The sequence below is a fragment of the Ralstonia sp. Ralssp135 genome (assembly GCF_047304345.1).
Lineage (GTDB): Bacteria > Pseudomonadota > Gammaproteobacteria > Burkholderiales > Burkholderiaceae > Ralstonia > Ralstonia chuxiongensis.
Map to the genome: position 1 here is coordinate 1 of NZ_JBGLYZ010000036.1, position 53,412 is coordinate 53,412.

A 53,412-nucleotide genomic window follows, 5' to 3' on the forward strand; every position below is an offset into this window, starting at 1 on the left:
GGTCGGCTCAGCCGATGCGCGCTCCGCCAGCAGGCGGCGCACCACGCGCACGGCCTCGGCCGGTGCGCCGTCCACATCGACGAAATCCTTCACCCCTGCGCGCAAGGCAGCCAGCATCGCGCGGCCATCGGCAGCGGAACCCACAGCCACGAGCGGCAAGCCCGGAAACAACCGCGTGAGTTGCGCGACCAGTTGCGTCGCCTCGTTGATGGCGTCGGCGCCCTCGCCCAACTTTTGGTCGTGATCTGGCACGTCAATGAGCGTGGGCGACGAGGCAAAGCGCACGAACACGACTTCGGGGTTCACTGCGCCAATCTGCTCAATGAATGCGTCGTGACCGGTCGTCTCAGCCACTAGCACGCCCAGCTCGCGAATCGCCCCAGCCAGCCAGCGGTGCACAGCTGCCGCCTGGGCGTCGCCCTGCATACCACCACGCGCGCCGCCGTGCAGAAGGAAGTAATCCATGCCGGCCCCTTACTTCGAGAACCCGGGCATGGTGGCCGGATCTGCCACCCCCAGGGCAAACGGCCGCCACACAGCGTCGCCTGCGGTATCGCGATCCCGCCCGCCGCTCTGTCCCGGCAGCATCTTGTCGATCGGCGCATTGCGTGCCATCGGCTTGACCAGATGCGGCGTGACGATGATCACCAACTCCCGCTCTTCCTGGTTGTAGTTCAGGCGTTTGAAGAACGTCCCGATGATCGGCACGTCGCCCAGGAACGGCACCTTGTCGACGTTGGACAGCGTCGATCGGCTGACCAGCCCGCCGATGACAAAGCTCTCGCCATCGCCGAGTTCAACGGTCGTATCGGCACGGCGCGTGACGATGGCCGGCACCGTTGCGCCATTAAGCGTGATGCCTCGGCTGAAATCCAGGTCGCTCGCTTCGGGCGCCACTTTCAGGGCGATGCGGTTTTCCGACAGGATCGTCGGTGAGACCGTCAGCCCGATGCCGAACGGCTTGTACTCGATGGTGGTGGTACCCAGCGCTTGCGGCACGGGAATCGGAATCTCGCCGCCGGCCAGGAAGTTGGCGCTCTGGCCTGACAGGGCAACCAGGCTTGGCTCGGCCAGCACGCGCGCCATGCCGTTCGATTCCATCAAACTCAGGTTGCCAAAGAGCCCCTTGCTGACTGATCCGATCAGCAGGTTGAATGCGGAGCCGATCGGCATGGTCGATTCGGTCGACAACCCTGTCGAGCCGAATGTGTATTTGGTCAGCGATGATGGAGAAAACGTGCTGAAGCTGAAACCGCCACGTGTGCGGGTGAAGGAGAAACCCGCTTCCTTGAGCACCGTCTTGCTGAACTCCACCACGCGCACGTCGACTTGCACCGTGCCCGGCACGTTCATCGAGGTGGTGTCGATGACGTTGCCGTCTTTAGGTTTTTCCCCGCCGCTGGCTGCGGCGGCCGAGCGGCGCGCACGGGCAAGCGCGTAGACATCTTTAGGCTGGCCGGACACGACCGCGCTATCGCCTTGCGCAACCACGGCCGGGTCGCCAGGCAGAGGCGCCACGGCGTCCACTTGGACGTTGTAAGTCGTCGCAACGCCGCCTTGCGTCCAGACCATCACGTTGGCCGCGCCCGGCTTCTTCGCGATGATCAAAACGCTCGTGGCCGTGCCGCGCCCCTTGAGCAGCAACGCATCGGCAATTTCAGGGTTGCCGATGGCAATGCGCTCTAGCGGCTTGCCCAGGCGAATTTCGCGCTGACTGCCCGTCAGGAGATGAAGCGTCTGGCCGGTGGGTGCCGTCTCGGCAAATGCGCTCGGCACCAAGGCGGCGCAACCCAACGCGAGTACGCTCATCCAACCGCGAACCATGGCGGCATCAGTCATGTTGCTCCTCACGTTTTCCTGCGCGGATGATTTCTACGCCGCCGGTGGCGACCGTATTGGCTCGTGCGATCGCACGCGTTGACGCCACTACGGGCAGCGGCGGCACCTGAAGCACCGGCGAGCGGCGCGCCGCGCCAGTCAGGCTGGCAAGGGATACCCCGGCCTGTGCCACGTCCATCGGATTGCGGTTCGCGGCAGCCAGCAGGGCTGCGTCCTGCGGCTTCACGGTCGGCTCGGCGTCGTCCCCCGGGTTGCGCAGCGCCAGCAGCAGGCGACCGCTCTGATGTGCCATCGCCAACTGGCTGACCGCTTCCACCGGCACTGCCAGCACGGCCGTCTTGGCTTGATCGACCTTGCGCGTGACCCCGTTGTTCTCGGGCTGCTTCTGCGCCCCTTCATTGACGGCCAGCGGGCCAAACGCCAGGACACGCAGGTGCGGCAACAGCAGGCGTGCCTGGCTGTCTTCGACCTCCTGGCCATCCTTGCGCATCACCAGGAACACGTCGACATAATCGCCCGGCATCACGCGGTTGCCCACACCGATCACCTCATCCACGTTGATGGCCACCGCGCGCTGCCCGGCCTCCACCTGCTGAGCGAGGCCCGACGACAGTTGCGAGGCAATCAACGGCACACCGACGCCGACCGGCAGAATGGGTTCACGCCCGACCACCTTCGTCACCTCCGAAAACGCCTCCGCCGGATTGATGGGCAGTTGCTCGACGGCCACCTGGTCTGCGGTGATGGGCTTGCCCGCCTCCAGCGGTTTCGTGGTCACGACCACGGGATAGACGGCTTTGCCATCTTTCTGCTCGGCCACGGGTGCCGGCGGGCGATGCGCCGTCTTCCATGCCACGGCGCCAAGAATGGCGGCCAGCAGCAACAGTGCGGCGGCGAAGATCTGGAGGTGTTTGCTGGTCATCTGGGCGGCGTGTCCGAGCGGTCGATCGAGAGGGTCAGCGAACTGAAAAGTGTCAGGAGCCAGGCACCAGCTGCACGACGGCTGAACCCGTCAATGTGTCCGGCGCGGGCAACAGGGGTATCGAAGGCAGCAACGGGTTATTGCCGGAGGTCACGGGCAACGTCAGGACCACGCTCAGGCATTGCATGCCTGCCACGTTCTGGCAATTCACGAGCGGGGTGCTGTTCTGATTGGTCTGCACCCGCCCGGTAAGGAACGTGGGGAGTACCGACGTCACGGCCGCATAGGCAGCTGCCACGCGTTGCGTGTTGGAAGGCTGATAGCGGAGCGCGGCGCGTGCGCCCTCTTCCGCCGCCAGGGTCAGCGCCTGCTGCATGGCGAGGATCATGCCGTAGTACACGATGCCAAGCATGAGCACCAGCAGCACCGGCACGACGACGGCAAATTCGACTGAAGCTGCGCCGCGGCTGCCGTGCCGCCGGGGGCGGCGGACGCCATGCGTGCGGACTTTCGGGCGCGTACGAGCACCCTCCCGTTCCCGTTGCAATGTCGGCATGGCCGACTCCTTTCTTATAGGCTGGCCGCTTGGCGGCTCTTGTTCAACGCTTCAACTGTCTGAACTACATGCCCGGCAGCCACGGCATCCGCATCACTGACGGCACCCACGGCAGGCTCAGCAACCCGATTGCCATATAGGCGGCGTACGGGATACCGCGGCGCCCTGCCTGAGCGGTGTCCCAACGCACGATCGCTGGGCACACGCGCATCACGATCCACGCAGGTGGCGACGACGCGTCGAACTGGCGTAACACCATGATGGCGAGCGCGTGCAGGCCGGAAATCATACTCGAGATAAGCCATACGGCCACGAGGCCATGCCAGCCTGCCAGCAGGCCGACGACAGTGAAGAACTTCACGTCGCCGGCGCCCATCCAGCCGAGGGCGTACAGCGGCAGAAAGCAGGCAAACGCGATCGATCCGCCGAGCCAGAAGTCCTGCCAGTCATAGGCAAGCGCCTGTACCCCGCCGAACTTGATCAGGGTGACGGACAGCACAACCCCCGCAGCGACGAGCCAGTTCGGCACCCGTCTAGAACGGAAATCCTGCGCAATTGCAACTAATGAAAGGACTACGATCGCTGCCCAGCCTGGCGTATCGACGTGGCCGTACCAGGTTGCTAGCAAGCCACGTTCTTGTTGACGGCTTGGCAGATGGACGCAAACACGCTCTCAAGCTTGGTACCGAGCGTGGACACGATCGTCACGATCGCTGCTGCGATGAGGCCAGCGATCATGCCGTACTCGACGGCAGTGGCACCTTGTTCGTCACGGATGAACTTCAGAATGGCGTTCTTCATGATCTCTCTCCTGTTTGCACTCGCCCGCGGATGTGTTGATCCCGACCAGCTTTCGGCGCTCCAACCTTAGCCAGTTCATATTTACTAATAACGGATAAAACGCATGGGGATTTACTGCGATGACACGAGCAGCAAAAAAATCTCGCCGTTCGCGCCGTTCCACTAATGGAACGGAATTAAAACATCACCGAACGAAGCGTCCCGAACGCGCCCGATGATCACCACACGCCCCCCATGGGCATTCATTTTTTTTGGATATGTCACGTATGTCACGTAACACCCCGTAACAACTTTATAGGCGTGCGGTGCCGCAAACAAAATAACTCAATTGAGGTACTTGCCTCAAATTAGAGTGAATTCTCTATTTAATTTCGTTAAAGACGTGCCAACCCTCTGAAAACCAATGGAAATCCCCTAATGACCCTAAGACTAGATCAATTATCTGGACGGGTTTCCCATTAATCCTCGGGGCCGGTCTGAACGCTCCCCATGTCTGTCTAGGCAAAAAAAGGATGCGCGAGCGACGGGAACACGCCCGCGCACCTTCAAGAGCACAGACAGGTACTGCTCAGTGCGCCAGGCTGCCAACGCCGCCCAGCAAGTTGGTTACAGGGGCCAGCGGATTGCTGCCCGATGCGCCGCCGGCCGCGCTAGTCGCGCCGCTCAGCAGGTTGGTGACGGGGGCCAGCGGGTTGCTGCCACCGGCTGCGCCGCCCAGCAGGCCCGTGACAGGGGCCAGGGGGTTGGAACCGCCAGATGCGCCGCCCAGCAAGCCGGTCAACGGAGCCAGCGGATTCGTGCCGCCGGTGCCGCCGCCCACGCCGCCGAGCAAGCCTCCCAGCGGATTGCTGCCCGCCGAACCGCCGGTCGTGGCGACGCCGCCGATTGCCGCAACCGTGGTGCCGAGTGAAGTCACCACCGGGCCCAGGTTCGAGACCACCGGCACACCCGTCCCGGTGATGGTGTTGCCGGCGCCGGCCACGCCGCCGCCAACGGTCCCCAGCAGGTTGTTCAGGGCTCCGCCCAGGCCCGTCGAATCGCCAATCATCTGGGTGGCGCCGCTGACCTGCGTGGTAACCGGCACGATCGCCGTGCTCAGTTGCTGCGTCACCTGCTGAACCGCGCCAGAAGACAGCGCGCTGCCCAGCAGCGTGCCGCCGCCGATCAGCGCCTGGCCGATCTGCTGAACGCCGCCGCCCACCGGTTGGGTGATCGGTGCGAGCGGTGCGCCAGAGCCTTGGCCAAGGCCCTGCACGAGGGAGCCGGCGCTTACGGTCGCCTGGCCGAGATCCGTCACGACATTGCCGGTGCTGGCCACCGTCGTGCCGATCGGGTTCGGGTTCTGGCCCATCTTGCCGAGCCCGGTCTGGACGCCCAGGCCGAGATCGCTGACCGCTTTGCCAGTGTTGTCCACGGTGCCGCCGAGGCCAGCCTTGGCTTGGTCCGACAGGCCGGGAATGTTTGCGTTTTGGAGCGTCGAGCCGAGGCTGCTGACTGCCTGGCCGGTCGCCACAACGGTGTTGCCGGTGCCGTTTGCGACCTTGCCGACGGGCGTCACGCCTGTCGTGTCGCTCGGGCTCGGATTCGGCGAACTGCCGGAGCCGGAGCCTCCCGAAGAGCAAGCCGCCAGCATGAGAGCGGCAACAGCGCAGGCCAACGGCGCAATGCGAATGGAGTGTCGAATGTGAGTCATGGTCCGTCCCCTTCTTGGAATGATGTGTCTTGATGTCTGAGCTCGGTATTGCGGACTGCGGGCCACATTCTGCAAATGGCATGCCAGGCGCAGTAGAAACCGGATTCAGTTTTCAAAGGACGGCGTGGTTATTGGTTTTGTAGGCAGCGCGCCAGGTGTCAGCCAACCCTGAACACAGACTGTTTCCCATCCAAATCCGTGTTCCGAGCGTTACGACGTAACGTGACACGGGAACACATTCGCCTCGGACATAACCCTCTAAGCAAACGTTTAACCCCCACTTTGGTGGGGTATGTAAATCCCATATTCTGATTAGTTTTCACAATCCCTCCATTTTTATTGAGCCAAACGCAGCAAATTCCGATACCCCATTACGCAATGCGTAATAATGGCGACATGGCACACCGTTTGCAGAGTCCGGCCACCTCACATCGACAGTGAGACATTTTCCAGCTGACTAAAGCGGACTTTTAAAACGGGAGATCCATCATGAATAAGAACATCAAGTGCCTGGCCGCCACCATGGCAAGCCTGCTGGTTTTGGGTGGTTGCGCCAGCTCCGGCTCCGGCGACATGGGCAGCTCGCTGGGCGGCTCCAACGGCAGCGGCTCGAATAACAGCGGCAGCGGCTCCACGCCGTCGCCTTCACCGTCTCCGTCGCCCTCCCCGTCGCCCTCGCCTTCGCCGTCCCCCAGCCCGACGCCGGCACCGGCTCCGCTGACGCCGGCTGGCGCCGTGCTCAACAATGCAGGCGGCGTCGTCACGGCGGCTGGCTCGACGGTGAGCGGCCTTGGCAATACCATCGCCACCGCACCGCTGCCCTCGCAACTGAGCGGCGTGCAAAGCGGGCTGGGCGGCGTGGTCGAAAATGCCGGCGCGACAGTCTCGGCACTGGGCACTGGCATTCAAGACGGGTTGGGCAGCATCGGCCGCAACGCTAATCCGGTGGGCACCACGGTTTCCAGCCTCGGGAATGTGGTGACTGGCGCAGGCAACACGGTCACGAGCGCCGGCACGCTGGTCAATAACCTCGGCACTGGCCCGCTGGCGCCGCTGGCTCCGGTGACGACACCGCTGGCAGGCGTGGTCACGCAAGTCGGCCAAGCGGTCGCCAATGGCGGCAGCACGCTGGGCACGGCCCTGTCGACCGGCCCGGTGGAACAACTCACGCAGCAACTGAGCACCGCCATCGTGCCGCTGACTTCGCAGATCACCAGCGGTACACAGACGCTGGGCGCTGCCACGGGCCTCGGCTCGCCGGCAAACACGCTGCTGGGCACGATTGGTGGCGCGGTGGCCAATGGCGGCACCACCCTCACTGCAGCGAACGTTCCGGTGGTGAGCGGCCTGGGTGGCGTGGTGACGGCCACGGGCAACACGGTTGCCGCGCTCGGCGGCGTGGTGTATTCGCCGACGGCATCGGGCGGCAACCCGCTCGCTCCGATCACTGGCGCACTTGGAGGCCTCGGCGGCCTTGGCGGCGCTGGCGGCTCCAATCCGCTGGCTCCGATCACGGGCTTGCTGGGCGGCCTTGGGGGCGCGACGGGCGGCAGCAACCCGCTCGCTCCGATCACCGGCGCACTCGGCGGTCTTGGCGGCGCTGGTGGTGCCAATCCGTTGGCTCCGATCACAGGCTTGGTGGGCGGCCTGGGTGGCGCGACGGGCGGCAGCAACCCGCTCGCTCCGATCACCGGCGCACTTGGTGGTCTTGGCGGCGCTGGTGGCTCCAACCCGCTCGCTCCCATCACTAGCGCACTGGGCGGCCTGGGCGGCGCAGCCGGCGGGGCCAGCAACCCGCTCGGCCCCGTCAGCACGCTCACTGCTCCGGTTGGCAACGTGGTCACCACGGTAGGCACAGGCTTGGCGTCGGCCGGCGGGGCGACACCGCTGGCGCCGATCACTGGCGCGGTGGGCGGTCTGCTGGGCACGGTGGGCACCGCACTGGGCGGCACGCCCCGCTGATCCACGCTCTGCGCTTCGGCGGACCGGCTATCACGCCAGTCCGCCGCTGTCACGTTTCAAACGCACCGATGCCGCGCAACGCGGCATCGTCATTGGGCTGGCTGGCACGCACCGACGCATCCCAGTATTTACTTGGGCCGTTGCGTCGCGTGAACGCTCCCTCTATGTGTCTTGTTGTAAAGCACCATGTCTCGCGGTTATCGTTTGATCCAACGCGCGGCTGCACCGCTTCGCGACACCACAAACGAAAACCACGGAGGAGACAGGCGTGCGGACCACCACCATGCGGTTGGCCCTGGCCACAGGCGTAGCACTGACCGGCCCGGCACTGAGCTGGGCACAAAGCAGCCCCAACCAAGGCAACCCGATCGACACGCTTCCCAAGGTCGATACCTCCCGCCCGCCCCAGCAGAAGATCCAGGTAGAAGTGCAGCGGCCGAATCCGGCGCTGGAAAATCTGCTTGCCACGCATCTCACACCGACCAAGTTCCAGATCGAAGGCGTCAAGACGCTGCCGTTCCCCGAGGTGGCCGCGCATTTCGCGCCGTTGGCCGGGCATGACATCACCGTCGCGCAACTGCTGCAGGCCGCGAACGATGTCACCAAGCTGTATGCCGACCGCGGTTTCCCGCTCTCGTTTGCGTTTGTGCCGGCACAGACGTTTGAAGGCGGCGTCGTGCGCGTCACGGTGGTTGAAGGCTATGTGGCCCGCATGCGCATCGAGGGCACGCCCGGCCCATTGGAAGGCCGCCTGCGCGAAATCTCGCAGCGCCTGATGAATGAAAAACCCCTGCGCCGCGAAACCTTCGAGCGTGTAACTGGTGTGCTCGCGCTGCAACCCGGCGTGCAGATCACCGCGACCGTGCAGCCGCCCACCACCACCGATGGCGCGAGCGAACTCGTGTTGAACGTCAAGCGCCAGCCGTACACCATCGGCACGGGCGTCGAATACCGCTCGCCGGGTGTGCGGGCGATCATCACGGGCACGCTCAATAGCGTGACGCCGCTGGGTGAGCAGATCACCGTCTCGACGCTGCAACCGCGTGGGTCGGATCACGAGACGTTCTATTCCGCAACCTGGGCGCAGCCGATCGGCACCGATGGGCTGCTTGCCAAGCTCACGTGGTCACACTATCGCGGCATGCCCGAAAATCTGCCGCTGGAGCAACTGGGCTATCAGTCGCGCTACCTGACCGACACGCAGCGGCTTGGGTTGTCGTTGAGCTATCCGGTGTTGCTGTCGAACTCGCGCAACCTGACGGTGACGGGCACTTTCTACGGCAACGACGACAAGCAGCGCTATACGCCGCAAAACCCCGGTTTTGCTCAAACTGAACTGGATGCCAAGGTGCGCGTGGCCGGCGCCGAAGCGCTGTACACCGAAGTGAAACCCGGTGAAACGCGCCGTGCTTCGCTTGGCATTTACCAAGGCATCAACAGCCTCGGTGCAGGCAAATCGGTCAACAACAACGTCGACCTGAGCTTCCTGCGCACGCGCATCACCGCCAGCGAAGCCCACGACCTGCCCCTGGGTTTTGGCGTGGTGGTGTCGGGAGCCGCGCAGTACAGCGGCGCGGTACTGCCATCGTCGGAACAGATCAGCTTTGGCGGGCGCTTCTTCGGCCTCGCCTATCCGGCCGGTGAAGTGGCGGGTGATCGCGGCTGGGGCGCGTCGATCGAACTCAACCGTGCCTTCCAGGTATCGATGGATTACCTGAAAACCCTGCAGCCCTACGTGCTGTACGACACCGCAAAGGTCTATTCAAACGCAGGCACGCTCGTGCATGATCAGCTCGGGTCGATCGCGCTGGGGGTGCGCTTCTCCGATCGGAAGTACTACACGCTGGACCTCGCCATCGCGCGACCGGTTGGCGACACACCGATCAACTCAAGCTCGCGCAGCCTGCGGTTCAACGCAGCCTATACCTACCAGTTCAACTGACCCGCGCTGAAATCGTGAACATGTGAACTAATTTTTATATTTTTTATATTTTCAGCGCTGAAAGTCGACCATACTCCCCTCTCAAGGGGGGGATACATCGCCGCCGGAATTTGGGAGCATCAAAAGCGGAATGTTAAGTTTTTCCAAAGAGTTGCCGATTACCACAGAAGTCGCGCAGAACAACAATAATCATGACAGCGACGGCGGCATCACGCCGCAACACGCCGACAGCAAGGGAATGCACTCTGAGCTGTCGCAATACGCACCGGGGGCCATCATGCTGCAACGTCTATCGGATGACGCAGAATTCCATCGACTCGTCGATACCATCTACGAGGCGGTACTCGAGCCTGCGCAGATGCCGATCGCCCTGGCCCTGCTCTCCGTCTACGCCGGCGCCGAAAGCGCACACTATTTCGTCTGGGATAAGCACACCGACACGCCGCGTCACGGCGTTTCGTCGGGCTGGTGCCAGCACTGCCCGCAACCAGGTCACTGCAACGCCTTCTGCCAGGACCCGCAACTGATCAACGCCGGGCAACCTGAAGAGACGCCGTCGGCCTCGATGACCCTGATCGATACGCCCGACATGTGCGTCACGATGCGTCTGCGCACGCGCGACGACGATGTGTCGGAAGTCAGCGCCATCGAGCGCGAGACACGCCTTCAACGCGTGCTGCCGCACCTGCAGCGGGCTGCGCGCATGCAGCAGCGCAATCTGGAGCTGAACGAACTCGCCGCACTCGGGATGGCCGGCCTGGATACGCTGGACTTCGGCGTGATGGTCATCGAGCGCACCATGCGCGTGAAATACGCCAATGCCTGGGCGCGCACGATGACGACGGGCGACGACCGTCTGTCGCTCGATGGCGGCATGCTGCATTCGGCAGATCACACGCACGACGCTGCACTGCGCAACCTTATCGAACAAGCCGCCGGCTCGCTCGGCGTACAAGGCGCGGCCGGTTCGTGGATGTACCTGGCGCGCGATGGCCGCCCGGTGCCTTTCATTGCTACGCCGCTCGCGCCTTCCGATGCAATGCGTTCGACCTGGGCTTCGCCGCTGGCGCTGGTGCTCGTCGGCAACTCCGAGGCGCGCTCGGTCATGGACGCCGGCGTACTCGCCTCGCTCTTCGGTCTGACCAACAAGGAATGCATCGTCGCGGCGCGGCTGGCCGCGGGCGAAACCCTGCAGGAAATTGCCGAGCGCGAATTCCTCTCGCTGCACACGGTGCGCGTGCATATCCGCGACATCCTGCGCAAGACCGGCACACATCGCCAGTCAGAACTCGTGCGCCTGCTGCATCTGCTGCCCAGCGTCGATCTGGAACGTGCAGGTGCCGCCACCCCGGCTTCACGCCGGCGCGGCCGCCTTAACGCGTAAGTTCGCGCTCGACTTTCCCTCCTGCTTCGCCTGATTTCCGACGCCCAATCACGGGCGTCGAGCCATCCGCGTATACCCGGCTCACGTTTCGGCGGTTTCTGCCGATCCTTCAAGACAGGCGTGGCGCCGCAAGCCTGCTTGATGCGAGGCGGTAGCCGCGAATGATTCCGACGCATTCTGTGAATAGCGCGCAACAAACGCACCTTTTCGCGGCCTGAAACGACAGGTTTTTGCGCTATCCTCGCCGCAAAACACAGACTAGGCGCTGGTCGTAGATCGGGGGGCCGCGCCGGATGCGCTCGCATGCATAACGATTTCCATATTGCGCTGCTGCTGTTTGCGTGGGTCAGCACAGGGCTGACCACGTTTGCCGCACTGGACGCTGCGACACGTCTGCCGGGGGGCTCGACGGTCGCAAAACGCCGCAACTGGCGCATTGCCTGCGCCGCCATTCTTGGCATTGGGTTGTGGTCCGGGCTTTGGCTCGGCCAGCTTGGCCTGCATCGGCAGGTCGGCACACCTATATCCGCGCCGATCGCGGCAACGCTCATGACTGCGCTGGCTGCATCGCTGGCGGCTTTCTCCATCGTGTTGCCGGACACGTCGTCCTCCAATGGCGCACAGGCTCCGCAACGACGCAGCGTTGCCATGGGCGCTGTGGCGCTTGGCATCGGGCTGTTGACGATGGAGCTGTATCTCACGCGTCCCTGGGCGCATGACGGGGCCTTACCGCTGCGCCGCGCCCTGCTGGGCTGGGGCGGCGGCACGCTGGTGCTTGGCGCAGGCGTGTGCCTGGCAATGTGTATGGCGTTTCATATGCCACCCGCCCAGCGCCGCGCTGCCGTAGGTCTGCGTGCACGCGCTGCGGCCGTGCTGGCCACAACGGCTGTGCTGTCACTTGTGTTGTGGCCGGGTGCCACCGCATGGCCGGCAGACGAGTCGACGATGCATATCGTGCCCGTCATCATGCTCAGCGCCGGCGGTGTGTTGATCGCGCTGGGCTTGCATGCCGTGCTGATGATGCTCGAAACGCGTGTCGACTCGGCGCAGGCGCACCTGGAAGCATCATTGGCACGCGTGGCAAACCAAACGCCCCGGCCTCAACTCCACGACACGCTGACCGGCCTGCCGAACCGATTGCATCTACGCGAAGCACTGGAGGCGGCAATTTTGTCATCCACGCGGCGCGGGCGTCCGTTCGCCCTCTTCTATCTGGATCTCGACAACTTCGGCCAGATCAACGATCAATACGGCCGCAACGCGGGCGACCGCGTGCTGCAGATCATTGCCGAGCGCCTACGCCAGACCATTCGCGGCGAAGACACCGTGGCACGCCTTGGCGGCGACGAATTCGGCATCCTCGTTGAAGGCCTGGCGCTACCCGAATCTGCCGCTACCATCGGCGACAAGCTGCTGTTCCGCCTGCGTGAATCGGTTGAGGTGGACGGCCGGCGCCTTCGCGCGACCGCCAGCATTGGCGTGGTCGTCCATCCGCACAACGGCGCGACGGCAGACACGCTGCTTGAACATGCCGACACGGCCATGTTCGATTGCAAGCAGTCCACCGGCAACGCCTACCGCTTCTTCGAGCCACGCCTGAACACCACCGCGCACCGCGTGCTACAGATTCAACGTGCGCTCTCGCATGCAGCGCTCAACGGGCAGCTCTCGGTGCACTACCAGCCGAAGTACGATGCGCACACCCAGGCCATGACCGGCGCTGAAGCACTGCTGCGCTGGAATCATCCGGAGCTCGGCCCCGTGTCTCCGGCGGAGTTCATCCCGCTGGCCGAACGCACCGGCACCATCGTCGAACTTGGCGACTGGGTGGTCGAAGAAGTCTGCCGCCAGATCATGCATTGGGACGCCCTCGGCATGCCGCCGCAGCGCATTGCCGTCAACCTCTCGCCACGGCAGTTCCAGCAGCCCGATCTCGTGCAGCGTCTGTCGCAGATCCTGCATCGCTATCAGGTTGCCGCGCATCGGTTGATGTTCGAGATTACCGAGACGGCGGCCATGCGCGATGCCGGCCAGAGCATTGCCGCCATTCGTCAGATCCAGTCGCTCGGCTTCGAGGTGGCCATCGACGATTTCGGCACCGGTTATTCCAGCCTCAGTTATCTGCAGCGCTTTCGCGCCCAGCAGATCAAAATCGATCGCGCGTTCGTCTCTGCGCTCGACGACAACCCACCCGAGGCAGCTGCCATCATTCGTGCCATTTGTGCGATGGCGCACTCGCTGGACATGACGGTGGTTGCAGAGGGCGTGGAAACCCAAGCGCAAATGCAGGCACTGGTGAATCTGCAATGCGATCAGGTGCAGGGCTATCTTCTGGCCCGCCCCATGCCGGCCAAGGATTTTCAGGGCTTGCTTGGAATGGAGTACGCCTGAACACTCAAGCTCGAAAAGGCGGCATAGAAAATGCGCCGGCTTGATGCATTCGACACAACCTTTCAGCAACCTTTCACCTTCATATTCGGAAATATTAGGTGAATGGTAGATGCGATTGCCGAAGCAATGAAGCAGTCACATAAGAAAGGAATTGTGTTGGGATTGCGTAGAGAGTGCGCTGCATCGACTGCAATACAGCCCAATGGTTTTGCAACGGTTCATATGTTTACGATTTCGACACACCCCGCAAACGCCCGCCACATACAGGTTTGCGCAAAAGCGGCGCAGCAAAAAATCCACGCCGTTGACATGAGGTCTTAACGAAATTCAATTCTCACCTGCAAAGTCGTTATAATGCCGTGGGCTACGGGGAGCGTGCCCATGTTTCAATTGCAAAGTTGAGGAATCCATAATGCCGACTTACAAGGAAATCGTTCAGAAGATCTCTGAACTGCAGCGCCAAGCCGATGAACTCCGGGCAAATGAACAAGCAACGGTGATTGCTGAAATCAAACACAAGATCGTGGAATACGGCCTGACCGCCGAAGACCTCGGTTTTGGCGCCAAGGGCGCAGTGGCCTCGAAGAAGGCTGGCCGCAAGGTGCCGGTGCGTTACCGCGACAACAATGGCAATACCTGGACGGGTCGTGGCAAGCGCCCGGGCTGGCTGGTAAAGGAGTTGTCGTCGGGCCGGAAGATGGAGGATTTTCTGGTTGCCTGAGCAGCGCTTTCAGCGCAGCATTCCGAGCCCGCACAAAGAGGCGAGCCGGAAACCACAGAAGAGAAAGGCCGGCGAATTTGCCGGCCTTTTGCATTTCTGCGTGACAGAGGTCAAGCGGGGTTATACCTGGAAGCGCCCCACTGCCGTGCGCAGCAATTGCGCCTGCTCTTCCAGGGACAGCGCTGCGGCCGCCGCTTGCTCCACGAGCGCGGCATTCTGCTGCGTCACTTCGTCCATCTGATTCACAGCCTGGTTAACCTGTTCGATGCCGGAACTCTGCTCGTCAGACGCCGCGGAAATCTCGCCCATGATGTCGGTCACGCGCTTCACAGCAGTCACCACATCCTGGATCACCACGCCGGCCTCTTCCACCAGCGCCGAGCCGTTCTGCACACGACCCACCGAATCGCCGATCAGTTCCTTGATCTCCTTGGCCGCACTTGCTGAGCGTTGCGCCAGGCTGCGCACCTCGCCCGCCACCACGGCAAAGCCACGGCCCTGCTCGCCCGCGCGGGCCGCCTCTACGGCAGCGTTCAGCGCAAGGATGTTGGTTTGGAAGGCGATGCCCTCGATCACACCGATGATGTCGGCAATCTTCTTGCTGCTCTCGTTGATGCCGGACATGGTCTCGACCACGCGCCCGACCACCTCACCGCCCTTGACCGCAATATCCGACGCGTTGACGGCCAGCGTGCTTGCCTGACGCGCGTTATCAGCGTTCTGCTTCACGATGCTCGTCAGCTCTTCCATGCTCGACGCCGTTTCCTCCAGCGACGAGGCCTGCTGCTCAGTACGCTGCGACAGGTCGGCATTGCCGGCGGCAATCTGCTTGGTGGCACTGGCAATGGAATCCGCCGAATTCTTGATGTCGCCAATCGTGCCGGTCAGTTGCTGTTGCATCTGAGACATGGCGAACAGCATGCTGTCGCGGTCCCCCGAGCGGGTTTCAACTTGCACAGCCAGATCACCCGCGGCGATGCGGCCGGCAATATGGGCGGCATAGGCTGGCTCGCCCCCCAACTGGCGCTGCAGGCTGCGCGTAACGGCCACGACCACCACCGTCATCAGCAAGCCGACGCCAAACAGCAGCCCCAGTGCCTTGAGGAGCGAGGCGTGGAATGCGGTCGTGATGTCGTCCATGTAGGTGCCCGTGACGAGGCACCAATCCCACGGCTGGTAATACAGCACGTAGCTCTTCTTCGGCTGCGGCGCCTCCGCGCCGGGCTTCGGCCATAGATAATCGACAAAACCGCCGCCGCTCTTGCCCGCGCGAGAGATTTCCTGGAACAGATGATTCCCTGCCGGATCGGTAAAACCCGACATGTCCTTGCCGTTCATTTCGGCTTTGATCGGGTGCATCACCATCACCGAGTTGGTCTGGTTGATGCTGAAATAGCCATCCTTACCGTAGCGGATCACCTTGATGCGCGCGAGGGCCTGGGCGCGCGCTTCGTCGGCGGTGAGCTTGCCGTCTTGCGCCATCTGTCCGTAGTCCTTGATGATGCTGAATACGGATTCACTGATGTTCTGCAAGTCGCGCTCGCGTTCTTCCAGACGCAGGGTGCGGGTTTCCCAGGCGCTCCACAACGTAATCAACAACAGACAAAGCCAGCTCAGGACGAGCGGCAGCCACAGCTTCTGACGAAGCGTGAGTCGATTCATCTTCCTTCCCTCCAAGCGTTTCTTTTGTCCGCGCATGGCACAAATGCCGTTCGCGGCGCTCCCCTGGCGCGATTACACGCGCTCTGCTTGAGCTATCGAACACAAACGCGAAAAACTTGAGTAGGGCATGTACTCAAGCGCCCGTTCGCCAGCGAGAAAGGGAAAGAAAACGCCTCAGCGCAAGGCGTCAGGATTGATGCTCGGAAGCGTGCCGCCAGTGGAGGTCGTGGCGGGCACGGGCGTTGATGTCGATTCCGTTTGCGGTGGAGCAGCTTCCGCCGGGGGATGATCGACAGGTGTCCAGGACTCCCACAAGCCATGGCGACGCAGCGTTTCGGGCGCGTCGACGGAAGTTGAAGAAGACGCCACGGCAAACTCTGCCGAGGCTACTTTTGCCGCCACCTCGATATGCGACCCTGCCATGCGCACGGCATGGCCACCGGCGTCCCGCACTGCAACGCCGTGCGCAGCAATCTGGCGATAGCTGCCATCCTTGTGCCGCATGCGGAATTCCGCCACGTATGCGGGTGTGTTGCCGTCAACATGTGCTTGGATGCGATTGAGCACCATGGGCAGATCGTCCGGATACACAAGGCGGAGATACTCGCTCGTGCTTGGGCCGATCTCCTTGAGCGAGTAGCCCAGCATGTCGGCAAAGCGCGCGGAAAACTGCGCGGCACGCGTGACCAGATCGAACTCCCAAAGGCCGACATCTGCGCCGTCGAGCAGCAGTTGATGACGTGCAACGAGCTCTGCTTCGCGGCGGCGATAGCTCTGCTCCAGGTCGTTGAGTGCCTGCACGGTTTCCTTGCGCAGACGAATTTCGCGCGCCGAGATGGCGGTGGCAGTGTCGCCCGTAGCGCGGTCCCGATAGCCCAGCAGCAGCGCTGCCAGCACCGTTGCAACCGTGCCAATCACCAGCAATAACCGCAACCCTACGGGCGCATTGCCCGGCATGGCGGAAAGCGGTGAAAACGAGCCTGCAAGCGACGCCGTGTACACGGCATCCACCGTCAGCGCGGCGCCAAACAGCACGCTCAAAAACAGACTCACGCCAGGGCGACGCACCGCCACCCCCGTCGCCCCCGATCGTGCCGAAAGCGCAAACTGCAGCGCCGCCGCACACCCCATGGACGACAGCACCATAACGATAGCCAGCAGCCCAGCGTCTTCCCAAGCGGTGGCGCTGAAGCTTGTCACGCCGGCCAGCAGCAACACCGCGATCGGCCCGCTTACGCTCAGCAACACGCCAAGCAACATGGCGCGCATCAGACCTGCACGACCGCCCAGCACACACCACAATGCCGCAACGGCCAGGCTCCAGCAGAACGAAGCCAGCGTCATCACAAGCACGGCGGTGTCTTCGTGCAGTGGCCAATGCGCAAGCAGCGGCAGCAGCGGCACCGCCCATAGCCCAACCGCCGAGATCAGCGCCGTCATGACCAGCGGCACGCGCGTGCGCGGGGCCATCGCGCTGCGCAAGTCATCGAGCAATCTCAGCAGCAAACTGCCCGCGCCGCACGCCACGACAAATGGCAGCAACGCAGGCAACAATGCGTGCGCCAGCGCACTGATCAGGTGAGCGATGAACGCCTCATCCACGAAGGGGCGTCTCCTGTTGGTTCGATCCGTTCAATGAATCAACCACGGGTCTGAAAGCCGTCCGGATTCATGCTCTGCCAACGCCACGAGTCTTCACACATGCGCTCGATGCCGTATTGCGCGCGCCATCCCAAGAGCGAGGCCGCCAGTGCCGGATCGGCATAGCATGCGGCAATGTCGCCGGGGCGGCGGTCCACAATCTGATACGGCACCGGCTTGCCGCTGGCGCGCTTATAAGCCTCCACGACTTCCAGAACCGAATACCCGCGGCCCGTGCCGAGGTTGACGGTAAAACCGCGGTTGTCACGGCGCAGCGTGTCGAGCGCCGACAGATGCCCGCGCGCCAGATCCACCACATGGATGTAGTCGCGCACGCCGGTACCGTCGGGCGTGGGCCAGTCGCCGCCGTAAATCGAGAGCTTCTCTCGCTTGCCGACCGCCACCTGGGCCACGTACGGCATCAGATTGTTGGGGATGCCGCGCGGGTCTTCGCCGATCAGGCCGCTGTGATGCGCCCCCACCGGGTTGAAATAACGCAGATAAGCGATTTGCCAGGCGGCGTTGGAAATCTCCAGATCGCGCAGCACCTGCTCGCCCATCACCTTGGTCTGGCCATACGGATTGGTGGCCGACAGCGGAAACGATTCGGTAATCGGCACGGTATGCGGATTGCCATACACCGTTGCCGACGAGCTGAATACGAGCTGGCGCACATTCGCATTCGCCATGGCCGCGCACAGCGTGACCAGTCCGCCCATATTGTTGTCGTAATAGGCCAGCGGCTTCTGCACCGATTCGCCCACCGACTTGAGCGCCGCAAAGTGAATGACAGCCGAGATACGCGAACTGGCAAACAGGTCGTCGAGCAGGCGCCGGTCACGTACGTCGCCCTGAACGAACTTGGGTGTCTTGGCGGTGATCTGCTCGATGCGGGACAGCACAGTCGAGCTGCTGTTGCAGAGGTTGTCGAGGCCGATTACCTGGTAGCCCGCATCCAACAGTTCAACCCAGGTGTGCGAGGCGATGTAGCCGGTAGCGCCGGTCAGCAGAATGGTTTCTGTCATGGGGTGCGAGGTATCGAGGAAGGAGAGAGCTAGCGTGCCGGTTTGAACCCGGCATCGTCGTTCTACGCTGCGTCGACCTGCTCCGCAGCGCGCAAAACAGCGCGATCATAGCAAAGCCTGCCAACGGCTCGCGGTCAGTTTGAAGCTCTGGTTGCCCAAAAGGCACTACGGCCGGCCGTCGGGATGGGCAGCCGCCTGCCACTCAGCATAGGCGGCGCGCAGACGCCACGCCGAAGTCGCATCGCGCAAGCCCAGTGCGTACCCCACCTCAGCAGGGTCTGCGCCTGCATCGAACAGCGCGGCGGTGTAGCCGTTGCGCAGCGTCTGCGGTGACAGCCGCTCGCTGCGGTGCAGCAACGCCGGCAACGCGGCCAGCCAAGCATCCACACGCCGGTACACCGACGCGGCGTGCATGACGCGCCCGCCGGAATCGGCAACGAACACGCGCTCGCCCGGCACTTCTGCGTGTGCGCGCACCGCCAGCCACGCCGCCAACGCAGGGCGAGCAGCTTCGAGCAAAGGCGCCTTGTATGAGGGGCCGCGCGGACGCTCAACGGTGATCGCCTCCAGCGCCTCATCCACTTGGCGGAGCAGCAGCGATTGCACCTGCGCAACCTTCAGCCCCGCGCCATGGCACACGGCTACGAGTGCGCGGTCGCGTGCCAGCTTGAACGCGCTGGCGTTGACGGCGGCCTCGCTGGCCTGCGCACCCACTTCCAGTGACGCCTCAATTGCCGCACGTTCAGCCGACGAAAGGAACGTGGTCGGATCGTTCTCACCTTCGGCCAACTTCTGCTGCACCGCAGAGCTTGCAGGGTTGTGCGTGCCAGTCCGTTGCTGCTCGATCTGATGGAAGACGCGCTCGATCAGGCGCGCGTAACGGTAGCGATGCAGCTTGGTCAGGCCCGACTCGTCGAGAAACGCAGCGATGTCGCCGGCACTCCAATCGGCCAATGCGCGCTGGTGCGACTCGGCCCAGCGCAGCCATTTGCGCCACATCGCGCGATACACCGTCGCCGACGATTCGCGATAGCCGCGTGCGGCCAACCAGTGCTCGAACGCTTGCGCGGGCCGCTCGGCCCAGTCTTGCAGGCTGGGCTGAAACAGATCCGGAACGGGCGTGGCGGGCGGCGTGAATGAGGTCAATGCGGTAGCGGAAATGCAGAAAAACGGGCGCGGGCGGACCGGGGGTTTGGCAATTCGCGTATCCTGCCGAGCGTAACACGCAGCCCATGTATCCCATTGCGGACCCCATCGTGAAGAAAACAGACCTCGAAAAACTCAAGGGCCTCAAGATTGCCAACAACATCAAGCGCGGCAGCCAGCGCACCGGCAAGCCCGGCCAGGGCACCGGCAAGGCGATTCCCCAGAACAAGCTCCTGAAAGCGCTGCTCGGCAAGCCTGCTGAAGACGACGCGAAGAAGTCGGGAAAATCCTGACGCGCAGTCCACACATCTAGAACCCCGCCCTGTTGTTCCAACGGGCGCTTGGGTGCTACCGTCCGGCGCGTTTCCACATCATCGCAGCGCCTGTGCCCTGCGCCGGACATGCCCTCCTCCACGCCCTCCTCGCCTTACCCCCACCTGCTCCAGCCCCTCGACCTAGGCTTCACCACGCTCAAGAACCGCGTGCTGATGGGCTCGATGCACACCGGTCTGGAAGATGGCAACCACTTCGACCGGCTGGCCGCCTACTTTGCCGAGCGCGCACGCGGCGATGTCGGGCTGATGGTCACGGGCGGATTCGCACCCAACATTGCCGGGTGGACAAAGCCTTTTGCGGGGCGCCTCGCCACGCATGGCGCCGCACGCCGCCACCGCACGGTCACCAACGCCGTGCACGAGGAAGGCGGCAAGATCGCCCTGCAGATCCTGCATACCGGCCGCTACGGCTACCACCCGTTTGCGGTGGCGCCCACGGCGTTGCGTTCGCCCATCAGCCCGTTCACGCCACGCGAGTTGTCAGCGCGCGGTATCGAACGGCAGATCCGCGCCTTCGTGCGCTGCGCCCAACTGGCCCGTGAAGCCGGCTACGACGGCGTCGAGATCATGGGTTCCGAGGGCTACTTCATCAACCAGTTTCTCGTCACGCACACCAACAAGCGCACGGACGACTGGGGCGGCAGCTATGCGAACCGCATGCGCCTGCCCGTGGAAATCGTCCAACGCACGCGCGAAGCCGTCGGCAAGGATTTCATCATCATCTATCGCCTGTCGATGATCGACCTGATCCCGGACGGCAGCTCGTGGGAAGAAGTCGTGCAGCTCGCCAAGGCCGTGGAGCGCGCGGGCGCCACCATCATCAATACGGGCATCGGCTGGCACGAGGCGCGCATTCCCACCATCGCGACGAGCGTGCCGCGCGCAGCGTTTGCGTGGGTGACGAAGAAGATGAAGGGCGAGGTCGGCATTCCACTGGTGACGTCCAACCGCATCAACACGCCGGAGGTGGCGGAGGCCGTGCTGGCCGATGGCTGCGCCGACATGGTCTCAATGGCGCGCCCGCTGCTGGCTGATGCCGACTTCGTACGCAAGGCCGCAACAAACCGCGCGCAGGACATCAACACCTGCATCGCCTGCAACCAGGCGTGCCTGGACCACGCATTCAAGGCCAAGATTGCGAGCTGCCTCGTCAACCCGCGCGCTTGTCATGAGACCGAACTCATCATCCGCCCGACGCCCGCCAAGCGGCGGTTTGCGGTGGTGGGCGCGGGGCCTGCTGGCTTGTCGGCAGCCATCACGCTGGCCGAGCGCGGGCACGCCGTAGACCTGTTTGACGCGGCGCCAGAACTGGGCGGCCAGTTGAACATGGCCAAGACGATTCCCGGCAAGGAAGAGTTTCACGAGATGCTGCGTTACTTCAAGCGCCGGGTTGAGGCCACCGGCGTGACGCCCCGCCTGGGTGCGCGCGTGGATGCGCAGCAACTGCTGGCAGGCAAATACGACGAGATCATCATCGCGACAGGCGTGTCGCCGCGCAATCCGAAGATCCCTGGGCAGGACCATCCGAGCGTGCTGTCGTACATCGATGTGCTGCGCCATCGCAAGCCAGTGGGCAAGCGCGTGGCGATTGTCGGTGCGGGTGGCATCGGCTTTGACGTGGCGGAATTCCTCGCGCTTGACGGCCACTCGCCCACGCTGGATCTGCAAACGTGGCGCGCTGAATGGGGCGTCGGTGATCCGACCGAAGTGCGTGGCGGTGTGGATGGCATCCGCCCTGAACCCCAAACACCCGCGCGCGAGATCGTCCTGCTGCAGCGGCGTGCCGGCAAACTCGGCGGCGGGCTGGGCAAGACCACCGGCTGGATTCATCGCACAAGCCTGAAGAACCTGGGCGTGCGCATGGTGGGTGGCGTCAACTACGAGCGCATCGGCGACGAAGGCCTGCTCGTGAGCTATGGCGAAAAACGCGAAGCCGCCGAATGGCTGGCGGTCGACTCCATCGTGCTGTGCGCAGGGCAGGAGCCGCTGCGTGAATTGGTCGAGCCGCTGCAGGCGGGCGGAGCCAAGGTGCACGTCATTGGCGGCGCCGACGAAGCACTCGAACTCGATGCCAAGCGCGCCATCAACCAGGGCACCCGCCTGGCGGCATCGTTATGACGTATCGGTCACGCGCCATATGAAGGTTTTGCATCACGTGGCCGTTTTTACAATCTGACGGCCACCACCGATCCACCGTGAATGCCGAAATGACAACGGCTGGCGCGGTCGGCCCGGTTCTTGCGTGAAAAGGCGCATCACGCACATTCCCAAGAACCGGTTTGCCTAAGAACGTCTCTCCCCAGTCTTCTGCCAACGCCGCTCCGCTGCCCTCGCTCGACCTGGGCCGGACGGCTTTCCTGCTGGACTTTGATGGCACGCTCGTCGACATCGCGCCGCAGCCCGATGCCGTGCATGTCTCCGCGCCGCTGCGTGAAACGCTGGCCGCACTGCACGCCGCAAGCGGGGGCGCATTGGCGATCATCAGCGGGCGCACGGTGCACGACGTGGAGTCTCGTCTGTCGCTGCCGGGGCTCGTCATCGCCGGAGTGCACGGCGCCGAACGCCGCTATGCAGACGGCGGCTTCGTTCGCCTGAACACCGACACCGATGCGCTCGCCCGGCTGGAGAGCGAGTTGCGCGCCGAACTCACGCAGTTGTCGACGCAGTTTTCGGGCGTGGTGCTGGAGAGCAAGGGCATCGCTTTTGCCCTGCACTACCGCCACGCGCCGGAGGCTGAGAACGCCGTGCTGACGGTGGCTGACCGCCTCGCGCGCCGCTATGCCGACCACGTGCGCCTGCAGGCCGGCAAGATGGTTGTCGAACTCAAGCCGCGCGGCGCCAGCAAGGGCGACGTGGTGCACACGCTGATGACCGAGTCGCCCTTCATGGGCCGCACCGTGCTGTTTGCCGGTGACGACCTGACCGATGAAAGCGCCTTCGATGCCGTCAATGCGCTGGAGGGCTGGTCGATCAAGGTGGGGGCGGGCCCGAGCCAGGCGCGCTGGCGCGTGCAAGACGCCGCGGCATTGCGCGCATGGCTGGCAACGCTGGCGGCCCCGCCCAAGCGAGGTGCCGCATGAGCCGACTCATTGTTGTCTCCAACCGCGTTGCGCCCGTTACCGAGGGCCAGGGAACTGCGGGCGGCTTGGCCGTGGGGGTGTTTGATGCGCTGCGTGAAACCGGCGGCATCTGGTTTGGCTGGAGCGGTGAGAGCGCGACCACTGTGTCGCACGAGCCGAACATCGTCACCAAGGGCAACATCACGTATGCCACCGTCGGCCTGAACCGCAAAGACTACGATCAGTACTACCGCGGCTTCGCCAACGCAACGTTGTGGCCGATCTTCCATTACCGCGTGGATCTCTCGCGCTACGAGCGCCAGGAGTACCACGGCTACCGACGCGTGAATGCGCAGTTTGCGCATCAGCTCAAGGCACTGGTGCAGCCCGATGACATCCTCTGGGTGCACGACTACCACCTGATTCCATTTGCCGCGGAGTGCCGCGCGCTGGGGCTCACCAACCGCATCGGATTCTTCCTGCACATTCCGTTTCCGTCGCCGGAAATCCTGACGACGATTCCGCCGCATGAAGACCTGATGCGCGCCCTGTGTTCGTACGATCTGGTCGGTTTCCAGACCGAGACCGATCGCGTCGCCTTTTACGACTACATCGAGCGCGAGGCGCGCGGCTATATCGAACAAAAGGAACAGAACGGCCCCGTGCACGCCTACGGCCACACGCTGCGCGCCGAGGTCTACCCGATCGGTGTGCATCCGGACGAGATTGCGCAGCAGGCCAAGGCGTCGCTGGCGCGGCGCAATCCATTCACGCGGCATGCGAGCCCGCGCGGCGAGCGCGCCGTTGGTCAGGGGCAAGGTCAAGGCCAGCAGCCGCCGAGACTCATCATGAGCGTGGATCGGCTCGACTATTCCAAGGGGCTGCCGGAGCGTTTCCGCGCGTTCGAGCAGTTGCTGGACGATTTTCCGGACCACCGCCGCCACGTGACCTTCATCCAGATAGCGCCAACGTCGCGACAGGATGTGCAGACCTATCAGCAGATCCGGCAGCGGCTGGAGGCCGAGTCGGGCCGCATCAACGGCAAGCATTCGGAGCTGGACTGGACGCCCATCCGCTACATCAACAAGCAGTACGAACGGCGCGTGCTGATGGCCCTCTTCCGCAGCTCGCAGATCGGCTATGTCACACCGCTGCGCGACGGCATGAACCTCGTTGCCAAGGAATACGTGGCCGCGCAAGACCCGGAAGACCCAGGAGTGCTCGTGCTGTCACGCTTTGCCGGCGCGGCGCGCGAGCTGGATGCCGCGCTGATCGTCAACCCGTACGACACGCGCGGCATGGCCGAGGCACTGAACCGCGCATTGACGATGCCACTGGAAGAGCGCAAGGCGCGCTATGCCCACATGATGGATCGGCTGCGGGCGGCCAACCTCACCATCTGGCGCGAGCGGTTTGTGGCCGATCTGCGCAACGCGCCATCGCAGTAGTCAGGCGCCTGCACTACCAGTGCGCGACATACGCTCGACCGCTTCCGGTAGGTCTATCAATACGTCGGCTTGGGGCGACAGCATGTCGGCCAGCACCGCATTCATGCGTGCCCAGTGCGAACCGGGCCAATAGATACGCCGGCAGACATCGCAGGTGCTGAAGAGCCGTTGGCGCTCGCGAACGCGGGGCGGCACGCTGGCGGATGCCTCTTCCGGGCTTAGCATCCGCAGCGGCACATTGCATTCGAGACAGCGTGAGAACGGCTTGGCCACATCGGCCAGCCGCAGGCGCGTCACGATTTCGCGCATCTGCGCCTGCGGCTCTCGCGCGCGGATGAATGCGCCCCGGCGGATGCCGCGTCGCTTGAGAAGCTCACGATCACGCGAGAGCACGATCCAGTCTTCGCCCAGGGCCAGGGCTTCGATGGCCGCGTCGGCGTAATTGTTGTCGTAAGCGGTGTCAAAGCCCGCCATGCGCAGCAGCCGCGCCGTGGCCCCCAGGTGGGCATCGCACAGAAAATGCAGCGGCGCGGTCGGCAACAGGGGCTGCACGGCTGACACGGCAACGTGCCCCCGGCCGGGCAACATGGCCTCCAGTCCCGTGGGTGCGCCATCCACCAGGACTTGTCCCACTTCGGTATGCGGCACGCCCAGCGCCTCGATGGCGTGCTTGAGCGTGGCGCCCTCTGCCCACGCGCGCACAACGGGACGACCGCGCAAGGCCAGCGGAAGAAGCGGCGTCAGACTGGAATCGAACGTGAGGATGACGGTCTGCATGCTTGCCACGATACTCCCAACCCAACATCAGCGCCTTGGCGGCCCGGCTCTAGCACCAATAAAAATGCGGCGTGACCGATGAAGTCACGCCGCAAACAGGGAGGAGGAGAAATTCAGCGGGTCGCAGTTTATGCGCGCGATGCAGCGCCGGCCTTCGGATAGCTGGCATCGCCATTCCACGACAGGTAGCCATACGTGTCGGCCTGGCGATCCGCGCCTTGGCTGTACGGATCAAAGCGATCGTTCTTCCACGACAGGTAGCCATAGGTGTCTGCCTGGCGGTCGGCGCCTTGGGTGTATGGGTCGAAGCGGCCCGCCTGCGTCGCGGCCGGAGCGTCAAAGTTGGGCTGGATGGAAGCCGTTGCGGGCTGCGACAGCAGCGCGGCAGAAGCCGATACGGTGGCCACCATGGCCAGGACGGCGCGGCGGGAAAAAGCGGAGAAGAGGCGGGAGTTCATGATCTGTTCCTTGTTCGTTTGCGCTCGTTGTTGCGCTTGGAGGGCAGAATAGATCGTTGCTCCCGTCTGATAAATGCGACTTTGCAGAAATAACTGTTCAGGCGGCGCTAACAATCTGCAGCCGCGGATTTTCCTTGAGCTGCAGGCACGGGTGGTCAGCAAACAGCGTCGCCACCCAGTCCACAAACACCCGCACCTTGGGCGACAGGTGCCGGTTGTGCGGATACACCACCGACACAGGCACCGGCTCCGAAACATGGTCCGGCAGCACTTCCACCAGCGCGCCCGACATCAGGTGCTCGTACACCAGGAAGCGCGAAGTCTGCAGCAGCCCCAGGCCATGCAGGCCGCACGCCACCGCCGATTCGGCATCGTTGACGGACACCATGCTGCGCACCTTGTGGATCTGCTTCTGTCCGTCGATCACGAAATCCCAGTCCATGCGGCGGCCATTGCGCGCAGAGAAGTAATTCACCGCCGTGTGGTCCTGGAGGTCTTCCAACGTCTGGGGCGTGCCGAAGCGGGCCAGATATTCGGGCGACGCGCAATTGACCATCGACAGCTGGCCGATGCGCCGCGCGACGAGGCTCGAATCCTGCAACTCGCCGCCACGCACGGCGCAATCCACACCTTCCTGGACCAGGTCGACGGTGCGGTCGCTCATGCCGATCTCCAGCTGAAGATCGGGGTACGCCTCGTGAAAATCCCGAATGCGCGGCACAAGCAACCGTTTGCCAATCGACGCAGGCACGTCGATGCGCAGGGTGCCGCGCGCCCCCGATGCGCTTTGCGAGAACGCAGCCTCCGTCTCTTCCAGATCGCCGAGCAAACGCACGCAGCGCTCGTAGTACGCAGCGCCATCGGCCGTGACGTTCACGCGGCGCGTGGTCCGGTGCAGCAGGCGCACGCCGAGATGCGCCTCAAGGCTTTGCACCAGGTTCGTCACCGTGGCGCGGGGTAACTGAAGGCTGTCGGCAGCCTTGGTGAAACTGCTGGCCTCCACGACACGCGTGAAAACCTGCATGGCCTGCAAGCGATCCATCTGCGGCTCCTTAGGGACGGACTCCACGGGGCGGGCGCACTGCCGGAATCAAACGGGCAATGCGCCGGACCTGTGGAATCAAGGGGTCTGCTCATGCTCGAGAACACGCACGCGCTCTGAGCATGAGGCGCGATCAGGAAGGCGGCGACTACGGGTTTTCGCAGTGCAACAAGATCGGCCTCGAGCAAGAACACTTTGTAGCACAACCGTAAATTTTGATTGTTCGGCTGCAACTAATAGTGATGTCCGATTATAGGCATTTATCCGCGTTCGTCTAATCACCATCATTCAGCCCATCGATATCCGGGTTATCCGCAAAGGTAAGCCCCGCCTGACATCATGGGTTCTTCTCCACCGCGCCTCGTTGTTTCGGATCGCACGCTGACCGGCGATGCGGCTTCAGCCGCTGTTCGTCCAGCGCGACCGTACGCAACGCCCGCCCCCACAAATGTTGCACTGAATAACAATTTGCGCGGCGCAGCATCCACGCTGCCTAAGCAAGCTTCTGCATGCGATGAAACGGCTGGCGCGGGGCCGCTGCCGCGCGAGGTCACGTCCGAAGACTATTGGACGCAGGGTTACGCCAGCCGCATCCGCCTGCGCGTGTTCCGCCCTGAAATGCACGCCGACGATGCCGCCGCGCCGTTGCGCCGCCCCGGGGTGCTGTACCTGCATGGCGGTGGTTTCGTGCGCGGCTCGATTGACGATGCCGATGCACCGGCGCGCCTCCTGGCCGCCACATTGCCGGCGGTGGTGGTTACGGTCGGCTATTCGCTTGCGCCGGCCGCGCCCTTTCCCGCCGCGCCCGAAGACGTGTACGCCGCACTGTGCTGCATGGCCGACCATGCCGAGGCATGGGGCATTGACCGTCGCCGCATCGCAGTGGCCGGGCATGACGCCGGCGGCAACCTGTCTGCCGCGCTGACGATGATTGCGCGCGACCGTGGCGGCCCGAACCTGCGCGCCCAGGTCCTGATCGCGCCGATGCTCGATCCGACCATGGCCCGTGTGCGCCCAGACCATCTGGCCAACGCCGACAACTCGGCCGAGGTCTGCGCCGATTGCTACCGCCAATACCTGCCCCGCCCGACCGAGCGCGTGCACCCATACGCCGCACCGGTCGAATCGCGCCGCCTGCAGGGCCTGCCCCCCGCCCTGCTGCTGACCGCGCCGCAAGACCTTCTGCGCACCGAAGCCGAGCGCTATGCCGCGTGCCTCATTGAAGCGGGCGTCGTCACGCAGGTCGTGCGCGTGAACGAGGCCTGCCATGACTCGATTGCCATGAGCGCAGTGACGCAAGACGAGATGACGTGCTTCCTGCGCTGGCACCTCGGGATGACGCGGCAAGCGGCTGCGCCACGCAAACGCCGCGCACGTGCGGATCGAAAGGATCACACCTCCATTGACCCGACCGCGGAGACGCCTGGCTGAACCCATACAACAAGAAACGGAGTGCGAGGCCGCCCGCGTGTTTCTACGCTGCGGCCAAAGCGCTTTTATCCAGTCTTTTTCTCTTTGCTTACCCAACAAAATCGAGAGAGTCATCATGAGCCTGTCCAAACGCACACTCGCCATTTCGGTTGCCGCCGTGCTCGGCGTTGCAGCTGTGGGCACCTACGGTCTGGTCTCCAGCGCCGGCGCATCGCAGCAGCCGGCAGCCGCCCCCTCTGCCACGCCGGTGGATGTGGCACCGGTCCTGGCAAAGAACGTGGCCGAATGGGACGAGTTTTCCGGCCGCATTGAAGCCGTTCAACGCGTTGAAGTCCGCCCGTTGGTGAGCGGCACCGTGACCGCCGTCCACTTCAAGGACGGCAGCATCGTCAAGAAGGGCGACGCGCTGTTCACCATCGACCCGCGCCCCTACGCTGCCGAAGTTGCCCGCACGCAAGCCGCGCTGACGGCCGCCAAATCGCGCGTGGCCTACACGACGTCGGAGCTGGACCGTGCACGAAAGCTGGTGGCCGACAACGCCATCGCGCGCCGCGAGTTTGAAGAGAAGGAAAACGCCGCACGCGAGGCACAGGCCAACCTGCAAGGCGCCGCCGCCGCGCTGGACGCCGCCAAGCTGAACCTGGAGTACACGCACATCGTGGCGCCGGTCGCGGGCCGCGTGTCGCGCGCGGAGATTACGGTCGGCAACGTCGTTTCCGCCGGCGGCGCTGCCCCGGTATTGACGACGCTGGTGTCGGTCTCGCCGATGTACGTGGCGTTCGATGCGGATGAGCAAAGCTATCTGCGCTACTCCGCCAAGGCGGCCCAGGGCGCGAAGACACCGGTCTACATCGGGCTGGCCAATGAAGACGGCTACACGCGCGAAGGCGTAATCCAGTCCGTCGACAACCGGCTGGACGTGCGCTCGGGCACCATCCGCGTGCGCGCCACGCTGGACAACGCCGACGGCCGCCTCACGCCCGGGCTCTACGCCCGCGTGCGCATGAGCACCGGCGCACCGCACGACGCCATCCTCATTAGCGACAAGGCCATCGGCACGGACCAGGACAAGAAGTTCGTCCTGGTGGTGGATGCCGCCAACAAGACGAGCTATCGCCCGGTTGTGCTAGGCGCCTCCATCGACGGCCTGCGCGTGGTGAAGTCGGGCCTGAAGGCGGGTGACCGCATCGTCGTGAACGGCATCCAGCGCGTGCGCCCGGGCGACGCCGTGGCACCCAACACGGTGACCATGGATAGCCTGGTCACCAAGCGTGTGGTGTTGCCGGGTGCACAGCCGGAAGCCCCGGCCGCGCCCGCCGAAGCCAAAGCCCAAACACCCGCCGCGCCCGCTGCGCCCGCCGCCAACGCCGAAACCAAGCCCGCCAACGCCAAGACCGCAGCCAACGCCCAACGCCTTCCGGCCGACCGCGCCTGATTGCGCCGGATTGCGACCGAAACTCATCGCTCACAGCCATGAACTTCTCTAAATTTTTCGTGGACCGCCCGATCTTTGCGGGCGTGCTATCCACGCTGATCCTGCTGGTCGGGATCATCTCGATCTGGCGATTGCCGATCTCGGAGTACCCCGAGGTCGTGCCGCCTTCGGTGGTGGTGCGCGCGCAGTTCCCGGGCGCCAACCCGAAGGTGATTGCCGAGACCGTCGCCTCGCCGCTCGAAGAGCAGATCAACGGCGTCGAGAACATGCTCTACATGCAATCGCAAGCCAACAGCGACGGCAACCTGACCACGACGGTCACCTTCAAGCTGGGCACCGACCCTGACAAGGCGCAGCAGCTCGTGCAGAACCGCGTGTCGCAGGCGCTGCCGCGTCTGCCCGACGTGGTGCAACGCCTGGGCGTCACCACCGTCAAGAGCAGCCCCGACCTGACGATGGTGGTGCACTTGCTGTCACCCAACGACCGCTACGACATGACGTACCTGCGCAACTACGCAGTGCTCAACGTCAAGGATCGTTTGGCGCGTATCAGCGGCGTCGGCCAGGTGCAGCTCTTCGGCTCGGGCGACTACTCGATGCGCGTGTGGCTCGACCCGAACAAGGTGGCCGAGCGCGGCCTGACGGCCAACGAAGTGGTCAAGGCCATTCGCGACCAGAACGTGCAGGTGGCGGCTGGCGTGATCGGCGGATCGCCCTCGGTGCCGGGCACGGATCTGCAACTGTCCGTCAACGCGCAAGGCCGGCTGAAGACCGAGCAGGAATTCGGCGACATCATCCTCAAGAGCTCGCCCGATGGCGCCGTCACGACCCTGCGTGACGTGGCCCGCATCGAGCTGGCCGCATCGGAATACGGCCTGCGTTCGCTGCTGGACAACAAGCAGGCGGTGGCCATTCCGATCTTCCAGGCGCCGGGTTCCAACGCGCTGCAGATTTCGGATGACGTGCGCAAGACGATGGCCGAGCTGAAGGAAGACTTTCCCGAAGGCGTCGACTACCGCATCGTCTATGACCCGACGCAGTTCGTCCGATCGAGTATCGAAGCCGTCACGCACACGCTGCTGGAAGCGGTGGCGCTTGTGGTGCTCGTGGTGATCCTGTTCCTGCAGACGTGGCGTGCGTCGATCATTCCGCTGCTGGCGGTGCCGGTGTCCATCATCGGTACGTTTGGCCTGATGCTGATGTTCGGCTTCTCGATCAACGCGCTGTCGCTGTTCGGGCTGGTGCTGGCGATCGGGATTGTGGTGGACGATGCCATCGTGGTGGTGGAAAACGTCGAGCGGAACATCGCCGAAGGGTTATCGCCACGCGAGGCCACCTACAAGGCCATGCGCGAGGTGAGCGGCCCGATCATCGCCATTGCCCTGACGCTGATTGCCGTGTTCGTGCCGCTGGCCTTCATGACGGGCCTGACCGGTCAGTTCTACAAGCAGTTCGCGCTGACGATCTCCATCTCGACCGTCATCTCGGCCTTCAACTCGCTCACGCTGTCGCCGGCGCTGGCCGCCCTGCTGCTCAAGAGCCATGACGCGCCGAAGGACTGGCTGGCGCGCACGATGGACAAGGGCCTGGGCTGGATCTTCCGTCCGTTCAACCGCGTGTTTGGTGCCGCATCGGAATCGTATGGCCGCAGCACGTCGCGCGTGATCGGCCGCAAGGCAGTGATGCTCGGTATCTACCTGGCCTTGATCGGTGCGACTGCGCTGCTGTTCAACAAGGTGCCGGGCGGCTTCGTGCCGATGCAGGACAAGCAGTACCTGGTGAGCTTCGCGCAACTGCCGGACGGTGCATCGCTGGACCGCACGGAAGACGTCATCCGCCGCATGTCGGACATCGCCCTCAAGCACCCCGGCGTGGAAAGCGCCGTGGCGTTCCCGGGCCTGTCGATCAACGGCTTCACCAACAGCCCGAGCGCCGGCATTGTGTTCGTCACGCTCAAGCCGTTTGACGAGCGCAAGGCTCCCAACCTGTCGGGCGGGGCAATCGCAGGGCAGCTGAACCAGCAATACGGCGCCATCAAGGACGCCTTCATTGCGGTGTTCCCGCCGCCGCCCGTGCAAGGCCTCGGTACGGTGGGTGGCTTCAAGCTGCAACTGGAAGACCGTGGTTCGGTCGGCTACGAGCAGCTCTTTGCCGCCACGCAGGCCTTCATGGCCAAGGCACGCAAGACGCCTGAGCTGGGCCCGTCGTTCTCGAGCTACCAGATCAACGTGCCGCAGTTGAACGCAGACCTGGACCGCGTGAAGGCCAAGCAGCTTGGCGTACCGGTGACCGATGTGTTCGACACCATGCAGGTGTACCTGGGCTCGCTGTACGTGAACGACTTCAACCGCTTCGGCCGCACGTATCAGGTGAAGGTGCAGGCAGACGCGCCGTTCCGCGCCCATGCAGAAGACATCCTGCAGCTGAAGACGCGCAACGCCGCTGGCGACATGGTTCCGCTGTCATCGCTGCTGCGCGTCTCGCAAGGCTTCGGCCCCGACATGGTGGTGCGCTACAACGGCTACACCGCTGCCGACATCAACGGAGGCCCCGCGCCGGGCTTCTCGTCTGGCCAGGCGCAGGCGGCTGTGGAACGCATTGCGCATGAAACTCTGCCCAAGGGTGTGCGCTTCGAGTGGACGGATCTGACGTATCAGCAGATCCTGGCCGGCAACTCGGCCGTGTGGATCTTCCCAATCTGCGTGCTGCTGGTGTTCCTGGTGCTGGCTGCCCAGTACGAAAGCCTGACGCTGCCGCTGGCCGTGATCCTGATCGTGCCGATGAGCTTGTTTGCCGCCATGCTGGGCGTCTGGCTCTCGCATGGAGACAACAACATCTTCACGCAGATCGGTCTGGTGGTGCTGGTGGGGCTGGCGTGCAAGAACGCGATCCTGATCGTGGAGTTTGCGCGCGAGCTTGAGCTGCAAGGTCGCACCATCGTGCAAGCCGCCATCGAGGCCTGCCGGCTGCGTCTGCGCCCGATCCTGATGACGTCGATCGCTTTCATCATGGGCGTGGTGCCCCTGGTGGTGTCGACCGGCGCCGGCGCGGAAATGCGCCATGCCATGGGCGTGGCCGTGTTCGCGGGGATGCTGGGTGTGACGCTGTTCGGCCTGTTCCTCACCCCGGTGTTCTACGTGCTGCTGCGCACGCTGGCGGCACGCCGCGGCCAGCGCTCTGAAGATGCACCCGACCGCGATCTGGACCTGGACGGCGCGCTGCCCGTGCCCTCGGCCCAGCACTAAGGTCAACACTCATCAAGACATCGCTATGAACGCGTCTATACAACAACAAACAGGTCCGGCCATGCGGCCGGGCCGCTGGACCCCGCTGGCGCTGGCCGCCGCGCTGTTCCTCGCGGCCTGCTCGCTCGCCCCGACCTACGAGAAGCCGGACGTTGGCACACCCAACGCCTTCAAGGAAGCCGCACAACCGGCACAACCGGCGGACGCACCGTTGGCCGCAGGTGAGCAAGGCAAGTGGAAGACCGCCGAGCCCGCCCTGCCCGCCGACGGCGCGTGGTGGAAGATCTTCAACGACCCGACGCTCGACAAGCTCGAAGCGCAGGCCGCTGAAGCCAGCCCCACGCTGGCTGCCGCAGCCGCGCGTGTGAACCAGGCGCGTGCCTTCGTGCAGGCCAACCGTGCATCGCTGTTCCCGGAACTGGATGCGGGCTTCGGCCCGACGCGCCAGCGGGCTTCGGCAGCATCGGCGGGCTTGCCAGTTGGCGCGCCCGTGCAGCCGCAGACGTACTGGCGTGCGCAATCCACCGTGGCGTATGAGGTCGACCTGTTCGGCCGCGTGCGCAACAACATCGATGCCGCCGGCGCCGATGCCGAGCGTGTCGAAGCGCTGTACCGTGCCGCTCGCCTGTCATTGCAGGCCGACGTGGCGCAGACGTACTTCAGCCTGCGCACGCTGGATGCGGAAGAGGCCTTGCTGTCCCGCACGCTGGTCGGCCGTGAAGAGGCGCTCAAGCTGGTGCAGCGCCGCTTCAACACGGGCGACATTGGCGAGCTGGACGTTGCCCGCGCCGATGCCGAACTGGCAACGGCACGCTCCGACCGCATCGGCGTACAGCGGCGCCGCGCGGTGCTGGAGCATGCACTGGCAACGCTGCTGGGCAAGGCACCGGCTGATTTCACGATGGGCACCGACCCGCTGCAATCGGCCGACGTGCGCGTACCGGCCGGGCTGCCTTCCGCCCTGCTGGAACGCCGCCCCGACGTGGCTGCCGCCGAACGCTCGATGGCGGCGGCCAACGCACGCATCGGCGTGGCGCGTGCGGCGTTCTTCCCGCAACTGCAGCTCACGGGTGGCTTCGGCTACGAGTCACACGACATCGGCGACCTGCTCAAGTGGGGCAGCCGTACGTGGATTCTCGGCCCGCTGGTGGGCACCGCGCTGTCGCTGCCGATCTTTGACGGTGGCGCCCGCAGCGCCGGCGTGAAGCAGGCGCGTGCCGCGTACGAAGAGAACGTTGCCAACTACCGCGAAAGCGTGCTCGTCGCCTTCCGCGAGGTCGAAGACAACCTGTCGGAACTGCGTCTGCTGGCCGATCAATCCAAGGCACAGGACGATGCCGTACGCGCTTCCACGCGCGCCGCGCAACTTTCGCGCACGCGCTACAACGCGGGGTCGGTCAATTACCTGGACGTGATCGATGCCGAGCGCAACATGCTGTCCGCCGAACGTATCGGCGTGCAACTGGCCGGCAGCCGCATGAACTCCACGGTGGGGCTCATCAAGGCGCTGGGCGGTGGCTGGGGCGATCTGCCACCGGCCAACGCGGCCAACCCGGCAACGGTGGCGCAGCAGTAAGAATTTCTCTCCTCTCTCTCTGGAAAGCGAGATCTGCGCGGCTTCGGCCGCGTTTTTTTTTGCCGTTTTGCAGTGAACTGCGCCGATTGCGGCGGCGAACGCTTCTTCCGCGTCCCGATTCCATGCACGAGGCTCGGGACTTCAACAGCGGTGCGCATATTGCCCATTTCGATTCCCAGCGAGCGGCGATCGAACCTTGTCGAAGCAGACCTGACCCTTAACCCACCGCCGTTGCCCCGTAGACGGCGGAGCGCCGCAGTTTTCGGTGCGCGTGTCGATCCCAAACATTCGATTGCGACAGTCCGAGAGCGGCGCTCGACCATCAAACAGTGGCGCACGGCCCTCGGAGGCCCGAACGCGGGCCAAAAACATCCGATACATCGGACCTCCGAGACCCGACCGTCGCCCTCAAACCGTCGATGTTGGCCCTCTGAGGCTCATGCGCGACGGTCCAAGGCTGGAAGCCGGCTGTCAGAGCTCGGAAATTTCGACCTCCGACTGCGGAAGGCGACTGTTCGAGGCTCGCGTGTGGCCCGTGGAGGTTCGACCGCGAGGGTCGGAGGGTCACGTTCCAGCCATCAACGCCCGTGATCGGCAGTTTGAGGGCGATGCTCCGGCGTGCCGCCAGACATGTTCGAGCCACGTGGGTTGCACTAGCTGAGCGGAATTCGAGTGACTTTGGATTGCCGTCGAGAAAGATGTCCAAGCCGCCGCCCATATAGGCGCGGGTCAGTTCATCAGCCGCCTTATCGAAGTTGCCTTGCTCGTAGTAAAGCTAGCCGAGGCGAAGATGGATGTACGGATTGCCCAAGCCCTTGGGACACTGCACGGCGTTGTAGACGCACTTGAACGCCTTGTCGAAATTGTTCGTGCGGAAGTGGACGTCGCCAATGGCGACGTAAATCTACGTGGCGGCTTCCCAGTCGAGCGGGTTGTCGGGCAGCAGGCGCAGTGCGGCGGTGTATTGCTGTTTGGCGGCGTCGAGGTTCCCCTGCTCTACCAGTTCGTCGCCCTGGGCGCACAGCGCGACGATTTGCTGATGAATCGCTTCCGGTAGCTCCGGCATATCACCCCAGGGAAACAATCCAATTCCGGAATTCCTCAGCGAGTTCACGCCGGTTCAAGCGAGCGATCCAGTCGCTTTCCAAATCACTTTCGCCATCGGATATGGTGAAAACCAACACCCCTGTTTCATCCATATCGGAGAAAAAACCCTTCGATTTCATGGATTCGAGCACTGCAACACAGGATTCGTAGACACGCTCTCGGAATGCTTCGCGCTTGGCTTCCGAATCCAGCTTTTTGGCCTCGTTATTCAAAAGGATGGAGATATCCTTGAAGTACTCCGCACCTTCGAACTCGTGATCCCACTCACCGGGACTCCACCGGTAATAGACGGCGTCCCCCGGGTCATCGCCAATCATCTTTTGCAGGTGACCAACCGAATTCACGGCAGGTGCGACCGTCACCGCATCCGGATCTGAATACAGGGCATAGCCGCAAAAAATCTGGCTAGGAAACTTTCTTCTTACTGCGAGAAAAGCTTCTGAGGCAGCCTGCTCAATCTTCGAGCGAAGATCGTCGAAATCCATGTCAATCCCCGTTAATCGAAAAGGGTTCCAATCGTATCATTCCTGAAATGCTCTTTTAGCTTGGCCAACGCATCTACAACCGCCTCCCTCGTTCCCACGGTTTGGTGCGCCTCCACCAACGCATCCCGAACAGCTTTAGCAGCGGCGGTGCTGTGGTTCTTATTTGGCGCCCATCCCAAATTTTCCTGTCCTCTGTACCAATCGATATCGTAGTTTTCGAGGACGTCTTTGCTCTCGTCCAGATACTCTCGCATCTTCACGCCGCGCCCCTTCTTGAACACTGCATGGTGTCCATGCGGGTTGACCATGTCAGCCGGAGGATCGCCCTCGTAACCACGTACCAGCCCACCCCAATCGGGTTCCGACTCGCCTTCTTTCGGACCATATTTCCGGCCGCCGGTTGTGTTACCACCGGCGCTTTCTCGGGTCCCCGGCACCTCAGGCAAGGTGCCGTCTTCTGCCGTCTTGGACAACTTCGCAGCATCTGCCGCCGAGTACCCCTCCGCACGCAATTGCTTATATCGGTCGTACCGCTCCGGACAAACCGCCAGCCCAAGTGGATCCACCTCCCGCAACGGGTTCTGCACATAGCCCTGCGTACGGTGCCCGCCCCGGATGGCAATCGGGTCAATGCTGAGATAGCAGCCGCTGTCGGGGTCGTAGTAGCGGTTGAGGTTGTAGTGCAGGCCGGATTCTTCGTCTGCCCATTGCCCCGCAAAACGCAGGCTGGTGTCTGGGGCGGGTTCTGCCGCATGCGCCTCTTCGCTGATGCGCTTGCCCCACAGGTTGTAGCGGGCAGACCAGACTTTCTCACCCGAGTCCCGGTATATCTCCAGCGGTAGGCCAGTGGGTGCGCAGAAGATGGCGTACATCTGGTCGCCACGTTCCTGGGCCAACGGTGCGAAGCTTTCGGGCTCGAAATGCCAGGTCGTGGCAACGCCCATGCTCCCATCGCGACCGCTTTCCCACTGTTCGGCCAGCGTGTAGCCATCCCACAAGAAGCGCACCGCGCTGCCTGTCCCGACATGCCTTTTTTCAACACGCCTGCCGAAGGCGTCGTAGCGGTACGTCCAGGTTTCGTTGGCGGGGGTGTGCAATCCGACCAGGCGGTTCAGGCCATCCCAGGTGTAACGCCATGTCCGGGGTTGAGCGCCCGGCTCCTCGATGGTCTTTTCGATGACCCGCCCGCGAGCGTCGTAGCGGTAGTGGACATGCCCCGCCTGAACGGGCAAGCCACCAGCCAGGTAGCCGTGCCGATCAACCGGCCCGGGGCGGCCATGCGCGGCAATGTTCCCGGACACATCGTAGGCATAGTGCTCAGCGGGCTGGCGAACGCTGTCGACGGAAGTGACTTGTCCGCGTACGTCGTGCGCATACGCGAAGCTGTCTGCGTCGGTATCGATCTGCGCGAGTTGCCCGGCAGCGTCGTAACGGAAATGTTGACGCGTCAGTTGCTGCAGCGCTTCAACGGGGTTGACCGGCAGCGCGTCGAAGGCGGTACGGGGGCCGACTGTCTGGCGCTGCAGGCGGCCTACGGCGTCGTACTGTCGCTGCAAAACAAACTCACCGGCCTGACGACCTGTTTCGTTTCCGAGCAGATCCCGCTGGATGCGCATGCCGCCAACCTGCGTGAGCGCGCCAAGCGCATCGTACTCATAGCGTGTCTCACGATGCGCCGTCTTGCGCGCATCGCGTCGACCCCGCGCATCGTAGGCATGCTCAACGCGCTGGCCGTGCTGATCCTCTTCGATCAAGCGGCCCTTGCCGTCGTAGCGAAAGCGGATGATGTGCGTGGACTCGCCTTGCACGGCCGCAGCTGTCATGCGCCCGGCGGCGTCGTACCGATAGACGAGTTTGACATCGCCCGCGTCGATGGCCACAGGGTGATCCCCCGCGTCATAGCGATAGAGCCAGACACCGCCGTCCGGCCACGTCTTCTTGACCACGCGCCCAGCTACGTCTCGCTCATAGTGCGAGACTCGACCACCCCAGTCGATCTCGGTGACAAGCCGCCCGGCCGCGTCATAGCGGAACTCCCACACCTCACCGCGCGCGTTGACGATCCGTGCCGGCCGCGTCGCATGGTCGTATTCAAAGCGGGTGATGTGACCTGCGGCGTCAATCGTGCTTGTCAGCAGATCGAACGGACCGTAGGTATGGCGCGTGATGCGCCCCAGCGGATCGGTGCTCGCCACCGCCAGCCCCTCGGCGTTGTAGGCGGTGCGATGCGTGCTGCCGTCCGGCAGCGTGGTCTGCGCCCGGCCGCCGCGCGGGTTGTCCAGGCCGGCGGCGTAATCGTGACGGGTCACGTTGCCCTTCGCATCAACTTCTTCCAGCAGGCGGCCAAGCACGTCAAAGCGCGAGCCGTGCTTCGCGCCGTTCGGGAACCGCGTGCTGATGAGCCGAAGCTGTGCGTCGTAGTCGAAGCGGGTTTCCTGCTCGGCCTCGACCGCCCGCAGAAGCTCGCCCCGTTCACCGTACCGATAGCGTTTGACCTGCCCATCGGGTTCGGTGCGTGCGATCAGCCGATGCTTGTCGTCATACTCCATTGCCACGCGATCACCGTTCGGCTGCACCACAGCCGCAAGGCGACGCTGTGCGTCGTACTTGAACAGCGTGGCGCCGCCGGTGGGATCGCCCATGCTGGCCAGCCGGCCCTGTGCGTCGTACCCAAAATCGGTGCGCCGCCCGAGCGGGTCGGTTTGCGACACCAATCGGCCGAGTTGCCACTCGCGTTGAATCACATGTCCAAGCGGGTTCACCTCGCGTGTGACCAGTCCTTCGGCGTTGTGGGCGTAGAGCCATTCACCATCGACATCGAGCACACGCGTGACGCCGTCCTCATAGACGAAGCGGCCGGTGTGGTAACCCTCGCGCGTGCCGGTCTCGACCACGCGGCCGAAGCCGTCGTAGGCGTAGCGAACCTCTGTCTGGTCGGCGTCGCGCCAGCTCGTCATCCAGCCGTGCGCGTCGTAGGAGTAGTAGAACTGGCCATGCTGAAAGCTCGATACCTGCGCGAGCATCCCGCCTTCATACACGTAGTCGGCCAAACGTCGTGTCTCGCCCGACTCTTCGAGCAAGGTAATGCTGGACACAGTCCGCAGCGCGCCCGGATACGTCAACACGAGCGCGCAACCGGTCGTGTGTCGCAGCCCTGTCAGCCGGCCATGCGAGTCGTACTCGAACGCGATGGCATTGCCGCTCCAGTCCTCGATACGCTCGATGCGCGATACGGCGCCGTCGACCAATGGCGCAAACCACAGGATATGGCGCGTTTCATCGTCAAGCACGCGAGGTGCGGCTCGCGTGCCCTCCAGGCGATAACGTGATTCGCGCAGGTTGATGCCGTTGAGATCGGCATCGGGTGCCTCAAAGGTGATCGTGAGCCCACCGCCATCGAAGAAGCGAACGAGGCGACCTTCATCCAACCGCAAGCGCTGCGACCAGTTCGTTGACCACTTTGGACCGAGCAGGCCCTCGTCATCCGAACGCGTGCGGTAGCGGCGCGTGAGCACGAGAGGCAGAACACCGGGAATCGACACGTCTGTGCGGATCTCCACCATCTCGCCGGTCGCCACGTCGATCGGGTCTTTGCAGTTGGTGGCGGTTTCGTCTTTGACGCCATCACGTTCGGCCGACTTGTTCGGCTCCCCCGGCGCCCTGCCGCCGATCATGCCGCCCAGCTTCGCCCCAAGCAGCCCACCCACGAGACCCGCAAAGAACTCCTCGCCCGCCGTCAGCTCGGGGTTTTTCGGCCCGAACTGTCCGGTGGTCTTGTCGATCAGGATGCTTTTGCGGCCGGAGTTCACCTTGCCGCTGCAATGGCTCGAATGGCCGATGCGCACGATCGGCAGTTGGTTGACGGTGATGGTCAGACTGCCTTCGACCAGCGGCTCGGGCCCGGGATGCTTGTCGCAGGCGATGATGTCCGTCACGCGCGCCGCGGCTTTACCCTCGAACGTGACGTTGCCTGAACCCGTGGCGATCTTGCCGCAGTTGCTGCCCATGCTCTGGCTGGCCGACGCCAGAGCACTGCCGATGCTCAAGCCGCCTGCCATGCAGGCCCCCACCAGCACTGCGCCGGCGAGCCCGCCCGTGGCCACGGTTGCCGCCACCATGGCACCGATGGCGACCCCGATCGCGAGACCGGCCACCATGCCCCAGAAGCCTGATGAATGCGCGATGTCGTCACCCACGCAGGCGGGGTGCGGGTCGCCCCGGCCGATGGTGAGGCCAAGCTTGTCGCCGAGCCACTCGGCGCCTTCCGCCATCGCCCCTGTCACGCCGATCTTGCCCAGCACCCACGCACCACCGAGGGCCACCACGGCGGGCACCGCCGCCAGCGCCGCCGCGCCCGCTGCTGCTGCGCCGGTCGCACCTGCGGCGGTGGCGGCCGTGCCCGCTGCGTACGCACCGTAGCCGACGTCGGCACCCAACATCCCATAGTTGGCGCCGTCCACCCACTTCATCTGCGACTGCTTCTTCGCCTCGCCGTCTTCCAGGCTCTGAAGCGCGGCCAAGCGCTCCTCGGCCGTACCGCTCGGCCCGGTCGGAGAAGTGGGTGTGCTTGGATCTTGATCAGCCATGACTGCGCTGCGCTCAGGCCGGCTCGTTGAGGCGCAGGCTCTGCACGACCCCCTCAACCAGCGCTTTCTGGCTGGCGCTCAGCACGCCCGGGGCGGTAAACGTGAGCATCAGCGCCTGTTTGCCGTGCTCCACCATCGTCAGCAACTGCTGCAGCGGCCGCCCGTTGTTCGACCATTTGTATTCGTGCGCATACGCTGCCCGACCGGACACCGTGGTTTCGCTGCTGCCAACGGCCTCGTAGTCGGGCACCTGCTTGGCGAGCTTTTGCAGCTCACTGGCGGCGTACTCGCCAAACTGCATGCCCCATGGCAGACGCTCGCGCGTGATGACAAAGCTCACGCCTTCCGTGCCGGTGGAGGCGGAGACGAACACATTCATCGTCTTGTCGATCCAGTCCGGCGGGAGCGACAAGGAACCTTCCTGCATCTGATACATGATGTCAGCCGTTATCCGGGTTGATATGGGTGTTGGGTGCCTGGATCTTGATCTCGGCCGCATCCAGCCGGATCGTGGACGAGCCCTTGTGCAGCTCAATCGCGTCGGCTGTCATGTGGATCGACGTACCGCCAGCGCCGCCCACCTTGATCCACAGTTCCTTGGCCTCGATCGTGTGCACACCGGCGGGCGACTTCTGCGTGGTGTTGCCTTGGGTCACGGTGTGGGACTGATCGCCGACCGACACCGTCGTCTCGTAGTTGCCCTGGGCAACGGTGAGCTTCTTGTCACCCTTGGCGACGGTGGTTTCCATGTTGCCGGTATCGACCTGCGTCTTGTGATCACCCTGCGTCACCAATGTCGTGCGGTCACCCTTGACCGCCTCGCTCATGTTGCCGGTAGAGACTTCAGTCGCATGGTTGCCCGTCGACACCAGGATCGTCCGATCGCCCTTGACCACATGCGTGCTCTGCGCGTCTTGCACCACAGTGTTCATGTCTTTCTGCGCGTGCATGAACACCTCTTGCGCGCCGTTGACGTCAGAGAAGCGCAGCTCGTTGGAGCCGCCGCCCTTGTGCGTCTGGCTGCGGATGCCCATGGTCTGGCCGTTGTCGCCGTGGTAGGGGTTGGCGGCCTCGCCGTTGAAGACGCGGCCGACGATGACAGGGTTGTCGGGGTCGCCCTCGTTAAAAGCAACGATCACCTCTTGGCCGATACGCGGGATAGCCGCGCCGCCCCAACCGGCGCCGGCCCACGGCTGCGACACGCGCACCCAGATGGAATCGGAGCCATCCATCTTGCCGCGCCGGTCCCAGAAGAAATGCACCTTGACGCGGCTGCCGTCGGTATGGATCTCTTCGCCTTTTGGGCCGACCACCACCGCCGCCTGCGTACCGTACATGTAGGGCTTGGGTGTGCGGCGCTCGGGGCGGAACGGCACATCCACGGGCAGGCACGTAAAGCTGTTGCGGTACGGCTGCTCGGCGCCCTGGCTCGTGTAGTCGTTCACGGCGTGGTGGCGTACGTGCAGCAGCACAAAGGACTTGTCGTCGTATGCGGAGACGGGGTGATTGGTCAGCCGGAAGCGCCCGGCCGTGGTCATGGCCTGCACGAAGCCAGCACCCTTGAACCGATGCGCCTGCGCCTCTTCTGCCTCCATGGCATAGCGCGCGTACCGGCGGCCGTCGTCGCTGTGGTCGTACAGCGAGTGGTATTCGTAGCGCTCGGTGCCACCGATGTTCGGGTTCTTCAGCGTGGTCGGCACTTCCACGTGCATCAGCGGCGACGACGGCGTGTCGTAATTGAAATCCCGATAGGTGATCTTGCCTACGCGAAAGTTGAACGCCTCGTCCCACCGGTCGATGCCGTTGCGCTCGCTGGCGGCGCTGGCGCCGTAGTACGAAATCGTATCGACAGGCGTCAGCGGCTTGAACAGGTCGTTGGTGTCGCCAATGACGAGAACGTGCCGGTCTTTCTCGTAGCGGTGCGTCCAGAACATGCCCTCCTGCTCCAACAGGCGGGCGCAAAAGTTGTAGTAGGACTCCCGGTACATGACGACGTATTCGAGCCGCGCCTGCTCCGACTTCAGGTTGAACTCGAAATCGTGAAAGCCGAGCTCGACAAAGATCTCGGAGAGGATGTCTTCCGCCGTCTTGTTCTGGAAGATGCGGCAGTCCGTCGAGCGCGTGAGAAACCAGAACCACGGCACCACCGTCATCTCGTAGCGAGTGACCGAGCCGGGGTGCCCGACTCGCCCGAACGATGCAACGTAGCCCTGAAAGTAGCGCTGGCCGATCTCCGGCCCGGCCGCCAACTGGCTGAACACGCCGCCGGTGGACTTGGGTTCCAGCGACACCGACACCTGCTGCCCGACGATCTTGTCGATCTCAATTTCGCTCTGGTGCGATAGCAGGTCGAGATGGATTTCCGGCAGGCGGCTAACGTACTCGTCCACCACCAGCGCGTTGACCAGCAGTACGTCGGGCCCGAGTGGCGACTCCATGCGCACGAAGCGGCTGTCCTGCGTCAGGCGAGACTTCGCGCCCGGCATGCCGTTGATGGCATCGGCAATCGAGGCTGGCGTACGCCCCAGCAATGACATGCCCGTCTGCGCCAACTGCGCAGCGCGGGCCGCGCCGCCTATCAAACCGGCCCCCGGCGCGTTGCCCAGCATGCCTGCGGCGTCCGCAACCATGCCGATGCCCGACGACAATCCGCCGCCGGACAGCGTCGACAAAAAGGAATTTCCGGACGGCGCTTTGCCGTTGCCGGTAGAGGTGAAACTCATGGGCCCGCTCCCATCGTGCTATGCGATTTGCACCGGCCGGGCCAACTACGCAGACTCGTTGCCTTCAGCCGGAATCCCCCCGGCATGCCCGCCGATACGTTGTCGACAAGCGATGGCTCGCATGCTAGTGGAAGCATGCGTTTTACAGATGAGCGTTCCGTTACTTGGAACCTGAAATTTATTGAATTCTGGTTTAACGCGGGCTAATTGCGCTGTGCCGCGTCGGCATGCATGCACTTAATTGGCGGAGGACCACGCCAACATTAACGATTGATAAAAAAACAGCGCAGCTCCCCGCACCGGGGGGCTATGCACTCAGGCGCCGAACGTCTTTGACGTGGCCCCGCGCGCATTCCAGCTCATCGCCCACGCATAGAAGCCCACCAGCGTGCCGAACTGCAGAAACACGGCCCACAGCAGAAAGATCTGCGGGTACCACAGCATCGACCCCTTGAGCAGCACCACCGATGCCAGCGTGTATTGAAACGGAATGAACACCGTCAGATACGCCATGCCCATGACGGACAGCACCAGCTTGCGGATCAGGCCAAAGTCGAGCACGTTGTAGATCAACGCATAGAGCCATGGCGTGATCAGCACCACCACGACCGACGCCTGCGTGAGCGAGCCGATCGATCCGCCGCCGTCATACGGAAAGCTCGCGGGCCACATGAAGAAGTAGAACTGGGCGCTGGCCTGCACCACGCCAATAAAGCGCAGCCAGTACGCCAGCGGCAACGCACGACCGCCGATGAAGCGGGTGCCGAACAGCAGCGCCAGCGTGACGATCATCCCGACCAGCCATTGCACGGCGGTGGGCAAACCGGCGTCGCTGTGCGGATACGGAATGGCACCAAAGCCCGGCACGAGCGCCTTCACGGCCGCCACGCGAACCTGCCCTTCCAATGCCACGCTCCAGAAACCGATGATGCGCTCCCACAGCCGGGCCACGGTTGGCCAGAGCGCGCAGTAGCTGGCGGTGAGCGCCAGCGGAATCCCCAGCACGTCGATCCAGCGCGAGAGCGGGAACGCCAGACGCCGCATCGCACGGTGCATGACGATGCGATCGCCGCGATAGCCGATCACCCGCTTGGGCTCATGCCCGCGCAATCTCCGCCTAGTGGGCAAGTCGTCGGCTGGCGCTTCCTCGATCGGCTTGGCGTTCATCGGAAACTCCAGCGGAAGCCGATTTCACCGTAGGTGCGGTTGTAGAAGGGGTTGTGGTAGTACTGCGCGCCGATGAGCAGCAGCAGATCGCGCGACACGCGCTCGCGCCACTGGATGGCGTAGCTCATGCTGTTGTAGTCCGCACGCTCGGTGCCGGTGGTCAAGACTTGATAAGCCTCGCGGGCGTGCTCCACGCGCAGCACGAGCGCGCGCTTTTCGTCGTTGCCGATCGTGGCCGCAACGTATTGGCTCGGGCCGAACACCAGGCCGGGATTGGCCCGGTTGAAGCGCAGGCCGCCTTCCAGCACCACCGACTGGAAATACGCCAGCGAACTGAGCACCAGCCCCTGGTCATTGCGCACACTGTCCTGGCCCTGCGCGTAGTAAGCGCCGATGCCCACCACGAAGCGGCGGTCGGGCCCGAACTTGCGATAGCCCGCCACATCCACACGCCACTTCGAGAACAGCTCGCTGTTGCCCGTGCCCGCGCCAACCAGGAAGTAGTAATCCTCGGAGATATCGCGCGTGAGCGAGAGTGCGCCGTACTGGCCCGCAAAGCCAAACCGGCTCTGCCGATCCAGCTCGGCCTGCCAGATGCCATATGAGGTGACCATCATGCCGCGCAAGGCCACTGCCGTGGCACCGCCAAAGCCGTCGCTCATACGGCCGGTGTCGAGCACGGCCTCGATGGCGGCGCGCTCGGGTGCGTAGGGTTCCGGCACAGGCTGCGGCACGGTGGGCGCGTTGGCGCCAGGCGTGGGCACGGGGGTTGCGGCCAATGCCGTGGCGTCTGCCGGCGGTGTGGCGCCTTCCTGTGCAGCCGGTTGTTCCGGTTCGGTTGCAGCCTCTTGCTGGGTTGCCGGCTCTGCCGGTTGCATCGCTCCGGCCGGTTGTGCAGTTTCTGTCGGTTGCGCCGGTTGCGTCGGTTGCGCGTCTTCCGCCGGCTTGGCGGCATCCTGGGCGGCGGCCGGCTCGGCAGCCTGAGCCCACACCGCTGGCGCAGTCATGCCGCAGATGGCCGCCGCCACCATCCACGCGATTGGAGTTCGGTTCACGCTGGTATTTCCCCGTCTGTTATTGAAGCGGGCGCCGGCCTTTTTTTGATGCGCGGCGGCGGCCCTTTCTGCTTGTTGTCTTGTGCTTAGCTGCCCGTGTTCAACTTGGCAGCAATGGCGAGCTTGGTGCCGGCGCCTGCCACCACGCGCCAGTTGTTCCCTTCCCTGACCACGCTGGCCTGGCCCGTTTCCACACGCGGCTCGGCATAACGATCCGCCGGGAACAGCCATGTCAGGTCGTTCAGTGTTTCAGGATTCTCTGCAATCACGCGCACGTCGCCGCGCTCCGATGTCGTGTGCCACACGGTCTTCTCACGCCGCTCGGCAAACTCGGCCATCTGCGTGATGGTGTGCCAGTGGAAGCGCTTGCGTGCCTCTTCCGCGTCGGCGGCTTCCATCAGCGCGTCAATGGCGTGCAGGTAGCGCACCGCCCCGGGCGGGTGGAAGTAGATGAGGCGGATTTCGCCCGAATCCGTGGTGAACTTCACCAGCGAAGTCAGCCAGGCTGCGATCTCCGCTTCCGGAATGTGCGCCATGTCGGCTTCTTCGATAGTCGCGTACTGGCCATACGTCTGTACGGGGAAAGACCAGATGTGCGCGTCGCGCCGGCCGTTGCGATACGTGCGCGTCGGCCCCTGGCCGATGTTGCCGGTGAAGTAGTAGCCCTTGACGTTGTGCTCATCCAGCCAGCGCGTCGCCCATTCGGGCTGGTTGCCGGTGGGGGCGGAATACTCGGTCTGCGGCTTGCCGGTCAGCTCCTGGATGGCGTCTGCGTTCTTCTGCAGATAGGTCTCCATGGTGGCCTGGTTCTCTTCCGTCACGTTCAGGCCAAACCAGTCGTGAATCCAGCCGCCGTGGCTGCCTACCTCGTGCCCTTGCTTCATCAGGCCATGCACGACCTCCGCAAAGGCGGGGTTGTGGGCGAGGTTCACACCCAAGCCATCGCCAAACTGGCGCTGGTCAGGGCCGGCGGTGATGTGGAAGCTGAACGGGCCGCGCTTGAAGACGCCGTCTTCAATCAGCTTGTCTGTGGCGTCAATACAGATGCGCGCGTCGCAGTGCCAGTTCAGCACAAGGCCACCCACGCCCTGCGGCGCCGGCGACAGGCGCGGCTGTTCCAGCACGTGGCCGGCAAAGTAGCTGAGGAAGCCGTGCATCAGCACGCCATCGGTACGCAGTTTGAGATACGTCAGCGGCAGGTTGACGAACAAGACGTGGCCTTTGCCCACGGTGCGCTCGCCCGCGATGATCGAGTTGTCTTCGGAGCGCAGCAGCACCTTGCCGGCGTAGTCGCCATGCGTGCGCAGGGTCGGATACTGCAGCATGTCGTGGCCGTAGCCCGACAGCACCGCGCGCCCTTGCGAGACAATCCAGCGCCCCGGCGGAATATGCAGATCGACCATCGCCTCGGGCTGGCCATAGACGGTGGCCTGGCTGGCCATCTTTTCGCGCAGCGTTGAATAGAAGCCATAGGGCACGCCGGCCAGGGTCGACATGCGCGAGGCGCCGTCCTCGTAGAAGCCCTTTTCGTTGAGGATGCCTGCGTCGTACACCTGCATGAGCGCGCCGCCGTCTTGCACGAACTGGCTGATCTGGTTGACGAGCGCGGTCGTCATCGACCGGTGCACGGTGTCGGGCAGGATCACGCCGGCAAACACACGCTCGCCATTCAACCCGTGGCGCACGAAATCCGACGCCGACATGGTGCGCAGGCGCACGCCCTCTTCCAGCGCGGCGTCTTCCCAGGCTTGCACGTAGATGCGGTTGTCTTGCCCGAGGTTGTCAGGCACCACCAGCACGATGTCGTCGGTCTGCGGGCGGCCGGGCCCGGCGCTGAGGTTCCGCGCCAGCAGCAGCGCGCACGCCGCAAAGGCGATCAGGATCAACAGGCTGGCCAGGTGCTTGCGCCAGTTGATGCGCTTGGAAGGTGTGCTCATTCGGAAATCGCCAGTGCATGCGAGAGCCCGATCAGCGCGCCCTCTTCCATCAAGTTCCAGCGGCCTGCGGCGCGCCATTGCGGCGCGGCCTGCAGCCACCTCTGCGCAGTCGGCATATCGCCCAGCGTGTAGGCGGCCCAGGCGATCATGCCCCACGGGAACGGGTCAGCCTTGCCCGACAGCCACGTCTGCCCGTAGCGGAACTTCCACACTGCCCATTTGCGCTGCGCGGCGGGGCCGCTTTCCAGGTCATGCACCCACGGATAGACCGGCGCAACCGCCGTCGGGTAAAAGCCATACGGCGTGGGCGGCAGGCTCACGCGTGCGGGCTCCAGCGCGCCGTTCAACTGATAACCGTAAGCATGCGCGAGACCGCTCATCATCTGCTTGTGTGATGGCAGTGCGGCCAGCTCCAGCGTGTAGTGCAACGCGGCCTTGGGGTCGGCGCGCAGGCGTTTCAGTGCTCCAGCCACTTCCACGTTGTCGGCAAAGTAGGCTTCCGGCCGATCGGCAAACGCCTGGAAGGTCACGCGCGTCGGATCCCACAGCGTGGCCAGGTGCACAAGCGAGAGACTGCAGCTCGCCAGCAGTTGCGGCGGGCCATGCAGGATCTCGTTGACGAGCAGGCACCAGAACACGGCTTGCGAGTCGTCCGCATCGGCGTGGCCACATGCGGCCCATCCGTCTGTGCCATTGCGGCAAAGGCGTGGGAACGTGCCATTGGCCTGTTGATACGGCAGCAGCCAATTGGCAAGCCCCACGGCCGGGGCTTGCACGTCGGCACCTAGGCGGTGCGCGACCAGCAGGGCTTCGATGGCAACGTAGGGCTCGACGTAATTGCCCCGGGCGAATACGGTCATGGCCCCGTCGGGCGTGGTGAAGTCTTCAAACATCGTGGCACCGTGCGCAGCAGCAGCCGACACGGCGAGGCCCGCCAGTACGGCACCGCAGCGGCGAACGCAAGCGCTCCAGAACGTGACCATGCAAGCCTCCTTACCCTTCCACACGCGCGAACTCGTGCGCGGTAATCACGCCATGCACGACGCAGCCAGCCGAGACGAACAGGCGGTTGCAGACCAGCGTGGTCGGTGCATCAGGGCGGCCGATACGGCAGTTGGGTCCGAGGACGATGTCCTCAAAACCGATCAGCGGGCCCAGTACCGCACTCCCCGCACCGATCTCAAGATTCTTGCGCGCAGACAGCGTACCGGCGATGCGTACGCCGTCGCCCGTACGCAGGTGCCCGTGCGTCTTGATACTGCCTTCGAGCGCAATGCCGCCCGCGACACGGCAGTCGCCGCGCACCACGTAGTCGCAATCGGTTACCTCGCCGGCCGACAGCGTGGCATCGCCGTCGAGCACGCGGCGCTCGGTTGCGGGTTTCGGCATGCCCACCGGCTGCGCAGCGTTGCGCACGTCGCCAAACATCACCTCTGTGGCACCCGCACGCTCGAAGCGTGCCGGCGCAGCCATCACGATGCGGTCCTCCGCCGTGACACGGCCTTCGACACGCACGTTAGGCCGCAACCGCACATTGCGGCCATGCACCCAGCGCTGCACCACCACGTTTTCGCCCAGTTCGATATCGCCTTCAGCCAGGCAGGCACGCAGGCGGGTGTCGTGCTCCACCTCGACATCCTGCTCGACGTACAAGTCGGCACGCACGCGGCTGCGTGGGCCCAACCACGCGTTGCCCCGGAACACGACGATGTGGTTGACCTTGTCCAGCATGCGCACAAGCCCTGATTGCTCGGCAGACGGCCGGCCGCGCGGGTCGCGCCCCACGCTCAGTTCCGCGCTCACGGGCACCTGGTAGGCGGCACCCGCAGCACGCATGGCTTCAACATCCACGCCGTACTGCTCTTGCAGCCGGCGGCGGAAGCTGTTGGCAAAGAAGGTGAGATTGTTCGGCTGGTCACGCCGCATCGGCAGCGGCGCGGAGTCGGTGGGGCGCAGCCATTCCGACAACGCCGGCAGGAACGGCAGCACGAGCAGGCCCGCAACCGCGCCGCTCAGCAGCAGCACGCTTCCGATCATGTGCCCTCCGGGCCGGTGCGCACGGGCACCTCGCCAGCCATGATGTTGACCACACCCGCGGCTTCGGTGCGGAAGCGCTCGGTCTTGTCCCACACCAGTTCGCGCTTTTTCACGGCATCGATCACCTGCGTCACACCCGCGCGCGCGATCGTCATCATGCTGACCAGGAAACCGAACAGGTTCAGCGGCAGCAAGCGAATGCGGTTGCGATGGCCATCGAGGTAGGTGGCCGCCGCAATCTCAAAGAAGGCCGCATTCGTGCCCAGCCCGCCGTAGCACAGCAGCGCCGCCAGAAGAATCCAGCCCGAGACGATGGACTGCGCCGCCGCATAGAACAGGATGACGGCCACCACCCAGCCGGCCAGCTGCACCATCGGCATGACGAAGATCAGCAGCAGCAATGCGCCATCCAGCCGTTCCAGCCGGCTGATGCGGTCATTGGCGAGCAGCTTGCGGATGTTCTGCACCATCACCTGGTTGTGGCCGCGCGACCACCGGCTGATCTGCTTGAGCCGCACGGGCCAGACTTCGGGCACCTCTTCGTAGCATTCGGAGCGGTTCTGGTAGACCGTCTTCCAACCGTGCTGCAGCAGGCGGAACGTCACATCGGTGTCTTCGGCCAGCGTGTCGATGTTCCAGCCGCCGATATCGTCCAGCGCGCGACGGCGGATGCCGCCCACGGTGCCGCCGTACTGCGGTACCAGGCCCAGGTTCATGCGGGCGGTCTGGTCCACCTGATAGCCGCCGGAGCGCTCCAGATCGAGCAGGCGCGTGAGCAGGTTCGCGCCGGCATTCACCGGCACCACGCGGCCCATGATGGCGCCCACTTCCGGATCAAAGAACGGCGCCACGAGCTGTTTGATGAGGCCGCGCGCCGGCAGGTAGTCGGCATCGAACACGATCATGATCTCGGCGTCGATCAACTGCGTGGCGTCGCGCAACGCAGCCGCCTTGCCGGGCCGGCCTTCCGTGCGGTGAAAAAGCTGGAAGCGGCCCGGGTTGCGCGCTGCAATCTCGTCGATGATCTCGCGCGTGCGGTCCTTCGAGCGGTCATTGACGGGCATGATGGTCAGCTTGTCCTGCGGGTAATCCACCAGCAGCAGCGCGTTGAGGCAATCCGCAATCACGCGCTCTTCGTTGTGCGCTGCCACGCAGACCACCACGCTGGGCCACACACCCTGTTCAATGTCGAGGTACGGCTGACGCTGACGGCCGAACAGCCGGTTCAGCGTGAACAGGTAGTGACGCGCGGTGTACACCACCAGCAGCGTGATGATGCAGAACGCAAGCACCAGCAGAATATCGATTGCGAGCGTGGACATGATCGTGATTGCCTTTTCGGTTTCCGCTCAGGCGGCTTCGCGTGCGTCCGCGTCGCCAAGGAATTCCTGGACGAAGCCGCCGCCCAGGGCGGACACGATGCGCTGCGAAGCCAGCCCATCGCCATAGGGGTTGAGGTGCTGCGAGAACGCGCGCCATGCGTCGTTGTTGTCGTACAGGTGGCTGACGGCTCCCACGACGCTGTCCACCTCAGTGCCGACCAGGCGTACGGTGCCGGCCTGCACGGCCTCCGGGCGCTCCGTCACGTTGCGCATGACGAGCACCGGCTTGCCCAGCGACGGCGCCTCTTCCTGCACGCCGCCCGAGTCGGTCAGGATCACGTGGGCACGCTGCATCAGGCGCACGAAGCGGGCGTAGTCCAGCGGCTCGATCAGGTGCACATTCGGCAGGCCTGCCAGCGCGGTCTGCACGGGCCCGCGCACGTTGGGGTTCAGGTGGATCGGATAGACGATCTGGATATCGTCGCGGCGCGCCAGCTTGGCCAGTGCCTCGCAAATGTTGGCGAACCCTGAGCCGAAGTTTTCGCGGCGGTGGCCCGTCACCAGCAGCACCTTGCGGTCGTCCTTCAGGAAGGGGAAATGCGCATCCAGCTCGGCGCGGAAGGCATCGTCCTTCACGATGCGCTGCGTGGTCTGCAGCAGCGCGTCGATCACGGTATTGCCCGTCACCAGAATGCGCCCGCCCAGGTTCTCTGCCTGCAGGTTGCGGCGCGACGAATCGGTCGGGGCAAACAGCAGATCGGCGCACACGTCGATGGTGCGGCGGTTCATCTCTTCCGGCCAGGGTTGGTACAGGTCGCCCGTGCGCAGGCCGGCTTCAACGTGGCCGATGGGAATGCGACGGTGGAACGCCGCCATGGCCGACATCATCGCGGTGGTCGTGTCGCCGTGCACCAGGATGCGGTCGGGGCGCACCGTCTCAAGCACGTCATCAAACGCTGTGAGCAGGCGCGCGCTCAGTCCGTTCAACGTCTGGTTCTGCGTCATCAGCTCCAGGTCGTATTGCGGCGTGATGTCGAACAGGTCCAGCACCTGCTGCAGCATCTGCTTGTGCTGCCCCGTCACGCAAACGACGGATTCCATGGCCGACTGCTCGGCCAGTGCCTTGACGAGCGGCGCCATCTTGATCGCTTCGGGCCGTGTGCCGAAGACGGAGAGAATTTTCATAGCCGGATAGAAGACGCACGGCATGCGCATCGCAGACGCGCATACAGCACACAGGACTGACGAAGGGAATCGGGTGACGCCTCCTCCGTGCCTCCTTCTTGTTCTTGTGCGACTGTGGGGGCGGGGAAACCGGGCGTCTTGCAGGCCGCAATTTTCTCAATGAACACGCCATTGCCGCCACCCCTCGTTTTTTTAAACAGAAAGGCTGACTAGGATTACCCCTTCTTTAGGGGGTGCCGGACATAACCAGCGCTAGCGAAGAAAATTGGATGCGGGATCGCGTGCGTTGCTGAAACTGTCCGCAGGGCGCGGAGCCGCACTGGCACTTGCGTTACAGCCGGTTGATTGCCTGATCTTGAATAATCAGCTGACAAATCGGCGTCTCATGCCCGGCTTGTCTTAAAACCGAAACATGCGCAATTGCAACGCGAATGAAAACACAAAACGGCCGAATCTTTCCCACCCATTAGTGGGGTGTTTTGATTATCTGCTGACAAAAAAAAGCGCGGCGTCTTCCAAACGCCGCGCGCTGTGCACTTTTGGGGGAAGCACAGGAGTTAAATCGATTCGAGTTCTCGGCCGCGCGTTTCCGGCAACGTGAGAGCCGCCACGATGAGCAGCCCATAGGCGCCCGCCGCGAAGATGCCAATGGCATGCCCGAGCGACGAATGCGCACTCACCTGCCCGATCAGGAACGGAAAGCATGCGCCCACCGCCCGGCCCACGTTGTAGCAAAAGCCCTGGCCCGAGCCGCGCACCGCCGTTGGAAACAACTCGGTCAGGAACGCGCCCATGCCGGCAAAGATGCCCGAGGCAAAGAAGCCCAGCGGCAGGCCGAGCAGCAGCATTGTGCTGTCGGTCACCTCCAGCTGCGTGTAGGCCAGCGCCACCACCATCGAGCCCACAGCAAACAGGATGAAATTGCGCTTGCGGCCCAGGCGGTCAGTCAGCACCGCGCTGATCAGGTAGCCGATGTACGAACCGATGATCACCACGGCCAGATAGCCGCCGGTGCCCAGCACGGTCAAATGGCGCTCGGTTTTCAGGAACGTCGGCAGCCACGTGGTGATGGCGTAGTAGCCGCCTTGCGCGCCGGTGGTCAGCACAGCGGCACGCAGCGTGGTGCTCAATAGCCGCGGAGAGAAAATCTCGAAGAAGCTCGTGCGCTCGGCGGCTTGTGACTTCGCTTCCTGAAACACCTCCGGCTCTTTCACCAGCCGGCGCAGGAAGAACACGAACACGGCAGGCACGATCCCCACGAGGAACAACGCGCGCCATGCGGTCTCAGGCGGCATCACGCTGAAGAACCACGCGTAC

39 protein-coding genes and 1 pseudogene are annotated in these 53,412 nt (G+C 63.9%); 13 read left to right on the top strand and 27 right to left on the bottom strand.

Annotated features, from left to right (window positions below; translation table 11 throughout):
- From ACCD03_RS20365 to ACCD03_RS20395, 7 genes and pseudogenes are all read right to left on the bottom strand, one after another.
- Window positions 1–465, bottom strand: a pseudogene (locus ACCD03_RS20365) (pilus assembly protein); the annotation flags it as partial.
- A 9-nt stretch (window positions 466–474) separates the two neighbouring features.
- Entirely contained in the window at window positions 475–1,839 is a 1,365-nt protein-coding gene (locus tag ACCD03_RS20370; protein ID WP_413412699.1) for a type II and III secretion system protein family protein, read from the bottom strand.
- Complete coding sequence (gene cpaB / locus ACCD03_RS20375) at window positions 1,832–2,761, bottom strand: Flp pilus assembly protein CpaB (RefSeq protein ID WP_413412700.1); 930 nt, start codon at window positions 2,759–2,761, stop codon at window positions 1,832–1,834. The genes ACCD03_RS20370 and cpaB overlap by 8 nt, the downstream gene beginning before the upstream one ends.
- Window positions 2,762–2,813: 52 nt before the next feature.
- A complete protein-coding gene (locus tag ACCD03_RS20380; RefSeq protein WP_253534582.1) occupies window positions 2,814–3,317 on the bottom strand; it encodes a TadE/TadG family type IV pilus assembly protein in 504 nt (167 codons plus the stop codon).
- Window positions 3,318–3,381: 64 nt separating this feature from the next.
- Window positions 3,382–3,846, bottom strand: a complete 465-nt coding sequence (locus ACCD03_RS20385; RefSeq protein WP_325649476.1) for a prepilin peptidase — start codon at window positions 3,844–3,846, stop codon at window positions 3,382–3,384.
- Between the two features lie 92 nt (window positions 3,847–3,938).
- Window positions 3,939–4,118 (bottom strand): Flp family type IVb pilin, encoded by a 180-nt coding sequence (locus ACCD03_RS20390; protein WP_024978683.1) that lies wholly within the window; start codon window positions 4,116–4,118, stop codon window positions 3,939–3,941.
- Between the two features lie 568 nt (window positions 4,119–4,686).
- The gene (locus ACCD03_RS20395; RefSeq protein ID WP_045201537.1) at window positions 4,687–5,811 is read right to left on the bottom strand and encodes a collagen-like triple helix repeat-containing protein; all 1,125 of its coding nucleotides are present in this window, start codon (window positions 5,809–5,811) and stop codon (window positions 4,687–4,689) included.
- A 489-nt stretch (window positions 5,812–6,300) separates the two neighbouring features.
- Here ACCD03_RS20395 and ACCD03_RS20400 point away from each other — a divergent pair, with 489 nt between their 5' ends.
- The 5 genes from ACCD03_RS20400 to ACCD03_RS20420 all read left to right on the top strand — a co-directional run bounded on the left by ACCD03_RS20400 (window position 6,301) and on the right by ACCD03_RS20420 (window position 14,211).
- A complete protein-coding gene (locus tag ACCD03_RS20400; RefSeq protein ID WP_413412701.1) occupies window positions 6,301–7,773 on the top strand; it encodes a collagen-like triple helix repeat-containing protein in 1,473 nt (490 codons plus the stop codon).
- A 268-nt stretch (window positions 7,774–8,041) separates the two neighbouring features.
- Entirely contained in the window at window positions 8,042–9,715 is a 1,674-nt protein-coding gene (locus ACCD03_RS20405) for a ShlB/FhaC/HecB family hemolysin secretion/activation protein (RefSeq protein WP_413412702.1), read from the top strand.
- A gap of 130 nt (window positions 9,716–9,845) precedes the next feature.
- On the top strand, window positions 9,846–11,099 hold the full coding sequence (locus ACCD03_RS20410; RefSeq protein WP_413412703.1) for a helix-turn-helix transcriptional regulator: 1,254 nt from the start codon (window positions 9,846–9,848) through the stop codon (window positions 11,097–11,099).
- Window positions 11,100–11,402: 303 nt separating this feature from the next.
- Window positions 11,403–13,490 carry a bifunctional diguanylate cyclase/phosphodiesterase gene (locus tag ACCD03_RS20415; RefSeq protein ID WP_325651405.1) on the top strand — a complete coding sequence of 696 codons (2,088 nt, stop codon included), beginning with the start codon at window positions 11,403–11,405 and terminating at the stop codon, window positions 13,488–13,490.
- A gap of 412 nt (window positions 13,491–13,902) precedes the next feature.
- Entirely contained in the window at window positions 13,903–14,211 is a 309-nt protein-coding gene (locus ACCD03_RS20420) for an H-NS family nucleoid-associated regulatory protein (RefSeq protein WP_004627393.1), read from the top strand.
- 120 nt (window positions 14,212–14,331) lie between these two features.
- On the opposite strand, the gene ACCD03_RS20425 is transcribed toward ACCD03_RS20420, so the two are convergent.
- From ACCD03_RS20425 to ACCD03_RS20440, 4 genes are all read right to left on the bottom strand, one after another.
- Entirely contained in the window at window positions 14,332–15,873 is a 1,542-nt protein-coding gene (locus ACCD03_RS20425; protein WP_045201547.1) for a methyl-accepting chemotaxis protein, read from the bottom strand.
- Between the two features lie 174 nt (window positions 15,874–16,047).
- Window positions 16,048–17,475 carry a PAS domain-containing protein gene (locus tag ACCD03_RS20430; protein WP_413412704.1) on the bottom strand — a complete coding sequence of 476 codons (1,428 nt, stop codon included), beginning with the start codon at window positions 17,473–17,475 and terminating at the stop codon, window positions 16,048–16,050.
- A gap of 38 nt (window positions 17,476–17,513) precedes the next feature.
- Window positions 17,514–18,539 (bottom strand): UDP-glucose 4-epimerase GalE, encoded by a 1,026-nt coding sequence (gene galE / locus ACCD03_RS20435; protein WP_413412705.1) that lies wholly within the window; start codon window positions 18,537–18,539, stop codon window positions 17,514–17,516.
- A gap of 165 nt (window positions 18,540–18,704) precedes the next feature.
- A complete protein-coding gene (locus ACCD03_RS20440) occupies window positions 18,705–19,685 on the bottom strand; it encodes a tyrosine-type recombinase/integrase (RefSeq protein ID WP_413412706.1) in 981 nt (326 codons plus the stop codon).
- A gap of 86 nt (window positions 19,686–19,771) precedes the next feature.
- Here ACCD03_RS20440 and ACCD03_RS20445 point away from each other — a divergent pair, with 86 nt between their 5' ends.
- The 4 genes from ACCD03_RS20445 to otsA all read left to right on the top strand — a co-directional run bounded on the left by ACCD03_RS20445 (window position 19,772) and on the right by otsA (window position 24,527).
- On the top strand, window positions 19,772–19,978 hold the full coding sequence (locus tag ACCD03_RS20445; protein WP_082075940.1) for a hypothetical protein: 207 nt from the start codon (window positions 19,772–19,774) through the stop codon (window positions 19,976–19,978).
- 108 nt (window positions 19,979–20,086) lie between these two features.
- Window positions 20,087–22,138: an FAD-dependent oxidoreductase gene (locus ACCD03_RS20450; RefSeq protein ID WP_413412707.1), complete on the top strand. Its 2,052-nt coding sequence runs from the start codon at window positions 20,087–20,089 to the stop codon at window positions 22,136–22,138.
- Window positions 22,139–22,299: 161 nt separating this feature from the next.
- Window positions 22,300–23,100: a trehalose-phosphatase gene (otsB, locus tag ACCD03_RS20455; protein ID WP_413412708.1), complete on the top strand. Its 801-nt coding sequence runs from the start codon at window positions 22,300–22,302 to the stop codon at window positions 23,098–23,100.
- On the top strand, window positions 23,097–24,527 hold the full coding sequence (gene otsA, locus ACCD03_RS20460; RefSeq protein WP_045201560.1) for an alpha,alpha-trehalose-phosphate synthase (UDP-forming): 1,431 nt from the start codon (window positions 23,097–23,099) through the stop codon (window positions 24,525–24,527). The genes otsB and otsA overlap by 4 nt, the downstream gene beginning before the upstream one ends.
- Here otsA and ACCD03_RS20465 read toward each other — a convergent pair whose 3' ends face one another.
- From ACCD03_RS20465 to ACCD03_RS20475, 3 genes are all read right to left on the bottom strand, one after another.
- The gene (locus ACCD03_RS20465; protein ID WP_413412709.1) at window positions 24,528–25,304 is read right to left on the bottom strand and encodes a Mut7-C RNAse domain-containing protein; all 777 of its coding nucleotides are present in this window, start codon (window positions 25,302–25,304) and stop codon (window positions 24,528–24,530) included.
- A gap of 128 nt (window positions 25,305–25,432) precedes the next feature.
- On the bottom strand, window positions 25,433–25,762 hold the full coding sequence (locus tag ACCD03_RS20470) for a hypothetical protein (RefSeq protein ID WP_024978665.1): 330 nt from the start codon (window positions 25,760–25,762) through the stop codon (window positions 25,433–25,435).
- 97 nt (window positions 25,763–25,859) lie between these two features.
- Window positions 25,860–26,804, bottom strand: coding sequence for a LysR family transcriptional regulator (locus ACCD03_RS20475; protein WP_045201564.1), 945 nt, complete (start codon window positions 26,802–26,804; stop codon window positions 25,860–25,862).
- A 339-nt stretch (window positions 26,805–27,143) separates the two neighbouring features.
- Here ACCD03_RS20475 and ACCD03_RS20480 point away from each other — a divergent pair, with 339 nt between their 5' ends.
- The 4 genes from ACCD03_RS20480 (at window position 27,144) to ACCD03_RS20495 (ending at window position 34,491) form a co-directional block, all read left to right on the top strand.
- Window positions 27,144–28,235: an alpha/beta hydrolase gene (locus ACCD03_RS20480; RefSeq protein ID WP_413412710.1), complete on the top strand. Its 1,092-nt coding sequence runs from the start codon at window positions 27,144–27,146 to the stop codon at window positions 28,233–28,235.
- 115 nt (window positions 28,236–28,350) lie between these two features.
- Window positions 28,351–29,670 (top strand): efflux RND transporter periplasmic adaptor subunit, encoded by a 1,320-nt coding sequence (locus ACCD03_RS20485; RefSeq protein WP_413412711.1) that lies wholly within the window; start codon window positions 28,351–28,353, stop codon window positions 29,668–29,670.
- A gap of 38 nt (window positions 29,671–29,708) precedes the next feature.
- The gene (locus tag ACCD03_RS20490) at window positions 29,709–32,915 is read left to right on the top strand and encodes an efflux RND transporter permease subunit (RefSeq protein WP_413412712.1); all 3,207 of its coding nucleotides are present in this window, start codon (window positions 29,709–29,711) and stop codon (window positions 32,913–32,915) included.
- A gap of 61 nt (window positions 32,916–32,976) precedes the next feature.
- Window positions 32,977–34,491: an efflux transporter outer membrane subunit gene (locus ACCD03_RS20495; protein ID WP_413412725.1), complete on the top strand. Its 1,515-nt coding sequence runs from the start codon at window positions 32,977–32,979 to the stop codon at window positions 34,489–34,491.
- Between the two features lie 904 nt (window positions 34,492–35,395).
- On the opposite strand, the gene ACCD03_RS20500 is transcribed toward ACCD03_RS20495, so the two are convergent.
- The 13 genes from ACCD03_RS20500 to ACCD03_RS20560 form a co-directional block, all read right to left on the bottom strand.
- Entirely contained in the window at window positions 35,396–35,557 is a 162-nt protein-coding gene (locus tag ACCD03_RS20500) for a hypothetical protein (RefSeq protein ID WP_413412713.1), read from the bottom strand.
- Window position 35,558: 1 nt separating this feature from the next.
- Window positions 35,559–36,083 carry a DUF4303 domain-containing protein gene (locus tag ACCD03_RS20505; RefSeq protein WP_253534614.1) on the bottom strand — a complete coding sequence of 175 codons (525 nt, stop codon included), beginning with the start codon at window positions 36,081–36,083 and terminating at the stop codon, window positions 35,559–35,561.
- Window positions 36,084–36,094: 11 nt separating this feature from the next.
- Window positions 36,095–40,669, bottom strand: coding sequence for a DUF6531 domain-containing protein (locus tag ACCD03_RS20510; RefSeq protein ID WP_413412714.1), 4,575 nt, complete (start codon window positions 40,667–40,669; stop codon window positions 36,095–36,097).
- A 13-nt stretch (window positions 40,670–40,682) separates the two neighbouring features.
- The gene (locus ACCD03_RS20515) at window positions 40,683–41,105 is read right to left on the bottom strand and encodes a DcrB-related protein (protein ID WP_413412715.1); all 423 of its coding nucleotides are present in this window, start codon (window positions 41,103–41,105) and stop codon (window positions 40,683–40,685) included.
- Window positions 41,106–41,109: 4 nt separating this feature from the next.
- On the bottom strand, window positions 41,110–43,392 hold the full coding sequence (locus tag ACCD03_RS20520; protein ID WP_413412716.1) for a type VI secretion system Vgr family protein: 2,283 nt from the start codon (window positions 43,390–43,392) through the stop codon (window positions 41,110–41,112).
- Between the two features lie 315 nt (window positions 43,393–43,707).
- Complete coding sequence (locus ACCD03_RS20525) at window positions 43,708–44,559, bottom strand: hypothetical protein (protein WP_413412717.1); 852 nt, start codon at window positions 44,557–44,559, stop codon at window positions 43,708–43,710.
- Window positions 44,556–45,614 (bottom strand): YaiO family outer membrane beta-barrel protein, encoded by a 1,059-nt coding sequence (locus tag ACCD03_RS20530; protein WP_413412718.1) that lies wholly within the window; start codon window positions 45,612–45,614, stop codon window positions 44,556–44,558. Before ACCD03_RS20530 ends, ACCD03_RS20525 begins: the two co-directional genes overlap by 4 nt.
- Before the next feature lie 86 nt (window positions 45,615–45,700).
- Window positions 45,701–47,551, bottom strand: coding sequence for a polysaccharide deacetylase family protein (locus ACCD03_RS20535; protein ID WP_413412719.1), 1,851 nt, complete (start codon window positions 47,549–47,551; stop codon window positions 45,701–45,703).
- On the bottom strand, window positions 47,548–48,534 hold the full coding sequence (locus tag ACCD03_RS20540) for a hypothetical protein (protein ID WP_413412720.1): 987 nt from the start codon (window positions 48,532–48,534) through the stop codon (window positions 47,548–47,550). The genes ACCD03_RS20535 and ACCD03_RS20540 overlap by 4 nt, the downstream gene beginning before the upstream one ends.
- Window positions 48,535–48,544: 10 nt before the next feature.
- Window positions 48,545–49,588 carry a hypothetical protein gene (locus tag ACCD03_RS20545; RefSeq protein WP_413412721.1) on the bottom strand — a complete coding sequence of 348 codons (1,044 nt, stop codon included), beginning with the start codon at window positions 49,586–49,588 and terminating at the stop codon, window positions 48,545–48,547.
- Window positions 49,585–50,910, bottom strand: a complete 1,326-nt coding sequence (locus ACCD03_RS20550) for a glycosyltransferase family 2 protein (RefSeq protein WP_413412722.1) — start codon at window positions 50,908–50,910, stop codon at window positions 49,585–49,587. The genes ACCD03_RS20545 and ACCD03_RS20550 overlap by 4 nt, the downstream gene beginning before the upstream one ends.
- Before the next feature lie 27 nt (window positions 50,911–50,937).
- Entirely contained in the window at window positions 50,938–52,095 is a 1,158-nt protein-coding gene (gene wecB, locus ACCD03_RS20555) for a non-hydrolyzing UDP-N-acetylglucosamine 2-epimerase (protein ID WP_413412723.1), read from the bottom strand.
- Between the two features lie 557 nt (window positions 52,096–52,652).
- A partial coding sequence (locus ACCD03_RS20560; RefSeq protein WP_413412724.1) for an MFS transporter occupies window positions 52,653–53,412 on the bottom strand: 760 nt, incomplete at its 5' end.

Excerpts from the sequence above, each read along its gene's own strand:
- ACCD03_RS20370 (WP_413412699.1), bottom strand. The coding sequence starts at position 1,839 with ATGACTGATGCCGCCATGGTTCGCGGTTGGATGAGCGTACTCGCGTTG.
- cpaB (WP_413412700.1), bottom strand. The coding sequence starts at position 2,761 with ATGACCAGCAAACACCTCCAGATCTTCGCCGCCGCACTGTTGCTGCTG.
- ACCD03_RS20380 (WP_253534582.1), bottom strand. The coding sequence starts at position 3,317 with ATGCCGACATTGCAACGGGAACGGGAGGGTGCTCGTACGCGCCCGAAA.
- ACCD03_RS20390 (WP_024978683.1), bottom strand. The coding sequence starts at position 4,118 with ATGAAGAACGCCATTCTGAAGTTCATCCGTGACGAACAAGGTGCCACT.
- ACCD03_RS20395 (WP_045201537.1), bottom strand. The coding sequence starts at position 5,811 with ATGACTCACATTCGACACTCCATTCGCATTGCGCCGTTGGCCTGCGCT.
- ACCD03_RS20400 (WP_413412701.1), top strand. The coding sequence starts at position 6,301 with ATGAATAAGAACATCAAGTGCCTGGCCGCCACCATGGCAAGCCTGCTG.
- ACCD03_RS20410 (WP_413412703.1), top strand. The coding sequence starts at position 9,846 with ATGTTAAGTTTTTCCAAAGAGTTGCCGATTACCACAGAAGTCGCGCAG.
- ACCD03_RS20415 (WP_325651405.1), top strand. The coding sequence starts at position 11,403 with ATGCATAACGATTTCCATATTGCGCTGCTGCTGTTTGCGTGGGTCAGC.
- ACCD03_RS20420 (WP_004627393.1), top strand. The coding sequence starts at position 13,903 with ATGCCGACTTACAAGGAAATCGTTCAGAAGATCTCTGAACTGCAGCGC.
- ACCD03_RS20425 (WP_045201547.1), bottom strand. The coding sequence starts at position 15,873 with ATGAATCGACTCACGCTTCGTCAGAAGCTGTGGCTGCCGCTCGTCCTG.
- galE (WP_413412705.1), bottom strand. The coding sequence starts at position 18,539 with ATGACAGAAACCATTCTGCTGACCGGCGCTACCGGCTACATCGCCTCG.
- ACCD03_RS20445 (WP_082075940.1), top strand. The coding sequence starts at position 19,772 with ATGTATCCCATTGCGGACCCCATCGTGAAGAAAACAGACCTCGAAAAA.
- ACCD03_RS20450 (WP_413412707.1), top strand. The coding sequence starts at position 20,087 with ATGCCCTCCTCCACGCCCTCCTCGCCTTACCCCCACCTGCTCCAGCCC.
- otsA (WP_045201560.1), top strand. The coding sequence starts at position 23,097 with ATGAGCCGACTCATTGTTGTCTCCAACCGCGTTGCGCCCGTTACCGAG.
- ACCD03_RS20465 (WP_413412709.1), bottom strand. The coding sequence starts at position 25,304 with ATGCAGACCGTCATCCTCACGTTCGATTCCAGTCTGACGCCGCTTCTT.
- ACCD03_RS20470 (WP_024978665.1), bottom strand. The coding sequence starts at position 25,762 with ATGAACTCCCGCCTCTTCTCCGCTTTTTCCCGCCGCGCCGTCCTGGCC.
- ACCD03_RS20475 (WP_045201564.1), bottom strand. The coding sequence starts at position 26,804 with ATGGATCGCTTGCAGGCCATGCAGGTTTTCACGCGTGTCGTGGAGGCC.
- ACCD03_RS20480 (WP_413412710.1), top strand. The coding sequence starts at position 27,144 with ATGGGTTCTTCTCCACCGCGCCTCGTTGTTTCGGATCGCACGCTGACC.
- ACCD03_RS20485 (WP_413412711.1), top strand. The coding sequence starts at position 28,351 with ATGAGCCTGTCCAAACGCACACTCGCCATTTCGGTTGCCGCCGTGCTC.
- ACCD03_RS20490 (WP_413412712.1), top strand. The coding sequence starts at position 29,709 with ATGAACTTCTCTAAATTTTTCGTGGACCGCCCGATCTTTGCGGGCGTG.
- ACCD03_RS20495 (WP_413412725.1), top strand. The coding sequence starts at position 32,977 with ATGCGGCCGGGCCGCTGGACCCCGCTGGCGCTGGCCGCCGCGCTGTTC.
- ACCD03_RS20500 (WP_413412713.1), bottom strand. The coding sequence starts at position 35,557 with ATGCCGGAGCTACCGGAAGCGATTCATCAGCAAATCGTCGCGCTGTGC.
- ACCD03_RS20505 (WP_253534614.1), bottom strand. The coding sequence starts at position 36,083 with ATGGATTTCGACGATCTTCGCTCGAAGATTGAGCAGGCTGCCTCAGAA.
- ACCD03_RS20510 (WP_413412714.1), bottom strand. The coding sequence starts at position 40,669 with ATGGCTGATCAAGATCCAAGCACACCCACTTCTCCGACCGGGCCGAGC.
- ACCD03_RS20515 (WP_413412715.1), bottom strand. The coding sequence starts at position 41,105 with ATGTATCAGATGCAGGAAGGTTCCTTGTCGCTCCCGCCGGACTGGATC.
- ACCD03_RS20520 (WP_413412716.1), bottom strand. The coding sequence starts at position 43,392 with ATGAGTTTCACCTCTACCGGCAACGGCAAAGCGCCGTCCGGAAATTCC.
- ACCD03_RS20525 (WP_413412717.1), bottom strand. The coding sequence starts at position 44,559 with ATGAACGCCAAGCCGATCGAGGAAGCGCCAGCCGACGACTTGCCCACT.
- ACCD03_RS20535 (WP_413412719.1), bottom strand. The coding sequence starts at position 47,551 with ATGAGCACACCTTCCAAGCGCATCAACTGGCGCAAGCACCTGGCCAGC.
- ACCD03_RS20540 (WP_413412720.1), bottom strand. The coding sequence starts at position 48,534 with ATGGTCACGTTCTGGAGCGCTTGCGTTCGCCGCTGCGGTGCCGTACTG.
- ACCD03_RS20545 (WP_413412721.1), bottom strand. The coding sequence starts at position 49,588 with ATGATCGGAAGCGTGCTGCTGCTGAGCGGCGCGGTTGCGGGCCTGCTC.
- ACCD03_RS20550 (WP_413412722.1), bottom strand. The coding sequence starts at position 50,910 with ATGTCCACGCTCGCAATCGATATTCTGCTGGTGCTTGCGTTCTGCATC.
- wecB (WP_413412723.1), bottom strand. The coding sequence starts at position 52,095 with ATGAAAATTCTCTCCGTCTTCGGCACACGGCCCGAAGCGATCAAGATG.